The sequence below is a fragment of the Ruminococcus sp. Marseille-P6503 genome (assembly GCF_900604945.1).
Taxonomy (GTDB): Bacteria; Bacillota; Clostridia; order Oscillospirales; family Ruminococcaceae; genus FB2012.
The window spans coordinates 1,209,262-1,266,932 of the sequence record NZ_UWPB01000002.1 but is presented as its reverse complement, the minus strand read 5'-3'; the positions used below and the strand labels follow the sequence as shown (position 1 = coordinate 1,266,932).

General features: G+C 47.0%; 55 protein-coding genes, 1 tRNA gene, 1 pseudogene and 1 riboswitch (2 of these 58 only partly in view). Of the genes and pseudogenes, 18 read left to right on the top strand and 39 right to left on the bottom strand.

What is annotated here, in order from left to right:
* The 14 genes and pseudogenes from EIH25_RS11980 to EIH25_RS11915 all read right to left on the bottom strand — a co-directional run.
* Positions 1 to 295, bottom strand: the 5' portion of a protein-coding gene (locus EIH25_RS11980) for a DUF3849 domain-containing protein (RefSeq protein WP_124101262.1). The gene continues 1,088 nt to the left of window position 1, outside the view; the window shows 295 of its 1,383 coding nt (coding positions 1-295); its start codon is at positions 293 to 295; its stop codon lies off the left edge, out of view.
* An 18-nt stretch (positions 296 to 313) separates the two neighbouring features.
* Positions 314 to 565 carry a hypothetical protein gene (locus tag EIH25_RS11975; RefSeq protein WP_124101261.1) on the bottom strand — a complete coding sequence of 84 codons (252 nt, stop codon included), beginning with the start codon at positions 563 to 565 and terminating at the stop codon, positions 314 to 316.
* On the bottom strand, positions 562 to 1,383 hold the full coding sequence (locus EIH25_RS11970) for a DNA adenine methylase (protein WP_124101350.1): 822 nt from the start codon (positions 1,381 to 1,383) through the stop codon (positions 562 to 564). Before EIH25_RS11970 ends, EIH25_RS11975 begins: the two co-directional genes overlap by 4 nt.
* Positions 1,384 to 1,555: 172 nt before the next feature.
* The gene (locus tag EIH25_RS11965; protein WP_124100690.1) at positions 1,556 to 1,696 is read right to left on the bottom strand and encodes a DUF3789 domain-containing protein; all 141 of its coding nucleotides are present in this window, start codon (positions 1,694 to 1,696) and stop codon (positions 1,556 to 1,558) included.
* Complete coding sequence (locus EIH25_RS11960) at positions 1,696 to 2,571, bottom strand: LPD28 domain-containing protein (RefSeq protein ID WP_124101260.1); 876 nt, start codon at positions 2,569 to 2,571, stop codon at positions 1,696 to 1,698. The genes EIH25_RS11965 and EIH25_RS11960 overlap by 1 nt, the downstream gene beginning before the upstream one ends.
* Positions 2,572 to 2,704: 133 nt before the next feature.
* Positions 2,705 to 3,034: pseudogene (locus EIH25_RS11955) on the bottom strand (hypothetical protein); the annotation flags it as partial.
* The gene (locus EIH25_RS11950; protein WP_164489237.1) at positions 3,034 to 3,810 is read right to left on the bottom strand and encodes a phage antirepressor KilAC domain-containing protein; all 777 of its coding nucleotides are present in this window, start codon (positions 3,808 to 3,810) and stop codon (positions 3,034 to 3,036) included. The gene EIH25_RS11950 and the pseudogene EIH25_RS11955, both read right to left, overlap by 1 nt.
* Positions 3,785 to 5,029: a DNA (cytosine-5-)-methyltransferase gene (gene dcm, locus EIH25_RS11945; protein WP_124101257.1), complete on the bottom strand. Its 1,245-nt coding sequence runs from the start codon at positions 5,027 to 5,029 to the stop codon at positions 3,785 to 3,787. Before dcm ends, EIH25_RS11950 begins: the two co-directional genes overlap by 26 nt.
* 62 nt (positions 5,030 to 5,091) lie before the next feature.
* A complete protein-coding gene (locus tag EIH25_RS11940; protein WP_124101256.1) occupies positions 5,092 to 5,367 on the bottom strand; it encodes a DUF4314 domain-containing protein in 276 nt (91 codons plus the stop codon).
* A gap of 48 nt (positions 5,368 to 5,415) precedes the next feature.
* On the bottom strand, positions 5,416 to 5,676 hold the full coding sequence (locus tag EIH25_RS11935) for a hypothetical protein (protein WP_124101255.1): 261 nt from the start codon (positions 5,674 to 5,676) through the stop codon (positions 5,416 to 5,418).
* 2 nt (positions 5,677 to 5,678) lie between these two features.
* Positions 5,679 to 6,155 carry a gamma-glutamylcyclotransferase family protein gene (locus EIH25_RS11930; protein ID WP_124101254.1) on the bottom strand — a complete coding sequence of 159 codons (477 nt, stop codon included), beginning with the start codon at positions 6,153 to 6,155 and terminating at the stop codon, positions 5,679 to 5,681.
* A 12-nt stretch (positions 6,156 to 6,167) separates the two neighbouring features.
* On the bottom strand, positions 6,168 to 7,193 hold the full coding sequence (locus EIH25_RS11925) for an amidoligase family protein (protein ID WP_243113165.1): 1,026 nt from the start codon (positions 7,191 to 7,193) through the stop codon (positions 6,168 to 6,170).
* Between the two features lie 39 nt (positions 7,194 to 7,232).
* Positions 7,233 to 8,261, bottom strand: coding sequence for a DUF6329 domain-containing protein (locus EIH25_RS11920; protein WP_124101253.1), 1,029 nt, complete (start codon positions 8,259 to 8,261; stop codon positions 7,233 to 7,235).
* A gap of 356 nt (positions 8,262 to 8,617) precedes the next feature.
* Positions 8,618 to 8,702 (bottom strand) — tRNA-Leu (locus EIH25_RS11915).
* Between the two features lie 387 nt (positions 8,703 to 9,089).
* Here EIH25_RS11915 and EIH25_RS11910 point away from each other — a divergent pair.
* The gene (locus EIH25_RS11910) at positions 9,090 to 9,782 is read left to right on the top strand and encodes a hypothetical protein (RefSeq protein WP_124101252.1); all 693 of its coding nucleotides are present in this window, start codon (positions 9,090 to 9,092) and stop codon (positions 9,780 to 9,782) included.
* 14 nt (positions 9,783 to 9,796) lie between these two features.
* Positions 9,797 to 10,795: a GGGtGRT protein gene (locus tag EIH25_RS11905; RefSeq protein WP_124101251.1), complete on the top strand. Its 999-nt coding sequence runs from the start codon at positions 9,797 to 9,799 to the stop codon at positions 10,793 to 10,795.
* Between the two features lie 108 nt (positions 10,796 to 10,903).
* Here the strand turns inward: EIH25_RS11905 and EIH25_RS11900 are convergent, their stop codons facing one another.
* From EIH25_RS11900 to EIH25_RS11890, 3 genes are all read right to left on the bottom strand, one after another.
* Entirely contained in the window at positions 10,904 to 11,512 is a 609-nt protein-coding gene (locus tag EIH25_RS11900) for a cytidylate kinase-like family protein (protein WP_124101250.1), read from the bottom strand.
* A gap of 57 nt (positions 11,513 to 11,569) precedes the next feature.
* On the bottom strand, positions 11,570 to 13,345 hold the full coding sequence (locus EIH25_RS11895; protein ID WP_347561952.1) for an ABC transporter ATP-binding protein: 1,776 nt from the start codon (positions 13,343 to 13,345) through the stop codon (positions 11,570 to 11,572).
* Positions 13,346 to 13,416: 71 nt separating this feature from the next.
* On the bottom strand, positions 13,417 to 15,174 hold the full coding sequence (locus EIH25_RS11890) for an ABC transporter ATP-binding protein (RefSeq protein WP_124101248.1): 1,758 nt from the start codon (positions 15,172 to 15,174) through the stop codon (positions 13,417 to 13,419).
* Positions 15,175 to 15,375: 201 nt separating this feature from the next.
* On the opposite strand from EIH25_RS11890, the gene EIH25_RS11885 reads away from it, so the two are divergent.
* Positions 15,376 to 16,050, top strand: a complete 675-nt coding sequence (locus tag EIH25_RS11885) for a response regulator transcription factor (RefSeq protein ID WP_124101247.1) — start codon at positions 15,376 to 15,378, stop codon at positions 16,048 to 16,050.
* Positions 16,047 to 17,105: a HAMP domain-containing sensor histidine kinase gene (locus tag EIH25_RS11880; RefSeq protein ID WP_124101246.1), complete on the top strand. Its 1,059-nt coding sequence runs from the start codon at positions 16,047 to 16,049 to the stop codon at positions 17,103 to 17,105. The genes EIH25_RS11885 and EIH25_RS11880 overlap by 4 nt, the downstream gene beginning before the upstream one ends.
* Positions 17,106 to 17,280: 175 nt before the next feature.
* Here EIH25_RS11880 and EIH25_RS11875 read toward each other — a convergent pair whose 3' ends face one another.
* Entirely contained in the window at positions 17,281 to 18,699 is a 1,419-nt protein-coding gene (locus tag EIH25_RS11875) for an ABC transporter substrate-binding protein (protein WP_124101245.1), read from the bottom strand.
* A 239-nt stretch (positions 18,700 to 18,938) separates the two neighbouring features.
* Complete coding sequence (locus tag EIH25_RS11870; protein WP_124101244.1) at positions 18,939 to 20,339, bottom strand: extracellular solute-binding protein; 1,401 nt, start codon at positions 20,337 to 20,339, stop codon at positions 18,939 to 18,941.
* Between the two features lie 329 nt (positions 20,340 to 20,668).
* Here EIH25_RS11870 and EIH25_RS12545 point away from each other — a divergent pair, with 329 nt between their 5' ends.
* From EIH25_RS12545 to metK, 4 genes are all read left to right on the top strand, one after another.
* On the top strand, positions 20,669 to 20,911 hold the full coding sequence (locus tag EIH25_RS12545) for a FeoA family protein (protein ID WP_206425713.1): 243 nt from the start codon (positions 20,669 to 20,671) through the stop codon (positions 20,909 to 20,911).
* On the top strand, positions 20,908 to 22,914 hold the full coding sequence (gene feoB / locus EIH25_RS11865) for a ferrous iron transport protein B (RefSeq protein ID WP_206425712.1): 2,007 nt from the start codon (positions 20,908 to 20,910) through the stop codon (positions 22,912 to 22,914). The genes EIH25_RS12545 and feoB overlap by 4 nt, the downstream gene beginning before the upstream one ends.
* Before the next feature lie 6 nt (positions 22,915 to 22,920).
* Positions 22,921 to 23,103 (top strand): hypothetical protein, encoded by a 183-nt coding sequence (locus tag EIH25_RS11860; protein WP_124101243.1) that lies wholly within the window; start codon positions 22,921 to 22,923, stop codon positions 23,101 to 23,103.
* A gap of 100 nt (positions 23,104 to 23,203) precedes the next feature.
* Positions 23,204 to 23,302, top strand: a riboswitch (SAM riboswitch).
* Positions 23,303 to 23,409: 107 nt separating this feature from the next.
* Positions 23,410 to 24,582 carry a methionine adenosyltransferase gene (gene metK / locus EIH25_RS11855; protein WP_124101242.1) on the top strand — a complete coding sequence of 391 codons (1,173 nt, stop codon included), beginning with the start codon at positions 23,410 to 23,412 and terminating at the stop codon, positions 24,580 to 24,582.
* A 90-nt stretch (positions 24,583 to 24,672) separates the two neighbouring features.
* Here the strand turns inward: metK and EIH25_RS11850 are convergent, their stop codons facing one another.
* On the bottom strand, positions 24,673 to 25,437 hold the full coding sequence (locus EIH25_RS11850) for a type III pantothenate kinase (protein ID WP_124101241.1): 765 nt from the start codon (positions 25,435 to 25,437) through the stop codon (positions 24,673 to 24,675).
* Positions 25,438 to 25,467: 30 nt separating this feature from the next.
* Positions 25,468 to 26,094 carry an ECF transporter S component gene (locus EIH25_RS11845; RefSeq protein WP_124101240.1) on the bottom strand — a complete coding sequence of 209 codons (627 nt, stop codon included), beginning with the start codon at positions 26,092 to 26,094 and terminating at the stop codon, positions 25,468 to 25,470.
* Positions 26,095 to 26,351: 257 nt separating this feature from the next.
* Here EIH25_RS11845 and coaBC point away from each other — a divergent pair, with 257 nt between their 5' ends.
* The 3 genes from coaBC to EIH25_RS11830 all read left to right on the top strand — a co-directional run bounded on the left by coaBC (position 26,352) and on the right by EIH25_RS11830 (position 30,932).
* Entirely contained in the window at positions 26,352 to 27,548 is a 1,197-nt protein-coding gene (coaBC, locus tag EIH25_RS11840; protein ID WP_124101239.1) for a bifunctional phosphopantothenoylcysteine decarboxylase/phosphopantothenate--cysteine ligase CoaBC, read from the top strand.
* Between the two features lie 28 nt (positions 27,549 to 27,576).
* Positions 27,577 to 28,599 carry a hypothetical protein gene (locus tag EIH25_RS11835; RefSeq protein ID WP_124101238.1) on the top strand — a complete coding sequence of 341 codons (1,023 nt, stop codon included), beginning with the start codon at positions 27,577 to 27,579 and terminating at the stop codon, positions 28,597 to 28,599.
* Positions 28,600 to 28,799: 200 nt separating this feature from the next.
* Positions 28,800 to 30,932 (top strand): alpha-galactosidase, encoded by a 2,133-nt coding sequence (locus EIH25_RS11830; protein WP_124101237.1) that lies wholly within the window; start codon positions 28,800 to 28,802, stop codon positions 30,930 to 30,932.
* Here the strand turns inward: EIH25_RS11830 and lnt are convergent.
* The gene (lnt, locus tag EIH25_RS11825) at positions 30,921 to 32,432 is read right to left on the bottom strand and encodes an apolipoprotein N-acyltransferase (protein WP_124101236.1); all 1,512 of its coding nucleotides are present in this window, start codon (positions 32,430 to 32,432) and stop codon (positions 30,921 to 30,923) included. The genes EIH25_RS11830 and lnt overlap by 12 nt on opposite strands.
* A gap of 169 nt (positions 32,433 to 32,601) precedes the next feature.
* Between lnt and EIH25_RS11820 the strand changes: the two genes are divergently transcribed.
* Positions 32,602 to 33,933, top strand: coding sequence for an HD domain-containing protein (locus EIH25_RS11820; RefSeq protein ID WP_124101235.1), 1,332 nt, complete (start codon positions 32,602 to 32,604; stop codon positions 33,931 to 33,933).
* A complete protein-coding gene (locus EIH25_RS11815) occupies positions 33,930 to 34,424 on the top strand; it encodes a VanZ family protein (RefSeq protein WP_124101234.1) in 495 nt (164 codons plus the stop codon). Before EIH25_RS11820 ends, EIH25_RS11815 begins: the two co-directional genes overlap by 4 nt.
* A 51-nt stretch (positions 34,425 to 34,475) precedes the next feature.
* Here the strand turns inward: EIH25_RS11815 and EIH25_RS11810 are convergent, their stop codons facing one another.
* Complete coding sequence (locus EIH25_RS11810) at positions 34,476 to 35,042, bottom strand: phosphatase PAP2 family protein (protein ID WP_124101233.1); 567 nt, start codon at positions 35,040 to 35,042, stop codon at positions 34,476 to 34,478.
* A gap of 232 nt (positions 35,043 to 35,274) precedes the next feature.
* Between EIH25_RS11810 and EIH25_RS11805 the strand changes: the two genes are divergently transcribed.
* The 4 genes from EIH25_RS11805 (at position 35,275) to EIH25_RS11790 (ending at position 42,669) form a co-directional block, all read left to right on the top strand.
* Positions 35,275 to 37,017, top strand: a complete 1,743-nt coding sequence (locus EIH25_RS11805) for an ABC transporter ATP-binding protein (protein WP_124101232.1) — start codon at positions 35,275 to 35,277, stop codon at positions 37,015 to 37,017.
* Positions 37,007 to 38,761, top strand: coding sequence for an ABC transporter ATP-binding protein (locus EIH25_RS11800; protein WP_124101231.1), 1,755 nt, complete (start codon positions 37,007 to 37,009; stop codon positions 38,759 to 38,761). Before EIH25_RS11805 ends, EIH25_RS11800 begins: the two co-directional genes overlap by 11 nt.
* Positions 38,762 to 38,957: 196 nt before the next feature.
* The gene (gene ppk1 / locus EIH25_RS11795; RefSeq protein ID WP_124101230.1) at positions 38,958 to 41,084 is read left to right on the top strand and encodes a polyphosphate kinase 1; all 2,127 of its coding nucleotides are present in this window, start codon (positions 38,958 to 38,960) and stop codon (positions 41,082 to 41,084) included.
* Positions 41,085 to 41,601: 517 nt separating this feature from the next.
* Positions 41,602 to 42,669, top strand: coding sequence for a CAP domain-containing protein (locus tag EIH25_RS11790; RefSeq protein WP_124101229.1), 1,068 nt, complete (start codon positions 41,602 to 41,604; stop codon positions 42,667 to 42,669).
* A gap of 97 nt (positions 42,670 to 42,766) precedes the next feature.
* On the opposite strand, the gene EIH25_RS11785 is transcribed toward EIH25_RS11790, so the two are convergent.
* The 5 genes from EIH25_RS11785 to EIH25_RS11765 form a co-directional block, all read right to left on the bottom strand.
* On the bottom strand, positions 42,767 to 43,345 hold the full coding sequence (locus EIH25_RS11785; RefSeq protein WP_124101228.1) for a phosphate propanoyltransferase: 579 nt from the start codon (positions 43,343 to 43,345) through the stop codon (positions 42,767 to 42,769).
* A gap of 206 nt (positions 43,346 to 43,551) precedes the next feature.
* The gene (gene clpX, locus EIH25_RS11780) at positions 43,552 to 44,829 is read right to left on the bottom strand and encodes an ATP-dependent Clp protease ATP-binding subunit ClpX (protein ID WP_124101227.1); all 1,278 of its coding nucleotides are present in this window, start codon (positions 44,827 to 44,829) and stop codon (positions 43,552 to 43,554) included.
* A gap of 28 nt (positions 44,830 to 44,857) precedes the next feature.
* The gene (clpP, locus tag EIH25_RS11775; protein ID WP_124101226.1) at positions 44,858 to 45,445 is read right to left on the bottom strand and encodes an ATP-dependent Clp endopeptidase proteolytic subunit ClpP; all 588 of its coding nucleotides are present in this window, start codon (positions 45,443 to 45,445) and stop codon (positions 44,858 to 44,860) included.
* Between the two features lie 74 nt (positions 45,446 to 45,519).
* Positions 45,520 to 46,800 (bottom strand): trigger factor, encoded by a 1,281-nt coding sequence (gene tig / locus EIH25_RS11770; protein WP_124101225.1) that lies wholly within the window; start codon positions 46,798 to 46,800, stop codon positions 45,520 to 45,522.
* A gap of 73 nt (positions 46,801 to 46,873) precedes the next feature.
* Entirely contained in the window at positions 46,874 to 47,584 is a 711-nt protein-coding gene (locus EIH25_RS11765) for a metallophosphoesterase (protein WP_124101224.1), read from the bottom strand.
* 95 nt (positions 47,585 to 47,679) lie between these two features.
* Between EIH25_RS11765 and EIH25_RS11760 the strand changes: the two genes are divergently transcribed.
* Positions 47,680 to 47,847: a DUF1540 domain-containing protein gene (locus EIH25_RS11760; protein WP_124101223.1), complete on the top strand. Its 168-nt coding sequence runs from the start codon at positions 47,680 to 47,682 to the stop codon at positions 47,845 to 47,847.
* 95 nt (positions 47,848 to 47,942) lie between these two features.
* Here the strand turns inward: EIH25_RS11760 and thrC are convergent, their stop codons facing one another.
* The 11 genes from thrC to EIH25_RS11705 all read right to left on the bottom strand — a co-directional run.
* Complete coding sequence (thrC, locus tag EIH25_RS11755; protein WP_124101222.1) at positions 47,943 to 49,433, bottom strand: threonine synthase; 1,491 nt, start codon at positions 49,431 to 49,433, stop codon at positions 47,943 to 47,945.
* 35 nt (positions 49,434 to 49,468) lie between these two features.
* Positions 49,469 to 49,843, bottom strand: coding sequence for a YraN family protein (locus tag EIH25_RS11750; RefSeq protein ID WP_124101221.1), 375 nt, complete (start codon positions 49,841 to 49,843; stop codon positions 49,469 to 49,471).
* Positions 49,818 to 50,432, bottom strand: coding sequence for a ribonuclease HII (gene rnhB / locus EIH25_RS11745; RefSeq protein WP_124101220.1), 615 nt, complete (start codon positions 50,430 to 50,432; stop codon positions 49,818 to 49,820). The genes EIH25_RS11750 and rnhB overlap by 26 nt, the downstream gene beginning before the upstream one ends.
* The gene (gene ylqF, locus EIH25_RS11740; protein ID WP_124101219.1) at positions 50,429 to 51,343 is read right to left on the bottom strand and encodes a ribosome biogenesis GTPase YlqF; all 915 of its coding nucleotides are present in this window, start codon (positions 51,341 to 51,343) and stop codon (positions 50,429 to 50,431) included. Before ylqF ends, rnhB begins: the two co-directional genes overlap by 4 nt.
* Positions 51,344 to 51,365: 22 nt before the next feature.
* Positions 51,366 to 51,950 (bottom strand): signal peptidase I, encoded by a 585-nt coding sequence (gene lepB / locus EIH25_RS11735; protein ID WP_124101218.1) that lies wholly within the window; start codon positions 51,948 to 51,950, stop codon positions 51,366 to 51,368.
* Between the two features lie 6 nt (positions 51,951 to 51,956).
* Positions 51,957 to 52,553, bottom strand: coding sequence for a signal peptidase I (lepB, locus tag EIH25_RS11730; protein WP_124101217.1), 597 nt, complete (start codon positions 52,551 to 52,553; stop codon positions 51,957 to 51,959).
* Between the two features lie 282 nt (positions 52,554 to 52,835).
* Complete coding sequence (rplS, locus tag EIH25_RS11725) at positions 52,836 to 53,180, bottom strand: 50S ribosomal protein L19 (protein ID WP_124101216.1); 345 nt, start codon at positions 53,178 to 53,180, stop codon at positions 52,836 to 52,838.
* Between the two features lie 198 nt (positions 53,181 to 53,378).
* On the bottom strand, positions 53,379 to 54,083 hold the full coding sequence (locus EIH25_RS11720) for a TIGR03936 family radical SAM-associated protein (protein WP_164489236.1): 705 nt from the start codon (positions 54,081 to 54,083) through the stop codon (positions 53,379 to 53,381).
* Entirely contained in the window at positions 54,076 to 55,923 is a 1,848-nt protein-coding gene (locus EIH25_RS11715) for a TIGR03960 family B12-binding radical SAM protein (RefSeq protein WP_124101214.1), read from the bottom strand. Before EIH25_RS11715 ends, EIH25_RS11720 begins: the two co-directional genes overlap by 8 nt.
* A gap of 65 nt (positions 55,924 to 55,988) precedes the next feature.
* A complete protein-coding gene (locus EIH25_RS11710) occupies positions 55,989 to 56,564 on the bottom strand; it encodes a site-2 protease family protein (protein ID WP_164489234.1) in 576 nt (191 codons plus the stop codon).
* Positions 56,565 to 56,703: 139 nt separating this feature from the next.
* A protein-coding gene (locus EIH25_RS11705; RefSeq protein ID WP_124101348.1) for an adenosylhomocysteinase crosses the window boundary here: on the bottom strand, positions 56,704 to 57,671 show its 3' portion. 277 nt of this gene lie beyond the right edge of the window; only the last 968 of its 1,245 coding nucleotides appear in the window; its start codon lies beyond the right edge, outside the window — the gene reads right to left on this strand; it ends in the stop codon at positions 56,704 to 56,706.

Below are 57,671 nucleotides of genomic sequence, written 5' to 3'. Positions count from 1 at the left end.
ATATATGGCTTGGAATCACAGACTTCGCCCACGCCTTATTATCCTCCGAGAACCTGCCGTCGTTAGCGTTGTTTCTGATACTTGCCGCAAGGACCCACATGGCGCGGTCGTATCCGAATCTTGCAATTACGCTCTCCGCTCCCGAATCGCTTAAGCTGTATCCGTCGAAGCTTTCGGAAACCGCTTTGTCAATCTCCTTGCAGCAGCGTATATTTTCTATACGGCTTTCCCGCCATAGTTCGGTTTCCTCGCATATTTTTGCCTCTTCATAGGATTTTCTGTACAGAAATCTCATAATTTATCCGTCCTTTCTTTAAAACAAATTGTCCGAGCCTAGGTCCTTCGCGCATATACCGCGGATGGGACAGCCGGCGCAGTCATCGTATTCATCGCAGACCGCCTGCTTTTCCGCCTCCGTAAGCTCTTTGTGAAGCAGGGTGAAAACGACTCCGTCCTCGTTCTTTTCAAGCTCCGCCGTCACGGGAAACCCATTCTCATCATAGAGACCGTCAAATCTTGATATTCCGTTTTCAGTCATCGCCTGCGTCATTAATATTTTTCTCATTTAAAACCTCCCGTATTTTCGTCAAACATTGAAAGCTGAAGCGCGTTTCTTTCCGTTTGCCTATAGTTTGAGATAAACAGCTCGCTGTACATACAGCCGCCTTCGTACCTTTGAGCAAGATTGTTAAGCCTTGATATTTCCTCAATATATATGCCCGGTCCGTCCCACAGCTTCCTGATTTCAGGGCAGTCGTTATACGATACCAAAAACTTTCCCTTGATTTTCAGAAGCGTATCTCTGAGCCTGATATGATCCTCCTTTTTAAAGCCCACGTCCTTGTAGTAGTTCTCCGTGGAAAAGTACGGGGGATCGCAGTAAAAAAAGCTGATTTGGCGGTCGTAATGCCTTATCAGCCCTTCAAAATCCTTATTCTCGATCACAACCTTCTGCAATCTTCTCGCCGCCATATCTATCTGCGGAAAATCCGCCCACATGGAATGAGGCTGACTGCCGAAGCTGTCAAGACCGCTTGCATAGCTGTACCGTATCAGCTGATAGAACTTAGCCGCCCTGTCAGCGTCGCGGAATCTGCCGAACAGTCCTTTCTTATGAAGAGCCGCGATCCAATTAAAGTCCTCGCGGGAATTAAGGACGTACCTGAGCTTGTATTTGAGCTTATTCGGTTTATCCCTGACGCAGCGGTACAGATTTGCAAGGTTTGAGTTATAGTCGTTCCAGACCTCGAAATCCATGCCCGGCGGTTTATGAAACAGTACCCAGCCTGCCCCTCCGAAAACCTCGATATATTTCTCATAGTAAAGCGGAAACCTTGAGAGAATCTCGTCCCTCAGCGCTTTTTTGCCGCCTACCCACGACATGAAACTGTCCATTTTACTCCTATCCGCCGTTAACGCCAATGACAGAAGTTAAGCCGTTTTGCTAATTACAGAATCTTTTCTGTCATTGGCAAAACGACTTGTCCTCGCGCGGACGGCGCAATTTACGCTATCGCATACTTTTCAATCCGCGCCTTTTGTTTTGATTTAAAAATCATATGTCATTTTTAAGGTTATTTAATTCTTTGTTAAGTCTTTCGATTTCTCTGTCGGCGTTTTTTGCCGATACCAGAAGGCATCCGACAGTAAGCCCCGCTGTTCCTCCTATCGCCAGACCTATGAATAAATTCAGCATTATTTCATCTCCATTCCAAGCTCTTGAGTTTGTTCGATAAAATCGGCGAACGTAACGATTTCGCCCATAAAGTTCGGCTCCGTATCCTCGGTCAGAGGTATGAATCCCTTTTCTCCCAGATCAAGCGGCTCTTTGGTTACGACCGAACCGCCGCGATTTACCGCGACCCTTTTTTCAATGGAACAGAAACGCTCCCCACCGTCCGACTGCCTTAAATCGTAGCAATACGTTCCTTTGGGAATATCCGCGTCTGTTATTCTGTCGTTGGTAAACAGCGCAGTCTGTCCGAATAGTTCTATACGCTCATATTCGTCGGCGTTATCGATATTGACGTATCCTGTTTCAGAAGCGTTGAGATACAGACCGTAATTAATTTCAAGGTCAACGTCCATAACCCTTGCCGCGAATTCAAGCCGCTCCTTTTCGCTTTCGGGATAGTATTCTTCATAGCGTTCTCCGTCGTAATACGCGTATCTGCCGCAGTTCATGCCGATGTCCTCGTCAGCCCATTCATGAATAATTTCGATTTCGGGAAACATCTCCGATAGTCGCTGAATTACAGGATGGGGAGCTGCCCAGGCGGTCAGAAACCGCAGTTCTTCGTCATTTGAGTAATCACAGTCTTTCTCATAGCCATAGGCTGACCACTTCGTACCCCAGTTTGCTATACGCCAGTCGTACCAGTTGTTTTTGCCGTAGAGCTTCGTTTCCTCCCGACCGAGGTTGCCGCGGTAGATATTTTCAGGCATAGGAATTATCTTCTCAAAATCAATAGTTCCAAGCCCGAGCTCATCGCTTTGGATTTGCTCCAAAAGCTCACTAATCTGCTTTCTGTCTCCGTTTAATTTGATTACGTTCGTCACATGATTTGGCATTCGCTTTCTCCTTTACGCATATGTTTTTCACTTAGCGGCATGGCTGTTGTTCCTAAAACACCGCCTGTCAGCATTTCTGTAAATAAATACGCCATTACATCATCTCCATTTTGAAATCTTCGGTTTGTTCATTTTCTGAAACAAAGCCGCCAAGCCTGTTAGGAACATAATCGGAAAGCCATGTGCCGCCGAACTGCTCGTGAGTCTGCAATCTCCACATTGCAAGCCTGCCGACATTAAGCTGAACGTCGTCAAACGGAAACAGCAGACAGGTAAGATTTCCGTTATTAAAGCTATATACCTTTTCAAATCGACTTTCATTCTGCAATATTCCGCTTTCCGTTAACATATCGTTTATGCCGTCGACCCATTCTTTCAGGTCGCCGCCGCAGCCCTGCAGAACAAGCCCCTCGCTGTCGTTCATTTTTCTCAGATCGTGTAAAGATACGCTCTTGATTTCCATTAATGCAAAAACTCCTTCCCATAATATTTTTTCAGCAGACCTATGACAAACAACTGACCCTTGCCTGTGACGTAGGTCTGCCGATAGGTTTTTGTCATTGCGGAGGTTTTAAAAACCGACTCCTTCACTTTAAAATATCCTCTGTCTATATATTTCTGATAGGGGAGATTGTCGGTCATAAGGATGCCCATTCCTCTGAGAACGGCGTACAGCCTGTTTCTGCCAATAGAAATTCTTTCGGCTCTCGCAAGCTTTGCCATTTCGTTCATATCGATGAGATTATCGGTATTTGAAACCTGATTTGCAAACTCCACCAGCGGTTTGTCATGCCGGATATGCTTGTTGAGCTGATTTATCGCTATCATCTGTAAGCGGAAAAGATTCTGATATGGCTCATCGAGGAATGGGAGGTAGTTTTCGATGAACATATCCTCGTTGGAAACGTAGCCGCCTGTTCTCCTCAAAGTTGGTAAAATCGTGGCTGTGACCCAACGCTTAAACTCTTTTGCTCTCGGAAGCTTGCTTAAAAGTATCAGACTGTAAAGTCCGCTTTCGTTAATTATCAGCGTATTCTGAGTACCCGTAGAACACCCGCCCTGAATCGGGGCGAGTGCCTTATCTTCGTTGTCAACATGAGCGTTAATCGCATTTCTTGGCTTAGAATATCCAAGGCATTCCGCAACATCTTTCCCCACAAACCAAGGCTCGCCGTCTTTAATAACCGTTCTCACTTTGCCGAATTCTTCGTTTTCAAAAATCCTGATCATATTTTCCATTTGCGTTTTCCTCCTCGTCAAATTCCAGTAAATTTCTCGCGATAGCTTCAACCACATTTACCGTAATTGAATTTCCTGCCTGTTTGTAGAGCTGCGCGTCGGACATACCGACAGCCTCAACCTTGCGGAACTGCTCGGTTGTGAAGCCCTGCAATTTCCAGCACTCAACAGGCATAAGCCGGCGAATCCTGCCTTTGTGGATAATTCCGTGGCGGTCTGTCACGGTCAGCGTAAACATAGGTTCATTGGGATTTTTTATCCGTCTGCCGTTCTGACGTGTAGTTTCCTTGAATGGGTTCAGAATCGCTCTCGGAGCTTCTTCAAGCACTCCCGATCTTTCCCCCTTATGAGCTCCGTTTGTTACTCCCAAATCCATTCTTGTATGCAGACATCTTGCATTCTCTGTAATCTGAGGATTTTCGTTCAGATCGCAGAAAACAGCGGAATGCTCTCCTCTATGGTGAGATACTCCGCTGTTCTGACGTGCGGTTATACATCTCGCGGTATCTGTCATTTGAGGATCGGGATTCATGTCGATAAAATACAGCCCTGTCTTACCTCCAAGACCGCCCGAACCGCTGCACTGGGTCACTGCTGTGCCGTTTGTTAAATACACTCTTGATCCCTGACTGCCGCCTATCAGCTGTTCAGGTTTTCCTTTTTCGCAATTTTCCTCATCATTTCCTCCGAAAGCCAATACTTTGGCGGGACATCTGTTTCCAAGATATCCGACAAGGAACAGCCTTCTTCTTGACTGCGGTATCCCGAATCCGGCAGAGTTAAGCACTCGCCAGCACATACTATACCCCAGTTCAGAAATCTTTTCAAGGATGATTCTGAAACATTCCCCCTGCGATATACCAAGCAGATTGGGTACATTTTCAGCGATAAAGTAACGGGGGCGCTTGGCTTCAAGGATTTGAATATAGTTGAAAAAGAGGTTTCCCCGATCGTCCTCAAAAGCTTTTCTGCGCCCCGCGACGCTGAAGGACTGGCAGCACGGTCCGCCGACGAGCAGATCAAAATCCGGCATACCTCCGTAATCGATTTTTGTGATGTCCTCATAAAAAATTTCTTCCTTTGTGTCATACAGCGTTCTGTAGGCTTTCCGCGCAAACCGATCGATTTCGCACCATCCGACGCACTCAAACCCGCCTGTCTTTTCAAATGCCGAGCGGAAAGCTCCGATTCCCGCAAACGCTTCAAAATATTTTATCATTTATCACCAATCCCTTCTTTTTCGTAATAAAAAAACGGCTAAGTCTTTTTTAAACTTAACCGTTACATTGACATATCCATTTCGGCTTCCTCGGACAGACTCTCCGTTTCTTCCTGCTGAATTTTATGAAAACAGTCCTCGCCGGGTATCAGCGAAAGGGAACGTCCGTTATCCCATTTCATTAGAATATTACCCGCGTCATCCACTGCTTTTACCGTTCCCACAGCGCCTGACGGAATCGGGTGCGGATCGTTTTCCATGCTGTCAAGGCAGATCCTTGTGCCTTCAGGGTATCTCTGTCTGAGCATTTCAACCTTGTTCTGATCATATATCATCATATTTCCTCCGTATAGTTTCTTTTTTTATAGTACATTAGTCCATTGGTATCACGACCCTTCAATATTCCTGTAATATTCCTTCATATCGCATTCAATACAGTCCTTTGCAAACTGCTCCGCCTCCCGCATACTGTTTTCAAGCAGCTCATAATTCACAGCCGCAGAAAATTCGTCCAGCTTTTCTTTTTCCGATCCGTCTGTGAAAACCTCGATCCTGAACCCTTCGCACAGAATCTCCGTACCGCTTTCAGCTTCCCTTATCAGGCTTTGGTCGGGAGTTATTTTTACATAATAGCCCTTATACTGCATATTCAGCCGCCTCCTATAGTCATCTGAAAGTCATCGTTCAAATTCTCGTCAATTTCATGCTGAATCGAGTTTTCCAGAGCGGTCTGCAAACAGCTTTCGTCAAGATCGTTTTCTCTGTAGCCCTGCAGTATAATATCGTAATACTGCCGGGCAGGAGGAGATATCTCTCCGTTATTCATAAGATACGCCATGCCCTCGTATTTTTTGCCGCCAAGCTCAAACGTCATTTTTTCCTGTCTGTACTGCCGGGGATAGCCTTCGTATCGGTTCAGAGCGGTAATATCGCTTTCTTCAAGCTCCCAGATCACAACGGGAACGCTCGCGCCCTTTTTCGGCACGATAGTGGCGTAGCTTCTGAATTCCAATTCATGATCCTTGATCACTGACGTTCCTACGGCTTTGGAATGGGGACATCTATACGCCATCTGTTCAGGATTGATATTTGAGCCGTAGGCTATATACAATTGTTTTTGTTCCATAAGAGCTCCTTTCTACATTGCAATTTCAAATTCCTCGCCTTCGCTTTCCGACTGCTCCGGTTCTTCATCACAGCTCTGCTCATTTTCAGCGCTACGCTTCTGACGAAGCCTTTCCCTTGCGGCTATACCGTCCTCCGGATGCCTCCACGCTATATCTCCGGCAAGGCGCTTTAACAGGTGAGCGCGGCAGTTTTTGAATTCGTCCCCTATGAGTCCGAGATTCAGAAGCCACACCCGAAAGCTGTAACGCATATTGTCGCTGACGCTTACTTTAGGGGAGCAGAACTTTCTTGTAACCGCCGCGTTGCTTATTGCCAGAGCCAGGACTATCTGGCTTCTGATCTCTCCGGCATGAAGGCTTGCGTTGCAGCATCTGATCTCATAATGACCGTGCTGAAAGTAGCTATGAAGATTGAGCGCCCGATACCTTGTTTCTGAGTAATAGGTATGCTCCTCCGACATATTTCCGTTATACCACAGCATTTTTATTTCCTCGATCGTATCCGGCTTTCGTTTATTTAGTTTTTCCACAAAACTTCTGTCGATTTTCTTGCAGTACCACTCTCGGACTGACGAGACCTGCAATGCTTCCCACAGGTAATCCTCCTTGCTTGAGAAGATATTTACAAGATTTCTAAGCTGCCGGGGCGTGTAATCGTCCGCTGAGATATGGATATGCGTTCCGCATTTATATGCGGGTCCGGTAATTCCTCCGGCATGCCGCAGAGCCCTGATCACCTCCTGCAGCAGAGGTATATCATCATACTCCAGCACAGGAGAATTCAGCTCCACGCTGTAGGCTCTGGAAGCCGCCTCGCCGTTTCGGTTTTTGCAGATAATACTGCCGTCCGATACGAACGACCAGCTTCTGCCCTTGCTGTCGCTTACGGAATATTTATCGTAAAACCCTCCGTTATGGGATACCTGTCCGCCGAGCGTCTTTGCCGCCGCTTTTGCAGCCTGACATCTGGTCAGTCCCGTCATTTCTATTTCGATTCCGAAATTCCGTCTTTTGATACCGTTAAAATTTCCTGACAAATTTTCACCTCCCTTATCCGCAAAAAGACCGCTTTCCCTTTACATTTTAAGATTCATTTCTGGTTCTTCATTCCGGCTGATTTCCATTTCCTCCTCTGTCTGCAGCGACCAGCTTGCTCCGTTATTAAAGAAGCTGACGCAAATATTACCCAGTTTTCCGGTTTCAATCTCACGCTGCTCCAGACCTTCGCCCCAGCCGTCGCTTGCCTGACCTTTAAGATAACCTCGCAGCTCTTCAAGCTCGCTGTCCGTAAGCTCTCCGGAAATCTGACAATCAAAAATTCCCATAAGCTCTCCGTTTACCTCTCTGACGGACGGAAACGCTGAATAGACCTTTTCGCATACGGACGTTTCTTTGTCATAGTACGCCATAAGTCCGCGGCGTTCTTCCTCCGGTAATGAAAACTCCTGAATGAATTCATTGATCTCGTCCGCACAGCCGACGGCGAATTCACAGGAAATCTTGTCGCAATCCTCATTAATAACTACCAGCGGACAGTAAAGCTTCAGAGAATGCGTCGGCTTGGCTTCCGCCTTAACAGACTGTCCGATCATCTCCGCGGACAGAATATCGTCTCTTTCACGGAGCATTTCTATGACTGCCTGCATGATATTGCTTCTGAGATCGTCGGTTATTATTTCCGTCAGGACCTCTTCAGGCTCAAAACGGCTTTCTCCGCAGTGCGTCTTTTCGGCGATATCCGCTGCGATCTCCTTAAGCCTTTCGTGTATTCTCCTTTCAGCCTCGGTCAGCTCGTTGTTTTCGATCAATGCTCTTGCGTTGGGAATGAACTGCGACTTTCTGGCGTATTTTGCGCCCTCGGAATCGACAAGAATTCCGTCGCCGCTTTCGCTGTCAACAAAAAGAACGCAATGGGCAATGTCGTTTATGTCAATGCGCATCAGATTATGATACCTGGCGATCCAGTAATTATCGTCAAGGGTATCGTTTTTCAGCCTTAAAAATTCGTTGCCGTAAAGCGTAACGACCTTTTCCACGCTGACATAATAGGTATTGTAACCGTCCCTCTTGTGATTGAGCGTACTGTTAAAATGCAGTCTTTTCATTCTTATTCCTCCGTTATATTTATTTGCGGTTTCTATATGCCTTTTGCTGTCGCCTCCTTCAGGGCATAAAAAAAGACCGCTTTGTTTAACATCACTTTCGTGATATCAGACAAAACGGTCCTTGAAAATTTGTATACTATTTTTTATATTTACAAAGAGCATATCTGATATTATCTTTCTCAAATATGCCTCAATCTTCTGAAATATTTAAATGTCGTGAGTTCGAATCCTTTCAGACGGTGTTTTTCGGCTTTTTTCATCTATGGTTTTTAACTTCTTTTTTTCGACGTTTGGGTATCAAAAAAGCCCGTAACTACGGGCTTTTTGGCACTTTCATCTATTTTGTCAGTGCTATATGGTGCGGGTGACAGGACTTGAACCTGCACACCATAGGGCATTAGAACCTAAATCTAACGTGTCTGCCAATTTCACCACACCCGCACATTAATTTTTCTGTCAAAATTAAACTGTTGACAGTCGCAGTTTTTACAATTTATTTTTCCACTGTAGTAACGCAAACGAAATCTATCGCGGCTGCCAATTCCGCCACACCCGCGTAAATTTTATTCACGTCACAATAGCTATTATATCATACGCTCAGGTAAAAGTCAATATCAGAAGAACAATTTTGCTTTACCAAATAAACGATCCGCGCCGAACAGCGGAATGATCCCGATATGCGGCGGTTTTAGTCCTTTACGGGTCTTAAAGGTTCAAAAATGTAAAAAAAGAATATATTTTTGCGCAAACCGCTTGAAATAAACAGGGAAATGTTATATAATATATTCGTATGTAAAATACATCATATTATTGAGAGGAGTATTTTGAATGATCTATTCACATGAAGTTGAAACAATGTGCCCTATCGCTCAGGGCGTTGCTCACGGCGCTGCTCCCATTCCGGAGGAAGCAAAATGGGTGAAAGCTAAGGAAATCAAGGATATTTCAGGCTTTACACACGGCGTGGGCTGGTGCGCGCCTCAGCAGGGTACTTGCAAGCTTACTCTTAACGTTAAAGAAGGCGTGATTCAGGAATGTCTTGTTGAAACTATCGGCTGCTCCGGTATGACTCACTCCGCCGCTATGGCAAGCGAGATCCTTCCGGGAAGAACTATTCTTGAAGCTCTTAATACAGACCTTGTATGCGACGCTATCAACACCGCTATGAGAGAACTTTTCCTCCAGATCGTTTACGGACGTTCACAGAGCGCCTTTTCTGAGGACGGTCTTGTTGTCGGCGCAGGTCTTGAGGACCTCGGCAAGGGACTCCGCTCACAGGTTGGAACTATGTACGGTACTCTGGCTAAAGGACCCCGTTACCTTGAAATGACCGACGGTTATGTTACCGGTCTTGCTCTCAACGAGGACGACGAAATTATCGGCTATCAGTTTGTAAACTTCGGAAAGATGATGGATTTTATCAAGGCCGGCGACGATGCGAACACCGCGTTTGAGAAGGCTAAGGGTCAGTACGGCAGAGTGGCAGACGCCGTTAAGATCGTTGACCCGAGAAAAGAATAAGGAGGATAACAGCAATGGCTTTATTTGAATCATATGAAAGAAGAGAAAAGCAGATACTCGCTGTAATCAAGGAATACGGTATCAATTCTATCGAAGAATGCGCTGATATCTGCAAGGACAAGGGTCTTGACATTTACAAGCTTGTTGAAGGGATTCAGCCTATCTGCTTTGAAAACGCGAAGTGGGCTTACACCGTAGGCTGCGCTATCGCCATTAAGAAGGGCTGCAAGAGAGCTGCCGACGCCGCGGCGGCTATCGGAGAGGGACTTCAGGCTTTCTGTATCCCGGGCTCTGTAGCCGATCAGCGCAAGGTCGGTCTTGGTCACGGAAATCTTGGAAAAATGCTTCTCGAAGAGGATACGGAGTGCTTTGCATTCCTCGCCGGTCACGAGTCGTTCGCTGCCGCCGAGGGAGCTATCGGTATTGCCGAGAAGGCTAACAAGGTTCGTAAGAATCCGCTCAGAGTTATTCTTAACGGTCTTGGAAAAGACGCCGCGCAGATCATTGCAAGAATCAACGGCTTTACATATGTTGAAACCGAGATGGATTATCACACAGGCACAGTTAAGGAAGTATTCCGCAAGGCTTATTCAGACGGACTTCGTTCCAAGGTAAACTGCTACGGCGCCAACGACGTAACCGAAGGCGTTGCGATCATGTGGAAGGAAAATGTTGACGTATCAATTACCGGTAACTCAACTAACCCCACAAGATTCCAGCATCCTGTTGCCGGCACATACAAGAAAGAGCGTCTTGAGGCAGGCAAGAAATACTTTTCTGTTGCTTCGGGCGGCGGTACCGGACGTACGCTTCATCCTGACAATATGGCTGCCGGCCCTGCTTCCTACGGCATGACCGACACAATGGGAAGAATGCACAGCGACGCTCAGTTCGCAGGTTCTTCCTCCGTTCCCGCTCACGTTGAAATGATGGGACTTATCGGAATGGGCAACAACCCGATGGTCGGCGCTACCGTTGCCTGCGCCGTTGCGGTGGAAGAGGCAATGAAATAAGACGTAAAACCGCATAAAACAAGGATTTAAAAAACAGGACGTTTGAATGTAACGAACATCAAACGCCCTGTTTTTTATCGTTTATTGCGTCGCCTACGGCTCCCCGACTCATTCACTGTGCTTTACCAATCCTTTTATCGCCGTCACACAGCCGTCTATCCCAAGGTCAGAAGAATTCAGCACCATATCGTAACCTCTGAAATCCTCCCATCGTCTTGCAGTATTGGCAAAATAGTAATTTGCCCGTTTTTTATCAAACTGCCTTCGCACATGATCCGCTCTGGAGCTTTCGATCCGATAATCCTGAATGATACGCTGCTTTTTTTCTTCGTCGCCGGCACAGATAAATACCTTTAACACGCCTTTTCGGTTTTTAAGCGCTTCGCAGGCGCAGTGCCCCAGAAAAACAGCGGGACCGTTATCCGCCAGACGGCGTATTTCAGCCTGTTCTTCCATGAAAACCCTCGCCTCCGGAGAAATGAAAGCCTCTCCGCCGGAGCTGACCCGCCCTATCACGGATATGGTATATAGCAGGCTGGAGGACGCGCTTTCCTCATATCGGTCAATGCTTTCCGACGAAGTGGAAAATTTCTCCGCTACCGCCTCCAGAATCTCATGCCCATAACAGGGTATACCGCAGGTTTCCGCCAGCTGACGGGCTATTTTTGTTCCCGCGCTTCCGTACTCCCTTTCTATAGTAACAAAACTGTACTTCATTGTAAAGAACCACCTCTCTGTTTTCTTTCCCCGCCTTCCTCCGCGGACATTTCTGCATCAGGCCGACTGCTCAAACTGACTGTTGTAAAGATCGGCATAGAAGCCGCCCTTTTGCAGCAGCTCCTCATGCGTGCCCTTTTCAATTATGTCGCCGTTCTTCAGCACAAGGATCAAATCCGCATTCTTAATGGTGGAAAGCCGGTGGGCGATAACAAAGGAGGTACGCCCTTTCATCAGCTGATCCATTGCGTTCTGAATCTGAAGCTCCGTACGGGTATCCACCGAGCTGGTGGCTTCGTCCAGAATCAGCATAGGCTTATCGGCAATCATCGCCCTCGCGATAGTAAGCTGCTGTTTCTGACCCTGAGAAAGATTGACCTGATCGTTCAGCACCGTATCGTACCCCTTAGGCAGCGTGCGGATAAAGTGATCCAGACCTACCGCCCTGCAAGCCTCTTTCATTTGCTCATCAGTGACGTTTTTGTTGTTGTATATCAGATTTTCCCTTACAGTACCCTCAAACATCCAGGTGTCCTGAAGCACCATACAGAATTGCTCGTGGACGTTCTCTCTGGTTATTTCCTTTGTGGAAATACCGTCAATGCGTATCTCACCGTCCTGCAATTCATGAAAACGCATAAGCAGGTTGACCATAGTAGTCTTTCCCGCGCCGGTAGGACCGACAATGGCGATCTTCTGCCCCGGCTTTGCCTCGGCGGAAAAATCGTGGATGATCACACGGTCTGAATCCTCGTAGCCGAACCGAACATGGCTGAAATCCACTGCGCCGCGGACCTTTTCAAGTTTTTTGGTTTTGGCGCTTTCATCCTCCATCTCTTCGGCTTCCAAAAATTCAAAGACGCGCTCTCCCGCAGCCGCGCCCGACTGGAGGGTCTGAACCGCTTGCGCCATCTGGCTTAGGGGCTGAGTGAAATAACGGACGTACATCATAAACGCTACAATAACCTCAAAGCCGATAACTCCGTTCATGGTGAGCAGAGCGCCTGCCACGCATACCGCCACATAGCCCAGATTTCCGATGAAGCCCATTAAAGGCTGCATCATACCTGCCATACATTGAGCTTTAAACGCGCTGTCACGCAGAGAGCCGTTGTGACCGTCAAAAACCTTTTTAGAAGCTTCCTCGCCGTTGTACGCCTTTACCACCGTATGTCCGGCAAAAGCCTCTTCAATATGTCCGTCCAGCAGACCCAGATCCCTCTGTTGGCGGACAAAGTATTTCTGAGAATGCTTCGTAATGAGCAGCATCAGAGAAAATCCGATCAGCGTTGCAATTACCGCAGTCAGCGTCATCGCAACGTTGGTGATCAGCATCATCACCAGAGAGCCGAGGAAAAGCGTTACGGCAGAAATCAGGTTGCCTATGCTTTGGTTCATAGACTGGGAGATGGTGTCCACGTCGTTGGTTACCCGGGAAAGAACGTCACCGGTACTGGTGCGGTTATAGAACCACATTGGCAGCCGATGTATCTTGCGGGAAATATCGCCGCGCATACGCTGGGATACCCTCTGCGTAACCGTCGCCATAATAAAATGCTGAAGCATTGAAAGCACAGCGCCTGCGGCGTAAAACGCTACCAGCGTCAAGCCGATTCGGTTTACCGCCTTTAAATCAATACCGGAGAGCAAGCCGTCAGTAATCACCTTGGTCAGATCAGAAAGCTTATCCGGCCCGAGCAGAGTAAAGACCGTGCCGACGACGGCGCATATCACCGCTGTCAGAATGGCAGGAAAATATTTTTTGCAGTAAAGCAGCAGCTTTTTCCATGTGCCGGTAAAATCTTTCGCTTTTTCTCCGGCGCCGCGCCCCATTCTTCCTCCCATAGGTCCGCGGGACATGGGTCCACGCTTTGGAGCATTGCCGGTATATTCTCTATTTTCCATTACGCCAATTCCTCCTTCGAAAGCTGCGACAGGGCGATTTCCTGATAGACGCCGCAATTTTTCATCAATTCCTCATGAGTGCCAATACCTGCTACTTTTCCCTCGTCCAGCACAATGATTTTATCCGCGTTCCTGATCGTACCGATACGCTGCGCTACTATCAGGCGGGTCGCGTCCCCGCATTCCTTATCCAGCGCCTGCCGCAGAGCGCGGTCAGTCTTGTAATCCAAAGCCGAAAAGGAGTCGTCAAAGATAAAGATTTCAGGCCGTCGGCAGACTGCGCGGGCGATGGAAAGCCGCTGCTTCTGCCCTCCGGAAAGGTTAGAACCGCTCTGAGCGATATACCCGTCGTAGCTTTCCGGCATTTTCTCTACAAAGTCGTTGGCCTGCGCGGTATAAACGGAATCCACAATATCCGAATCAAGAAAACCGTTTTTTCCGTTATCGCCGTAAGCCACGTTGCTCCGCACCGTACCTGCAAACAAAATGGCCTTCTGGGAAACATAGCCGATCTTATTGCGCAGAGCCGTCTGCGTATATTCCCGCACGTCAACGCCGTCCACCAGAACCCTGCCTTCCGTAGCGTCATAAAATCTGGGGACCAGATTGATAAGCGTGCTTTTTCCGCTGCCTGTAGAGCCGATAAAGGCTACGGTTTCTCCCTGATGAGCAGTAAAGGAAATATCTGTAAGCACGTTTTCCTCCGCGTCCGGGTATCTGAAGCTGACGTTCTGGAACAGTATCTCTCCCTTTTTCTCTGTTTCCACTTCGGTAAGACGTCCGTCCTCAATAGAAAGCTCTGTATCCAGCACCTCGTTGATACGCTTGGCGGAAACAGAGGCTCTGGGCAGCAGGACAAAAATCATAACCAGCATCATAAAGGACATGACCACCTGGATCGCATATTGGGAAAATACCACCATTTCAGAAAACAAAGGCAGCTTATCGACAAGCCCCGCGTTTTCGATCAGATAAGCTCCGATCCAGTAAATCGCCAGGCTTAAACCGCTCATTACCAGATTGACGCTGGGGAAAAGCACGGACATAGTACGGTTGGCAAAAAGCTGCGTTCCCGTAAGCTCATCGTTTGCAGCGTCAAATTTCTTTTCCTGATAGCCTTCCGCGTTATACGCCCGCACAACCTGCTGTCCCGTTAAATCCTCCCGGGTAACGCGGTTGATATTATCCGTCAGGGTCTGAAGCTTTTTGAACTTCGGCATAGCCAGCATTATGCAGCCGCCTACTACAGAAAGCAGAACCGCCACTGCCACTCCTGTGGCGGCGGTCCACTGCCAGTTGCGGTTCGCTATCTTGCAGATTGCCCATATAGCGGTGATCGGCGCTTTCAGCAGAACCTCCAGACCCATTACGATCAGCATCTGCACCTGCGTGACGTCGTTGGTGCAGCGGGTAATCAGACTGGCTGTGGAAAACCTTCCGATCTCCGCCATAGAGAAGGACTGCACCTTGTCAAAGATCCGTCCCCTCAGGCTGGCGGAAAAGTTTGAGGCGATCCGCGCCGCGCAGACAGTAGTCAGCACAGCGGATACGAGGCTTCCGAGCGCGCAGAGCAGCATTTTGCCGCCGGCGGACAATATGGCGCTCATTTCGCTTCCTTCCGTTTGCACCAGAGTGGTGATTTCCGACATATAATCCGGCATTGTCAGGTTCAGCCACACCTGCACAAAGATAAGCGCGAAGGCTGCGGCAGCTAATATCCACTCTGTTTTTGTAAATCGTTTGAGCAGTTTCAGCATTGCATATACTCCTTTTCTTTATATATTTTTTGTATCTGACGTCAGTATAACTGAGAAATCTAAACTGAAACGAAACTGACGGATATTTTTCGTAAAATAAACCGCCGCTCAAGACCTTGATTTCCGATCGGCTGTATCTCCGGCTTTTCTTGACTTTTATCAGCAAATATGCTAGAGTATACTTGCAGGCAGGTGATAGTAATGATACATATTTTAGTGGCAGACGACGATAAAAATACCCGGCGCTTCCTGCGGGCGGTGCTTGAAGCGGAAGCGTATCAGGTTTCCGAGGCGGAAAACGGAGAGCAGGCGCTGGAAATACTTGACCGGGAGCATATAGATCTGGCGGTGCTGGATATTATGATGCCTAAAATGGACGGCTATGAATTCACCAAAATTCTCCGGAACGGACGGAACGATCTGCCGATTCTGATGGTTTCCGCCAAGCAGCTGGCAGCCGACCGAAAAAAGGGATTTCTTGTCGGAATTGACGACTATATGACAAAGCCCGTGGACGAGGAGGAAATGCTTCTGCGTATCAAGGCGCTGCTTCGCCGCGCTCAGATCGTCAGCGAAAACAGAATAGTCATCGGCGATATAGCGCTTGATTATCCCTCCCTTTCCGTCACCGGCCACGGGCAGACCCAAACGCTGCCGCAGAAGGAATTTCAGCTGTTGTATAAGCTGCTTTCCTACCCCGGTCAGATCTTCACCCGTATACAGCTGATGGACGAAATCTGGGGAATGGAAAGCGATACGGGCTGGGAAACGGTGACCGTACATATAGGTCGGCTGCGCAAACGGTTTGCGGACTGGCCGGAATTTGAGATCGTTTCTGTGAGAGGGATAGGCTACAAGGCGGTGAAAAAGGTATGAGATTTAAAAAAAGACCTTTTAAATGGCAGATCCGGCTTTTATTTACCCTGATGATATTCTTCATTCTGGTCGTGACCATGATTATCGTCGGTATAAGCGCATATATACTGTATCAGGCGGGAGTGATACCGCCTCTGATGAGGGAGAGAGGTTTTTTCCCCCTTACTCTTTTGGTTTTCATACTGGCGAGTATTGCAGTCAGCACTATAATTTCTTTGTTTTTCAGCCGGCTGCCGCTGCGCCCGGTTCATACGCTGGTAGAGGGTATGTCACAGCTTGCGCAGGGAAATTACAAGGAACGTATTGATCTGGGTGACACCCGTCTTGGTCAAAACTTATCGGAAAGCTTTAATCTTCTGGCCGAGGAGCTGGAAAACACCGAAATGCTCCGTTCGGATTTTGTCAACGGATTTTCCCATGAGTTTAAAACGCCTATTGTATCCATTCTGGGCTTCGCCAAGCTGCTGAGCCGCGGCAATGTGCCTGCCCAGCAGCAGAAGGAATATTTAAAGATCATTGAAGAAGAGTCTTCCCGTCTGGCGGCAATGGCCACCAACGTGCTGAATATGACAAAGATCGAAAATCAGAATATCCTGACAGATGTGGAACGGTACAATCTTTCCGAACAGCTTCGCACCTGCGTTCTTCTTCTGGAGAAAAAGTGGAGCCGAAAAAACCTTCAGATCACGGCGGATTTTGAGGAATATGAGATTTCCGGCAACGAGGAGCTGTTAAAGCAGATTTGGATAAACCTGCTGGACAATGCAGTTAAATTTACGCCGGAACAAGGCGAGATATCTATTGGTATACAAAAACATCAGGATTGTCTGACGGTTGAGATAAGCAATACCGGCTCGGAAATCAGTCCTGAAGATCAGGCGCGTATTTTTCAGAAGTTCTATCAGGGCGACGGCTCCCGCGCAACGGAGGGCAACGGTCTTGGACTTTCCATCGCGCTGAAAATCGCCGAGCTGCACAACGGCAGTATCGGCGTGTCCAGCCGGCCGGGAAAAACCGTTTTTACTGTGAAATTGCCGGTTAATATGCCCCGTTGAGCATACAGCTCCTATTTACAGGGATCTCCTGTAGGAGCCGTGTAAAACGCCTGTTTATACAAAAAAGTCTTTTCTGTCTCTTTACGGAAAGCAGGCGGAAAATATACTTCCGTATGAAAAAATCCGTCCGAGTTCAATACTCAGACGGATTTTATTATCATATGTACCTATATCCTTATTCGGCGCTGAACGCTTCAAGCCTGGAGTTAAGATCCTTAAGCTCAGAATCAACGGTTGCCGAATACTCCTCGCGAATAGAAGCCCATGTAGGCTGATTGCCCTCTTCGTCCTGTGTAGAAGCCGCGGCATACAGATAGTCTACAAGACACTGGTTGCCGTCAAACTGCTTTCTGTCGCCGAGTGTTGAGGAAACGCCGAACGCATAATCAAAAATCATCATATAATCGTCCGAAACGACGTCCATCTTAACGTCATACATTTCATCAGTCCAGTACGGATTGTTTTCCATAAACTTGGCTTTAGCTGTTTCTTCATACTGAGGATCGGTATTTGCAACGCGGCAGCACTCAAACCAGGTCTTTACAGCGTCGTTTTTGGTAGAGCCCTTTACCCACATATATGCCGTCATATCGGAAGTCGTTATTTTCTGAGGATTGGAATCGTACGCGGGAATAGGAACGATCTCCCAGTTCTCTCCCTCCTTAGGACCGGAAGTTCCGGAATAAGCCCAGTCGCCCATTGCATAGAACAGGCAGTTCTGATTGAAGCAGTCGCGCGCGGAGCCGATCCATCCGTTAAGCACAAGTCCTTCTTTCATCATGTCATACAGGAAATCCTGACCCTTTTCAATGTCCGCGTCCTTGAGGTTGCTTTCAAACTGCTCCGTTTCCGCATTGTAATTTACAAGATTCTTACCGGTCTGCTGAACAAGATGAGTTCTGAAAAAGCCGTTTACGCCGTAACGCTCAGTGTCGGCGGGAGCATTGCCTACATACTCCGACATGATATCCTTCCATGCGGACCACGTCCACTCTCCGTTTACATACAGATCATAAGGAACTTCAAGTCCCTCTGAATCAATAATGTCGCGGTCGTAGCAGAGCATTGAAGAAGCCTGATATCCGAGAGGAGCAACATAATGCTTTCCGCCCAGCATAAACTGATCGGCGGTTTCCTTTGCGGGGCTCCACAGATCGGAACTGAAATCAACGATATCGTCGATAGGCTGATACATTTCACGAACCACCTGAGACGGGAAAGCCAGCCACTCATACTTGAATATATCAGGAACGTCCTTATTCGCGGTGATCGCCGCTGCAAGATTGTCAAACCTGTCCTCATTGCTCGTCTGATGGAAGGTTATCGAACCGCCCTTCTGCTCAAACAGGTTAAGCTCGGTGCTCTTTTCGGGATTTTTCTTTGTAGGATTAAGATCTCCCTCACCGAGATAAATTATCGTTCCGTCGCTGCCTTCTGGAATATCGCTGACCTTATCGCTTGCCTCAACTTCTACGTTATTGGTAGCCTCAAAGCTGTCGTCGCTGACAGAGGAATCGTCCTTGCCGCAGGCTGTCATGCCGAATACCATTCCAAGCGCAAGAACGCCAGCCAGCATTCTTTTATAGTTTTTCATAATGAAAAGCCTCCTTAATTTTCTGTGATATTTTCGTTAAAACCATAAAATCTCTTTACATAATTATATTATACAAACATCTGTAAACGATGTCAATTAACGATTATAAACAATATTTAATTAAAAAAATTGTACAATACTCACAAAAAAACTCCGAAACCGTATCTAAAATCCGTTTCGGAGCCGCTTTAAATTTCAGAAATCAGCAATACATTATTTAATCATTTATAAGCCTGTCATTAACCCTTGTAATCCTTTACCGCCTGATTTATTTTATCAAGCTCGGTATTTACCGTAGCCGAATAAGCTTCTCTCAGCTCAGACCATGTATACTGATGACCGTTTTCATCCTGCTTGTTTGTAAATTCATACAGCTTTCTGGTTATGCAGTTGCCGTCCTCGCTGGCGTTATCCTGAGACATTACCGGCGAAATACCGTAGCCGTAATCGAACACCTGCTTGTATTCGCTTGACGAAGCCTCCTGAAGCACGTTATACATTTCCTCTGTCCAGTTGGGATTTGCATTGAGGAATTTTTCCTTTCCGTTTGCCTGATATTCGTCGCTGGTCTGCGCGATACGGCAGCATTCGTACCAGGTCTTTACAGCCTCGTCGGCAGTTGAGCCCTTGACCCACATATACGCAAGCATATCGGAAGTCATATATTTTTCGTCGGTATTAGGATCGCTGGGAACGGGAACTACTCTCCAGTCGTCGCCGTCCTGAGGACCGTTTCTGCCCGTCATAGCCCACGGACCCATGCAGTAGAACAGAATATCGCCGTCCTTGAGGACCTGCTTTGCCGTTCCGCCCCATTCCGTATATACAAGATTATTTTTTCCCAGATCGTAAAGCAGATTTTCAGCGCGCTCAATATCGGGATCGTTAAGATTGCTCTCAAAGGTTTCTCCGTCATAGGTAACCATTGTTTTTCCGGTTTGCTGTATAACCTGAGTCTGGAACCAGCCGTTTATTCCGTAACGCTGAACTCCCGCCGGAGCGTTCTCGACGAACGTCGTCATAAGATCGTACCAGGAATCCCAGTTCCACTCTCCGTTTACATAAAGCTCGTAAGGATCGTCAAGCGCCTCGCTTTCAATGAGAGCGTGGTCGTACATAAACAAGGTTCCGACCGAGAAGCTTATCGGAGCGACATAATGCTTGCCGTTAAGCACAAACTGATCTGCCGTTTCGGCAACGTCAGCCCAGAGCGGATCGCTGAAATCAACAATGGAATCCACAGGCTGATACATATCTTTAAGAACCTGCGAAGGAAACGCCAGCCATTCATATTTGAAAATATCCGGCACGTCCTTCTGGGACATGATCGCGCTTGCCAGCTTATCAAATTTTTCACCGTCGCTTACCTGTGAAAATTTGACCGTTCCGCCCTTATTGTTAAATAAAGTCATTTCTACGCTCTTATCAGCTCCCTCGGCAGGATTAAGATCGTATGTACCCATCCACAGGATCTCCTTCTGCGCGTCGTCGGGAATAGCTTCAATAAGATCAGTATCGTTTACCTCAACCTTGGGCACCGTCGTAACAGCCGAGCTTGAATCGCCTGATCCGCATCCGGCGGCAGCCGCGGCAGACATAAGGGCGGCAATAACCGCCAGCGTTCTTTTTATACCTGTCAAAAAAAATCACTTTCCTCTCTTCAGTCAATAGCTAACCACAATTAATATACAAATAATTATATTCATTTTTGTAAACGTTGTCAATGCACATTTTATACAGAAGCTTTTATTGAAATTTGTATATTATACTGGTTAAACGTTTAAGCGTTCAGAAGTTTTTGAATTTATAGGTTCAACGCTGAATATATTTAATCAGCTAATTATTCCGCGCGCAAAAAAATTATGCGGATTTTATTGATTTTCCGCATAGACTGTGCTATAATTAAAGTTAGCAAAGGTTAACTTCTGATTTTTTCAGAAAAGCTTGCCATCTGAAAGGAAATGTTTTAATGAAGGAATATACACTCAACGATCTTTCTGTCGGCGGACAGGCGGTCGTGACGAATATAAAGTGTCAGGGAGCTATGAAGCGCAGGCTGATAGATATGGGAATAACACCCGGCGTAAAAGTCAGGCTTCATAAAATCGCTCCCCTCGGAGATCCTCTGGAAATAAAGCTCAGAGGCTATATGCTTTCCATAAGACGTTCAGAAGCCAAGAATATAACAGTAAGTAAGGAGCCTGAAGCATGATATCTGTAGCTCTGGCAGGAAATCCGAACTGCGGAAAAACAACGCTGTTCAACGCTCTCACCGGTTCAAACCAATACGTCGGGAACTGGGCGGGGGTAACCGTTGAAAAAAAGACGGGACAGACCAAGGACGGAAGATTTGAGATCGTCGATCTTCCCGGGATCTACTCTCTTTCTCCCTATTCAATGGAGGAGATAGTAAGCCGCGACTTTATTATAAAAGAAAAGCCGCAGGCTATAATCAACATAATCGACGGCACGAATATCGAAAGAAACCTTTACCTTACCGTTCAGCTGGTAGAGCTCGGAATACCGATGGTTCTTGTCATCAACATGATGGACGACGTAGCGGCGCAGGGCGGTTCTATAGATACCTGCTACCTGTCAAAGCTTATGGGAATGCCTATCGTTCCCGTATCCGCCAGAAGAGGCGAAAACATTGACGAGGTAACGCGGCAGATATCCTACGTTATAGACAACGGCATTATTCCTCCGGAAATAAACTTTGACAACAAAACCCAGAACGCGCTCAACGCTGTTTTTGCCGAGATATACGACGAGTCAAAAGCGCTTCCCTATTCCTTTTACGCCTCAAAGGTACTGGAGGGGGACGAACGGGCTGTAAAGGAGCTTGAGCTGAGCGAACAAAAGGCGGCGAAGCTTGAAAAAATCGCCGAAAGCTATGAAAGCTCAGGGAAATACGGGGATCGTGAAACAATGCTCGCCGACGCCCGCTACCGCTTCATTGAGGACGTTACACGCAAATGCGTGGTCAAGGGGAAAAGCGACGACAAGCTTACCGTGTCGGACAAGATAGATCTTATAGTTACAAACCGTTTTCTGGCTCTGCCTATATTCATTCTGATAATGGGCTGCATTTTTGCTCTTACGTTCGGATCGATAGGCACATTTTTATCGGATATGATAGAAAAGCTGTTCAGCGAGGTCCTGTCCCCCGCCGTACTGAATTTCATGGAGAACGCTCAGGCTCCCCAATGGACGGTATCGCTGATTACCGACGGCATTATAGGAGGAGTCGGAGGAATACTTACCTTTCTGCCTCAGATATGTATACTTTTCCTGTGTCTGTCGGCGCTTGAGGACAGCGGATATATGGCAAGAGCCGCGTTTATAACCGACAGATTTCTGCGGAAGCTGGGGCTTTCGGGCAAAAGCTTCATACCAATGCTTATGGGCTTCGGCTGCACGACCCCCGCGGTCATGGCTACCAGAACCCAGGAAAACGTCAATGAAAGACGCGCGACGATACTGCTTATTCCGTTTATGTCCTGCGGCGCGAAGCTTCCTGTTTACGCGCTGTTTGCCGGAGTTTTTTTCTCCGCTCATCAGGGGCTTGTCGTTTTTTCAATGTACATAATAGGCTTTGCTCTTGCGATAATCACAGGTCTTATCCTGAAAAAGACGGTTTTCAAATCGAACAAGGCGCCTTTTATTATGGAGCTTCCGACGTACCGACTTCCTATGCTGTCCTCTGTGCTTAAGAACACATGGGACAAGTGCAAAGGCTTTCTTATAAAAGCAGGTACCATTATATTCGCGATGTCGGTGGTTATCTGGCTGTTACAGTCGTTTACACCGTCGTTTGAGTATACTCAGGACAGCTCAGCAAGCATTTTCGGCAGGATAGGCTCCTTCATCGCTCCGGTATTTGCTCCGCTGGGCTTCGGGAACTGGCAGTCGGGAGTGTCGCTGCTTTCCGGCCTGGTCGCCAAGGAGGCGGTGGTAAGCACCATGCTGGTGCTTTACTCCGCGCCGAACGAGGCGGCGTTATCAGGGGCGATATCCTCGGTATTCACTCCCCTTTCGGCTTTCAGCTTTATGGTATTCTGCCTTCTCTATATGCCCTGTATTTCCGCTTTCGTTACGATAAAAAAAGAAACCGGAAGCTTAAAGTGGGCGCTGGCGAGCGCGGTTCTTCAATGCGCAGTCGCTTATATCGCGGCGCTGGCGGTCTACCAGATAGGTTCTGTCTTTATAGGATGAGGTCAAATGAAATATATTATCATAGCTTTCTGCATTTTTCTCATAGCGCTGGCTGCTGTCATACTTATACAATTTATTTTCAGCAGTCTGAAGGGCAAATGCTGCGGCGACTGCTGCCGGTGCTCCTGCCGCCGGTGCGGACAGGATAAAAGCGAAACAAAGCGGGAAAACGCAAAACAGCATACGTAGCATATTCCGGGTTTCCATTCACAATAAATTTACAAATGCCGCGATATACATATTGACATAACGGGTCGATTGATGTATAATAATACTGTTATAATTTGATACCTTATCAAGAGTGGCGGAGGAACAGGTCCTGTGAAGCCCGGCAACCTAGTATAAAGCTAAGGTGCTAATTCCTGCGGTGTATTCCGAGAGATGAGGAATTTTGAAGAAAATTCAGGCGCTTCGGAATGAAGCGTCTTTTTTATGCACTCATTTACTTGAAAGGTTTCTTTTGAATATCAGTATGAAATGAAAGAGGTAATGAAAATGTCAAGACGTTTATTCACATCAGAGTCGGTTACTGAAGGACATCCGGATAAAATATGCGATCAGATCTCAGACGCGGTTCTGGACGCAATGCTCGCTCAGGACCCCATGTCGAGGGTCGCCTGCGAAACGGTTACTACCACAGGCTTCGTTATGTGCATGGGAGAGATCACCACTAAGGCGGCTGTAGACATTCCTCAGATAGTAAGGGACACTATCGTGGAGATAGGCTACGACCGGGCAAAATACGGTTTCGACGGCTACACCTGCTCTGTGCTCACTTCTATAGACAAGCAGTCGCCCGACATCGCTATGGGAGTTGACAACGCTCTTGAGGGACGGGAGGAAAACGCTTTCGACATCGGCGCGGGAGATCAGGGAATCATGTTCGGTTATGCCTGCGACGAAACTCCCGAGCTTATGCCTATGCCTATCTCTCTTGCGCATAAGCTGGCGCTCAAGCTTACGGAGGTAAGAAAAAACGGAACGCTCAGCTATCTCAGACCCGACGGAAAAACTCAGGTAACCGTTGAATACGACGGCTCAAAGCCCGTAAGAGTAGACGCCGTTGTCGTATCCTCACAGCACGACGAAGCCGTATCTCTGGAGCAGATAAGAAAGGACATTATCGAATATGTAATCAAGGCGGTTATACCTTCCGAGCTTCTCGATGAAAATACTACTTACTATGTAAATCCGACGGGACGCTTTGTTGTCGGCGGACCTCAGGGCGACAGCGGACTTACGGGAAGAAAAATTATAGTGGACACCTACGGAGGATACGCGCGTCACGGCGGCGGGGCGTTCTCCGGCAAGGATCCGACAAAGGTCGACCGTTCGGCGACCTACGCCGCGAGATACGCCGCAAAGAATATAGTCGCGGCAGGTCTTGCCAGTAAGTGCGAAGTAGAGCTTGCCTATGCCATTGGAGTTGCCCGTCCCGTATCAGTTATGGTTGACACCTACGGAACAGGAAAATACTCCGACGAACAGCTTGCCGAGGCTGTAACAAAGGTATTCGATCTCCGTCCGTCGGCAATAATCAGAGATCTTGAGCTGAGAAAGCCGCAGTACAAAAAGCTCGCCGCATACGGTCATATCGGACGCGAGGATCTCGGCGCCGCATGGGAAAGAACGGACAGAGTTCAGGCCCTGCTTGACGCGTTGAAGTAAACGGACGGAATTTTTTCACGAAAAAAATAACGGGCGAACGCCGCTGTTTTTCCATAGACAGCGAGTTCGCCCGATTTTATTTTTCCGTATTTATTTGTTCTTGTTATATATAATGCAAAGACCTTTAAGCAGCAGCTCGTCGTCGATTATGATTTTCCGCTTGCAGAACGGAATAATCGTTTTCGCGATCCCTCCGGTGGAAATAACCGTGCAGGTTTCGCCTAGCTCTTCCTCTATGCGCTCAATAACTCCGTCTATGCTTGAAGCGGTGCTGTTGATTATACCGCTTCTCATACAGTCTACAGTATTTGTTCCTATCACCTTATTAGGCGGAACAAGACTGATATTGGGAAGCTGCGAGGTTCTAACCGTCAGAGAATCGAGAGAAGTCATAAGACCCGGGATTATAAGCCCCCCCAGAAAATTCTTTTGGCTGTCGATAACGGAAATCGTGGTCGCGGTCCCCATATCTATCATAATGCACGGGACCGGATACAGATTTATCGCCGCAACAGCGTCGGCTACCCTGTCGCTGCCGAGCTGAGCGGGATTATCCAGCATTATTTTAAGCCCTGTCTTGATCCCCGGACCTACGATCATCACCTTTTTACAGGTAAGACGCTCCATCGCGGCTCTGACCGTAAGCGTTACCGACGGAACAACGGAGGATATTATCCCTCCCTGAAAATCCATATGGCTTATTCCGTTGAGCTCCAGAATATTTTTGAGCATTATGGTATATTCAAGAGCCGTTGCCCCTCGGTTTGTAGACAGGCGTTCAATGAAAAGTATCTTATCGTTTTCAAAGCAGCCCATTACTATGTTGGAATTTCCTATATCAACTGCAAGAACCATCTCAACGTCCTCCGGAAAACATTTTTCGTCTTATGAATCGCTGGACCTGACGCCCGACGGGATCAGCCGCGCCTTATACAGCGCCGTTCCTACCGCGCCGGTAATCAGCGTCGAGGAAGCTATTTCACACACAGCGTTGATCCCGACAAAAGTGCAGATAAACACTATTATATTTTGTCCTCCCACAAGCTCACGAACATATTCAGTATTTCCGTAAAGCAGCACCAGAGCGGTCATAAAAAACGCCGTATTCAGAAACGCAGAGCAAAAGCCGGTAACGGCGCAGGAAACGTAAGTATTTGTAGCCTTCCGCACGCCTTTGAAAATGAAGCCCAGCAGAAAACCGTCCAGAACTCTCGGAACAAATCTCTGTATAAACGCAAAGACGGGATTTATATCGAAGAGAATAGCTCCCATCGCGCTGGTTCCGCCGATTCCGATGCATTGAAGAAAGCTGGTAAGACCGAACACAGCTCCCGCAACCGCGCCTCCTACAGGTCCCAGCACGATCGCCGCCAGCGCAACCGGAATAACGTTAAAGGTTATAGCAAGGGGCCCGATATTAAGATAGCCCAGCGGCGTATAAGCCATAAGCAATAAAACCGCGGAAAGCAGACCCAGCATAACCAGCTGTTTTGTTTTAAATGTTGTTTTCATAGTAACGAATACCTCCAAGTTATTATTCCCCGTAAAGAGGATACAATACACGGCAGACAAAAAAGACCTATTTAATAAGCGCGTCAGATTTCCTATGAAAGGAATATCTGCGGACAGGGCAAGCTGAAGCCGCTTATTCTTAAGCCTTAGACCGCCGCTTACATTATAGCATACTTTTTTCAGAAAATCTATATCTTTTTTCGTTTTTTTGTGATATAATATTAAAAATACTTTATCAACAAACTGGAGATGAGCATATGCTTAAAGGAAAAACCGTTGTTTTGGGCGTGACAGGCAGCATTGCCGCATATAAAACCGCCAATCTCGCAAGAATGCTTACAAAGCTTCACTGCGACGTTCAGGTGCTTATGACCCGAAACGCGGAGCAGTTTATCAATCCCGTAACCTTTGAAACCATAACCCAGAACAAGTGCCTTATAGATACCTTTGACCGTAATTTTCAGTACAGCGTGGAGCACGTCGCTCTCGCCAAAAAGGCGGACGTCGTTATGATAGCGCCCGCTTCCGCAAACGTAATCGGGAAGATCGCAGGCGGTATCGCCGACGATATGCTGACCACCACCGTTATGGCGTGTCCCTGCAAAAAAATAATCGCTCCGGCTATGAATCACAATATGCTTCATAACCCTATCGTGCAGCACAATATTGACAAGCTTAAAAGCTTCGGCTATGAAATAATCGAGCCTGTAAAGGGAATGCTCGCCAACCGAGATATAGGCGACGGAAAGCTGCCGGACGAGCAGACTCTTCTTGAATACGTCCTAAAAGAAATCGCCTGTGAAAAAGACCTTGCCGGCAAAAAAATTCTTGTAACCGCCGGAGCTACCAGAGAAAAGCTCGACCCGGTCAGGTTCATCACGAATCATTCCAGCGGAAAAATGGGCTGCGCTTTGGCAAAGGCAGCCATGCTCCGAGGAGCCGAGGTAACGCTGGTTTGCGCCCATATGGAAATCGAGCCGCCTATGTTTGTCAGAACCGTACGGACGGAGTCCGCCGAGGATATGTTCAACGCGGTAAGCTCTCTGGCTGACGGGCAGGATATTATAATAAAAGCTGCCGCGGTATCCGACTACACGCCTGCGGCTGCGGCTGACAGCAAGATAAAGAAATCCGGCAGCGGCATGACGCTTGAGCTTAAACGAACAAAAGATATTCTTAAATATTTGGGAGAGCATAAACGCCCCGGTCAGATTCTGTGCGGATTTTCCATGGAAACGGAAAACGTTATTGAAAATTCCGTCGGAAAGCTTGAAGCCAAACGCTGCGATATGATCTGCGCAAATTCTCTGAGAAAAGAGGGCGCGGGCTTCGGAACGGATACGAATATTATAACCGTAATAACAAAAGACGGTCGCGAGGAGCTTGACATTATGTCAAAGGAAAATGCGGCGCATATTATTCTTGACAGGCTGAAAGCCATCTTGGACAAATAATATTTTAAAGAAAACGGAGGACTATATTATGGAAATCAAGGACGTTTGGTATTTTAACTGCAAACAAAGCAAAGACGAATTTTTACAGCCGGATTTTTTCAGCACAGGCTCGCATATAGGAATATACTGTGAATTTACAGAGCTGACCTTCCCGCTGAACGTTTGCGTCTGCGCCTACTGCGGAACAAGTCTGGTATTTGAGAAAAACGCTGAAATAACCAACGACGGCTTCTCTGACGGGATCTATGTAAAGGCCGTGGAAAAAAATGCCCTGATCAAAATATATGAAAACAAGGACTGTTATCCTGACTTTATTCACGTTTCCTGTACAAGCGGCTCTCAGCGCTGCGAGCTTGACAAAAAATGCGGTTACTCCGTAATATCGGGAAATGTATCGGATTTCGACGGAAGCCCTTTTCCGGCGGCGGTAATGCTGTACCGTTACGGCTTTGAGGACGGTCCGTATATTATAGGAGCATGGACCGATAAATGCGGAAGCTATTCGCTCAAGATACCCAACGGACTTTACAACGCTGTTTACTCCGACGACAACAGCTACGGCAGCGGCTCTCTAGAATGCTGGGGCTGGCATTTTATCGCCGACCGCGACGAAACCGTCGATCTAAAAATAGGCAGCGGTGAAGTTTATTCTCTTAACCTGTTTACAGACAACGGCGGAATAAACAATTTATTTCTTTCCTTCCGTCCCATGCTTTATTACAAAAAAGACGAGTATAACATAATTCTCGGAAAAAACACATTCAATGTAACCGATATAGCGCCCGAGCTTGAAACGGACGATATTTCGGTAACTGTAAACGGTAAAGGCAGCAAAGTCATATCGTTGCAGAAAATATATGAAACGGCGGACGACGGCTTCTCAATGCCTATGTATATAGTTCAGGTTCAGAAGCCTGCCGACTGCGACCTTACGGACAAGCAAACCGTAATTCTTGAATACGACACGAAGGACAGACTGGAAAAACGTGCCGCAAGCCGCGGATTTCTGCAATTTTACTATAAAGACGGCTTTGCTGCCGCAGTAAGATAGGTTGTAAAAAATATTACGAACGAGCATAAAATTAAAACTAAAATTGCCGACATTTTCCGCCTGATATTTACATAACGCTCCTAGCGCAGAGAGGGCTTGGCTATAATAAAGAAAGGATTTTATCTTTCCTGAGCTGTGCGTTTAAGGAATACAAAATGATCGGCTCCAAAATTCAAAGCGTATGAAAGGATTAAAAGGCTATGAAAAGAATCGAGCTATGCGAAAACGGAATACATTTCGCGCTTGAAATAAACGACGAAAACGAAGCCAAGCTGCTGCATTTCTCCGCCCTGCCCTTTGACGAAAGAAACATTACCTCCCGCACCGGAACGCTCGGCTTCCGTCTGGTGGAGATAAACGTTTCCGGGCTTGACAGGCCGTATGAGCGTCACGGCAACAAGTATATCGTGACCGCGCCGGGATACCGTATGAATTTCAGGGATTTTAAGGATACTGCAAACCAACTGGGCAGAAAGCTTGAAATCACCACATACGATGAAGAAACGGGACTTGAGGCGGTTTCTCATTTTCAGTTTTACAACGGCGTATCCGTTGCAAGGTCGTGGACGACCGTAGCTAATAACGGAACTGAGGAGCTTACGCTTGAATATGTATCCTCCTTCAATATCAACGGAATTGAAAAGGAAGGCCTGCTTATGCAGGATAAGAAAATGGAACTTTCCGTATGCCACAACTCATGGCAGAGAGAGCTGCAATGGACGAAATATACTCTTCCTCAGCTAGGCGTGGAGCAGTGCCAGCCCAAGGAATATCAGCATTCCTCGAAGGTTATCGGCTTTACCAACGTCGGCAACTGGTCGGCTAAGGAATACATACCTATGGGCTTTCTTGAAAATACCGAAACAGGCTCGGCGATCTTCTGGCAGATCGAGCACAACGGCTCATGGCACTGGGAAATTTCCGATCAAGAGGGGCATTTGTATCTTCAGCTTTCAGGACCCTCGGAAATCGAATCCCACTGGTGCAGAGTCCTAAAGCCGGGGGACAGCTTTGAATCCGTACCGTGCGCCGTGGGCGTTTGCAGGAGCGGCGCCGAGAACGGCGGCTGCTGCTTTGACGCGGCAATGGGAGAGCTTACGAAATACCGCCGTAAAATACGCCGCCGCAATGCCGACAACGAAAGACTTGCGGTTATTTTCAACGACTATATGAACTGTCTGTGGGGCGACCCGACTGCCGAAAAGGAGCTGCCGCTTATAGACGCCGCCGCCGAGGCAGGCTGCGAATACTTCTGCATTGACGCGGGCTGGTATGCCGACGGCTTCTGGTGGGACTGGGTAGGCGAATGGCAGGAAAGCCGCCGCCGTTTCCCCAACGGTCTGAAGGAAGTGACCGATTATATACGTTCCAAGGGAATGATCCCCGGAGTATGGCTGGAGCTTGAGGTTATGGGAATAAAATGTCCTATGGCTGAAACGGTATGCGACGATTCCTGGTTCTTTACACGCCACGGTAAGAGAGTTTTCGACCGTTCTCGATACCAGCTTGATTTCAGAAATCCTAAGGTAATCGCTCATGCGAACGAAGTTATCGGCAGACTTGTTTCGGAATACGGCGTTGGATATATAAAAATGGATTACAATATCGAGCCGGGTATCGGAACGGAGCAGAACTGCGACAGCGTAGGCGACGGGCTTTTGCAGCACGAGCGGGCATATCTGTCCTGGCTTGACGGTATTTTCAAAAAATATCCGAAGCTTATAATCGAAAACTGCTCCTCCGGCGGACTGAGAATGGATTACGCTATGCTGTCGCGTTACTCCATACAGTCTACCTCAGACCAGGACGACTACAGAAAATACTGCACCATAGCGGCAAATTCGCCTTCCGCCCTCTGTCCCGAGCAATCGGCGATCTGGAGCTATCCTATGACCTCCGGCGATAAGGAGGAGGTAGTATTCAATATGGTGAACGCCATGTTGCTTCGCATTCATCAGAGCGGTCATCTCGGTCAGATAGAAGCGGAAAGAAAGGCTCTGGTCAAAGAAGCGCTTTCTGTTTACAGAAAGATAAGAGCCGATATCAAAAAAGCCGTTCCTTTCTGGAGCCTTGGGCCCTCCGGCTTTTCCGACGAATGGGTATCGCTGGGGCTGCGCACCGAAAGCTCCGCGTATCTTGCCGTTTGGAGAAGAGAAAGCAAGGACGATACCTGTGTGCTTCCCGTCAGATTCCTGAACGGCAGGGACGCTGAAATAAGCTGTATCTATCCGTCCTTCAACGAGGAAAAATTCGCTTACAGCAAAGAAACGTCAGCCGTTTCCGTCCAGCTGAGAAAGCCTTATACCGCGCGCCTTTTCAGATTAGACTTTTAAGCTTGTCGCGCAAATAAAAAAACGAACGGTCAGATAAAGTATGCAAAGAGAGATATATAACCCGTCGCCGGTTTGGGTATAAACGCTTTCCGTACTGAGCAATTTGATGCTGTCGGCAATCACAGCGCGCTCCGAGCTTTTTAGAGCCGACGATTCGTCTCCCCAGGGAGTAATTACCGCGGATATACCACAGTTTCCGGAGCGCAACGTGTAGCGCTGATTTTCAACCGATCTCAGGATACTGTGGCGGTAATGCGCATATCTGGCAAAGCTTTTGCCGAACCATGAATCGTTTGTGGGGATAACAAAAAATTCCCCTCCCTGCTCCGCCTGCTCTCTGAAAACAGACGGATAAATGCTCTCTATGCAGATACCGCAGCCTATCTCGTAATCTTCGGTTTCTATGGGCTGAGTGTATTCATCGTCGTCGCAGCAGGAAACGGTAGACAGCCCCAGTATTCCGGCAAAGGGTATGCTCTCCCCGAAGGGAACAAGTATCTGCTTATAATAGGGTCTTTCCCCCGCGCCGTCCGGAGTTATGACATAAAGCGCGTTATAGGTCTTGCCGGAATCTTCACAGAACGCGCCGGAGCATATTATAACGTCCTTTTCCTCGGCAAGCTTCATAATGCCTGAAAACTCCTCCGCCTGCTCGTCGAAATTCGACGGGACCGCCGTTTCGGGAAGCAGTATGAAATCTGTGTTTTCGCTCCAGTTTTCAGAAATTACGGATAAATAGTGCTCTGCGGCCTCCGAGCCCTTCAGCTTGGATTTTTCCTTGCCCTCCACATTGTCCTGCGCTATCATTACATTCAGATTTTCTCCGCTTTCAGCCGTCAGATTTTTAAGGAAAAGTATGTGGTTTGCTCCGTAAAACACCGTTGCCGAAACTATTGACACCGCGCAGATTATATATGAAAGCCTTGCTCTTATGTTCTTCCGGCTTAAGGCATAAGCGATAAGTCCGTTTACGGTAAGAATAATAAGCGAAGTAAGCTTTCCGCCCATAAGGCTTGACGACTGTATCATTTCCCGCCACGAAACCGCGGAAAGTGAAACGGTGGACCAGGGAAAGGACAGTATAAAAACATTTTCGCAGAGCCATTCGCCGACCGTATATAATATGCAGAAGCTGTAAACGTCCCATATTCTGCCGCATCTTATCTTTTCAAGAAAGCTTACAGGAAGCGAGGTCAGCAGCGTAAGCCAGAGCGAAAGCGCCAGCAGCGCCAAGGCCGAAAGAACAATCGCGACAGCCGCCGGCAAAGGCATGAGCTTATAGATCGTGACAAGAAAAGAGCATGAGGTAAGCTGCATGAAAAAAATATATATGTGCCAGCTTTTAAGCCATGAGAATTTTCCGTTTATTATTTTTTTATCGTAAATTACGCTGTAAAACATAGGTATATAAGCTATCAGCGCCAGCTGGGGAATATTCGCGCAGGTCTGAATAATTCCGGCGGCTGTTCCGCAGATTATTAAAATAAGCTTCAACGCCAAAATTTTCACCTGCCTTAAATATTACGGTACAAATATGCTAATCGTGACAGAATTTATCTTTCCCAAAAAGCTTTTATTTATTAACGCGGCAATTATTCACTATGCCTTTATAAGCACAGCCTGCCTGCGGTCACCGCGGTTACATATCCAAGGAAAGGAGCCGATTTCAATGGAAATAAATGTGCCTGATTACGTTCTTGCCGCAATCGGGCTGCTGGAAGCCAACGGCTATGAGGCATACTGCGTCGGCGGCTGTGTGCGGGACAGCCTAATCGGCAGAAAGCCCTCCGACTGGGATATATGCACCGACGCGCTGCCGTTTCAGCTGCAGCAGGTGTTCAGCGGCTGCAAAACCGTAGATACGGGGCTCAAGCACGGAACGCTTACGGTTATCATAGACGGAAACGCCGTTGAGATCACTACCTACCGCAGCGACGGCAGCTATGCAGATCACCGCCGCCCGGACCGCGTAGAATTTATCAGAGAGCTCAAACGGGATCTTGAGCGCAGGGACTTTACCATAAACGCTATGTGCTACAATCCCAAAAGCGGTCTGACCGATATATTCGGCGGAGCAGACGATTTAAAAAGCAAGATCATCAGGTGCGTCGGCGACCCTGTCAGAAGGTTCAGCGAGGACTCCCTGAGGATACTGAGAGCGGTACGTTTTTCGTCCGTTCTGGGCTTCAGTATCGAAAACGACACAAAGCGCGCCGTTTTTTCAGAAAAGGAGCTTTTACGCTATATTTCGCCGGAACGGATATTTTCCGAGCTGAAAAAGCTTGTCTGCGGCAAAAACGCTTCGGAAGCGCTTTCGGAATACGGAGAGATCATCGCGGTCTTTATCCCGGAAATAATCCCCTGCTTCGGATTTCCTCAGAACAATCCTCATCACTGCTTTGACGTCTGGGAGCATATCTGCCGCAGCGTAGGCTTCTGCCGTCCCCAGACCGAGCTGAGGCTGACAATGCTGCTTCACGACGTAGCCAAGCCGAAAACAGCGACTACCGACGCGAACGGGATAAATCATTTTAAAACGCATCAGTTCGCGGGAGCAGAAATTTCCTCGGAAATACTGCGCCGCCTGCGCTGCGGCAACGCGGCTGTCAAGCACATTCACGACCTTATCTATGAGCACGACAACCGTATTCCCGCCGAGAGAAAGGCTGTTAGGCGTTTTATATCCAAATACGGCTTTGATTTCTTTATGGATTATCTTGAGGTTCGGCGTGCGGACACCTATGCCCAGTCGGACTATAAAAGAAAAGAAAAGCTGAAAAACCTCGACCTGCTTGCAGTTATCGCTCTTGAGCTTGAAGAGGAAAACGCCTGCATGAAAATTTCCGATCTGAACGTAAACGGAAACGATCTGATCGCGCTTGGACTCAGAGGACAACAGATAGGCGCCGCCCTCAGGCAGATTCTTGAGGCGGTTATTTCCGAGGAAATATCTAACGACAAAAACCAGATAGCTGAATATGTAAGGAAAGTAATCTTATGATCGGGAGAAAACAGATACTCTTTATAATTTTCACATTGATATGGTGCGCTGTAATTTTTATGTTTTCATCACAGAATTCCGGCGCGTCAAGCGAAACCAGCGGCTCTCTCATAGAAGGCGTATACGGCTTTATAGTACCTGAATTTGACGGCTTTTCGGGCAGTCAGCGGGAAGCTGTCGTAGAGGGGCTGCAATTTGCGGTGCGTAAATCCGCTCACTTTACCGCGTATTTTATTCTGGGAATACTGGCATATAACTCGGTAAAGCCCAGGCGAAGGCTGGTAAGGTTTATTATTCCCACAGCTTTTGCGTTTATATACGCCTGCTCGGACGAGCTTCACCAGTATTTTGTTCCGGGAAGAAGCTGCGAACTGCGGGATATACTTATTGACACCCTAGGAGCGGCGGCAGGAACGGCGTCGGCGCTTGCCGTTTCGGCGGTTATCGCTAAAAAGCGCGTAAAATCAGAAAAAGACCTCAATTCCGAATAAGGTTCCGAATCGAGGTCTTTTTTTATTCTTCACTATATGAATCTGATTTTCCTATTCCGGACTTTTATCACTGTCCTTCCTGTTTTTGATTTTCTCCAGAATAAGCTTCAGCAGCTTATTTACGCAAAAGCCGATCAGCATTCCGAATAAGCTTCCGATTATAACGTCCGACGGAAAATGAACATAAAAATACAGTCTTGAAAAAGCTATAAGAGCCGCCAGAACATATGCGGGTATTCCCAGCCTTTTATTGTGCATAAATATAGCCGTGGCGGCGGCAAACGACGAAGCCGAATGTCCCGACGGGAACGAATAGCCGCTAGGCTGACGTATTATCGTATCTATCGCGCTGTTCTGGATAAAGGGTCTTTCCCTTGCTATTATCCCCTTTACTATCCCGTCGTTAAGTATGACCTCGACGATAAGCGTAACTGCTGTGAAAATTCCGATTTTACGGGTTTTCGGAATACATATCAGCACTATGCACACCGCGATCCATATATAACCGTTATCTCCGGAAACCGTGATCGCCTGCATAATGAAGTCAAGCGCCTTGCTATGCAGCTTCTGAATAAGGTCAAGCACTGCAAAATCCGCATTTGTTACAGCCTCCAGCATAATTCATCCCTCCGTTTATATCAAGGCTTACAAATCCTGTATCATCTGAAATCCGGCGCAGTATTACGGCCGGCTGATATAGTATACCACAAAATTAACAAATTTGCAACATAGATATTGCCACCAGCTATATTTTTATGGTATACTAATTCTATGTCCGCAAATTATAATTATTGCTTCCGTCCGGCAGAAGTCCTATCCGGCGCAAGCAAATTCAAAAAGGAGAATCATCTTGTTAAAGCTTTTCAAATATCTAAGAAACTATAAGCTTCAAAGTATAGTCGGTCCTTTGTTCAAGCTTATAGAAGCCTGCTTCGAGCTGGCGGTTCCTCTGGTTATGGCAAAAATAATCGACGTCGGCATAGCCGGCTCCGACAAGCGTTATATAATCACTATGGGAGGCGTGCTGGTGCTGTTGGGCGTGCTCGGTCTGGTCTGCTCCCTTACAGCTCAATATTTCGCCGCCAAGGCAGCTCTCGGCTTCGGCACCGAGCTAAGACGCGACCTTTACCGGCATATCAACACCCTGTCCCACTCGGAGATAGATAAAATCGGAAGCTCTACTCTGGTTACCAGAATGACCGTCGACATCAACCAGGCGCAAACCGGAGTTAATATGCTCCTTAGACTTTTTCTGCGCTCGCCGTTTATAGTTATCGGCTCAATTATAATGGCATTTACGATTTCCGTAAAGCTGACCCTTATTTTTCTGATAGCCGCGCCTGTGCTGGGGCTTGTAATATATCTTGTAATGACAAAGACCGTTCCTATGTTTAAAACCATTCAGAGAAAGCTGGACAGAACCACTCTGACGGTCAATGAAAATCTTGCGGGAGTCAGGGTCATCAGAGCGTTTTCACGTCAGAAAAACGAGGAAAAAGAATTTCACGACAATGCGGACGAGCTGTTCAAGCTCCAGATCAGAGCCGGAAAAATATCCGCTCTTATGAATCCCTGTACTTATGTCATAGTATACGCCGCTATAATCGCGATCATCTGGTTCGGCGGAATCGACGTAAATATCGGCGGGATAACTCAGGGGGAGCTTATCGCTCTTACCAGCTATATGAATCAGATCCTTCTCGCCCTGCTTGCGGTAGCGGTTCTGGTCACCTCTATAACCAAGGCTCAGGCTTCGTCGATCAGAATAAACGAGGTATTCGGATACGATCCCACTGTTACTGACGAAAATACCCAAACTCTGCCGCCGAAAGAAAACTCTCCGGCGGTTGAATTCAAGAACGTTACCTTTTCCTACAGCGATTCAGAAGAGCCGGCTCTGAGCAATATAACCTTTACCGCCGAAAAGGGTGAAACTATCGGAATAATAGGCGGAACCGGCGCGGGAAAATCAACGCTTGTAAACCTTATCCCCAGATTTTATCAGTATCAGAGCGGAATGATAGCGGTTGACGGACACGAGGTAAGCGAATATCCGTTTGAACAGCTTCGTCACAAGGTGGGAATGGTTCCGCAAAAAGCAGCGCTTTTCAAAGGCACGGTGCGGGAGAATATGCAGTGGCGGGATAAAAACGCCTCCGACGAGGATATATGCCGGGCGCTTGAAATCGCACAGGCTCTGGATTTTGTAAACGGCAAGCCGGAAAAGCTGGATCACATGATACTTCAGGGCGGAAAAAACCTTTCGGGAGGTCAGCGTCAGCGTCTTACCATCGCAAGAGCTCTTGTCGGAGAGCCTGAGATCCTGGTGCTTGACGACTCAGCCTCCGCGCTGGACCTTGCAACGGACGCCAGACTGAGAAAAGCGATCTCTGAAAAAACTAAGGATATGACAGTTTTTATTGTTTCCCAAAGAATATCTTCAATACGAAACGCCGATAAAATAATCGTGCTCGACGACGGCGCAATAGCCGGAATCGGCACACATAAGCAGTTGTTTAAAGACTGTAATGTATACAGGGAAATCTGCCTTTCGCAGCTTTCCGCAGAGGAGGTGGCTGAAAATGAGCAATAAAAAAGCTTCCGGCAAGGGCTCCGTTTTCAAGCCGCTGATGAGATACGCCGGACCTCACATCTGGCTGCTGGTTGTCGCGCTTATACTTACTGTGCTTTCGGTTGCCGCAACCCTTTATGCTCCTATTCTTATGGGACAGGGAATAGACCTGATAATAGATAAAGGCAACGTTGATTTCGACGGGCTTGTGCCTATTCTGGTCAAGCTTGCCGCAGTAGTCGCCGTAACGGGAATTTCGCAGTGGCTAATGTCGCTTTGCACCAACAAGGTAACCTACAATACCGTCAGAGATATACGCAACGACGCCTTCAGAAACCTGCAGAAGCTTCCGCTGAAATATATAGACAGCCATCCGCACGGAGATATCATGAGCAGACTTATCACCGACGTGGAGCAGATATCGGACGGATTGCTGATGGGCTTCGCCCAGTTTTTCACCGGAATAGTAACTATATTCGGAACTCTTTTCTTTATGCTTTCGATCAGCGTGAAAATCGCCCTTATCGTTGTCGTTATAACGCCTCTTTCGCTTTTTGTCGCCAGATTTATAGCTAAGAACACCTTCAAGCTTTTTCAGAAGCAATCCGAAGCAAGAGGAGAAATGACCTCCCTTGTAGAGGAAATGATAGGGAACCAGAAGGTAGTAAAAGCGTTTGCATATGAAAATGAGTCGGAGGAAAAATTTGACGTTCTCAACAAAAATCTTCAGCAGGTCGGAGTTAAAGCAACCTTTTTCTCATCGCTTACCAATCCCTCTACGCGCTTTATAAACGGTCTGGTGTATACGAGCGTGGGCATTATCGGAGCGTTCGCGGCAATAGGCGGAGGCTTTTCGGTAGGTCAGCTTTCCTGCTTTCTGACGTATGCGAACCAGTATACTAAGCCTTTCAATGAAATTTCCGGAGTTATAACCGAGCTTCAGAGCGCTTTCGCCTCTGCAAAAAGAGTTTTTGAGATCATAGACGAGCCGGCGGAAATTCCCGACAGTCCCGACGCTGTAAGGCTTGAAAGCGTAGACGGAACCCTTGAGGCTGAAAACGTAAGCTTTTCATACAATCCCGAGATTCCTCTTATAGAGAACTTTAATTTATCGGTAAAATCGGGACAGAGGATCGCGATAGTCGGACCGACCGGCTGCGGAAAAACCACCGTCATAAATCTGCTGATGAGGTTTTACGACGTAACCGGAGGAGAGATTATTCTCAGCTCCGTTCCTATAAAACAGTGTACAAGGGATTCAATGCGGTCGATGTACGGTATGGTTTTGCAGGAAACCTGGCTTAAAACCGGTACGATACGGGATAATATCGCTTACGGAAAGCCCGGCGCTTCCATAGAAGAAATTACTGCCGCCGCCAAGGCCGCACACTGCCACGGCTTTATAAAAAGACTGCCCAACGGCTATGATACCGTTATATCGGAGGACGGCGGCACGCTTTCGCAGGGTCAGAAGCAGCTTTTATGCATTGCCAGAGTTATGCTGGCTTTGCCGCCCATGCTTATTCTTGATGAAGCGACCTCGTCTATAGACACCAGAACAGAGATCCTTATACAGCAGACGTTCAATGAGATGATGAAAGGCAGAACCAGCTTTATCATCGCTCACCGTCTTTCAACAATAAAGGAAGCGGACTGTATTCTTGTTATGAATTCAGGACATATCATAGAACAGGGCACTCATGAAGAGCTTATGGATAAAAACGGATTTTACGCCGAGCTTTATAATTCCCAGTTCAGCGTCTGATAAAAACGCGTCTGTGCAGCGGGCACGGGCGCGTTTTTTCGCGGTTATACTTATATTTTACATTACGCTTATTGACTTTGAGCCTGCAATATAATATAATTAAATATATATTAATAATTGAATTGCAGACACAGAAAAATATTGTGCTGTATGAAATATAAAAAAGGAGGTGTGCTCCGTTTCGGGAGCCTAATTTATGTCCAAAAAGGTTTATGATAACAGGGAGTTAAGCTGGCTTAAATTCAATAACAGGGTCCTTGAGGAAGCGCAGGACAGCTCAGTCCCGCTTATGGAGCGTCTGCTTTTCACGTCCATTTACGGAAGCAATCTTGATGAATTTTTTATGGTAAGAGTAGGCTCGCTTATCGACCAGAAGCTTATAAACGACAATGACAAGGACGGCAAAACCAAAATGCGTCCCTCTGAGCAGCTGTCGGCAATATATTCCAAGGTAGGAGAGCTTAACGAAATAAAGGATAAGACGCTTTCCGCCGTAAACAAGGAGCTTGAGCTGCGCGGGATCTATCACAGGACTATGAAAAGCCTGTCAAAGGCCGAGCAGGAATTTGTAGACTCATATTACGCATATGAGATCAAGCCTTTTCTTAACGCTCTGATAATAGACAAGCGTCATCCCTTTCCTTTCCTGAACAATCAGGACATATACGTCATAGCGAAAATTTCCTCAAAATCCGGCATAAAGCTGGGCATTATAGGCTGCGGCGGAAAGTACGAGAGAACGGTTTTCCTTCCGTCGGACGACAGCGGCAGGATCAGCTTTCTGCTGGTTGAGGATATCATTCTTCATTATGCGGACAAAGCTTTTGAAAGCTACAAAATCGAAGAAAAAGCGCTGATGAGAATTACAAGAAACGCCGATATCGACGTTGACGAAGGCTTCGACAGCGAGCTTGATTTCCGGCAGAATATGTCAGTGCTTATAAACAAGAGAAAAAGGCTGTGCCCCATCAGGCTTCAGCTTTCAAAAACGATTTCCGAGCCGACGCTTGACGAGCTGCTTTTAAGGCTTGAGCTTTCCAAGAAGCAGACCTTTATTGAAAAATCTCCTCTTGACTTTAAATACGTTTTCTCCGTATTCGGCAAGGCGGCAAACCGCAAGGAGCTGTTTTTCCCAAAAGCGGAGCCTCAGCAGTCACGAATGGTCCAGAACGGCGTTCCTATGATGCAGCAGATAGACAAGGGAGATATATTCCTTTCATATCCTTATGAATCAATAAAACCGTTTATAAGCCTGCTTGAAGAGGCGGCGAACGATCCTCAGGTGATTTCCGTAAAAATGACTCTTTACAGAGTCGCTAATAACTCCAAGGTCATTAAGGCTCTGTGCGCCGCCGCGGAAAACGGCAAGGAAGTCGTTGTGCTGGTAGAGCTGCGCGCAAGATTTGACGAAGAAAACAACATCGGCTGGTCAAAGCTGCTGGAGGAATCTGGCTGTCACATTATGTACGGACCGCAAAAGCTCAAGGTTCATTCAAAGCTTTGCCTTATAACAAAAAAATCCGGCAAAGCAGTCAGGTATTACACCCAGATAGGCACCGGAAACTACAATGAAAAAACCGCTGAGCTTTATACCGATTTCAGTCTTATGACTGCAAACAGGGATATTGCCGAGGACGCCCAGAACGTTTTCAAGGCTCTGTCTGTAGGAAAGCTGGTGGAAAGCTCCAAGCTGCTGCTTGTCGCTCCGCTTTGTCTGCAGAACAAGGTTCTTGAAATGATGGACGACGAAATCAATATAGCCCGTGCGGGCGGAAAGGGCTATGTGGGAGCAAAGCTTAATTCTCTTACCGATAAGGTTCTTATAGATAAGCTGATAGAGTGCTCTCAGGCGGGAGTAAAGGTCGAGCTTGTTATCAGAGGCATTTCATGTCTGGTGGCGGGTATAGAGGGTGTAACCGACAACATCAGAATAATTTCCATAGTAGGCAGATATCTGGAACATTCGCGTATCTACCTGTTCGGAACCGGAGTAAGAAAAAAGGTATACATATCGTCCGCCGATTATATGACCAGAAATACTACCAGAAGAATAGAGGTTGCCGCTCCCCTGCTGGACGAAAGCATAAAGGAACGGGTAATCGACTATTTCAATACCCAGCTTGCTGATAACGTAAAAGCAAGAGAACAGCACTCAGACGGAAAATATGCTCATGTAAGAACAGGCGATTTTCCGCTGGATTCGCAGAAGCATTTTTCTGCTGAGGCTTATGCAAACGCTCCGAAAGCTGACGAATCAGCTGAAGCAGTAAAAAAGAAAAGCATTTTTTCTGTGATAATCGGTCTGTTCAGAAGAAAAAAATAAGCTTTTGTCTGATAATTAATGAACGGCTTTTACAGGCAAAAATAAGCGGCTGCGGAATTTTTCTAATCCGCAGCCGCTTATTGCGTACGACAATACCCCTATAGTATTCAGCCAGCCTTGCTTCCTTTATCCTTCCGCCTAAAGCCGCCGAACCCATATTCTTTAACTCTTTACCCTGACGCTGTCTAACGCCGGTTTTTATTACATATTTTATCTGTTTTTTTGACATTTGGATTAACGATTATTTATTGGGATGGATTGACATTGACTTTAGGCGTAAGGCATGATAGAATTAAATTATAACCTAGCGCCGATGTCCCCCGCCTTCTTTAGAAAGCAGTTCGCCTCTCTTAGACGGCGGGTTCCATTCAGGATTTTAGTAGAGGAATTAATCCCCTACTAAAATCCTGAGGAGCTAAAGCTCCTGCGGCGCAGTTGCTTCGTCGCAGCCGATGAAAAGCCAAGCTTACATCGGGCTTTGCTCCGAATTAAAAATTACTTACAGGAGGATTTTATAATGAAAAGCTTTAAAATAATATTATCGTTTATTTCCGCAGGAATCATTGCCGCCTCTTCATCTGCCGCGGCTTTTGCAGAAAGCGGCTTCAATATTGCGACTCCAGCCGAGCAGGCGCTTTCCGCCTCAGCATATACTCCGGCGACGGTTACCTTAAAATCAAGCTATTCCTGCACTACCGACGCCATACGAATCAACTGGAATAAGGTCAGCGGAGCTTCCGGCTACAGGATTTACCGTTACAACGGCAAAAACTGGGTTAAAATCGCTACCATAAAAAACGGCGGCGCTACCACATACCGCGACGGCGGACTATCGTCAGGAACGCTTTACAGATACAAGGTCAAGGCTTACAAAAAGGTAAACGGCGCTAATTATTGGGGAAGCGCCAGCAAGGAGTTTCTTGCTTCCACTAAAGCAAAAGCCGTAAAAATAACATCAACAAGCAAAACCGCCGACGCGGTTCGGCTAAACTGGACAAAGCAGACCGGAAACGGTTATCAGGTATATCAGCTTAAAGGCGGCGCATGGACAAAAATAGCCACCGTCCGCAGTATGAATACAACTACATACCGTATCGGCGGTCTGAATCCCTCAACGAAATATCAGTTCAAGGTCAGAGCCTACAGAACCGATACTAAAGGAAAAGTCAATGCAGGCTCATTCGGAAGCGTTTCTGTCACAACCAAATCAAACGGCTTCTCCGCGGAGGTCAACGAAGTTCTTAAGCTTGTAAACGTTGAAAGAAACAAGGCGGGACTTAAAAGCCTGACTCTTGACGCTGAGCTGTGCAGAGCGGCACAGGTGCGCGCAAAGGAAATCAACACCCATTTCAGCCACACCAGACCTGACGGAACCAGCTGCTTCACCGTACTTGACGAATTTAACATCAGCTGGAGCGCAGTGGGTGAAAATATTGCAAAGGGCCATATGTCTCCCAGCGAGGTCGTCAACGCCTGGATGAATTCAGAGGGTCACAGAAAAAATATTCTAAGCTCCGGCTTCGGCAAGCTTGGAGTAGGATACGATTCCTCAACCAAGGCATGGGTCCAGCTTTTCACTGACTGACAGTCATTAATTTAATAATAGCTTAACAGCAAAAACGGACGGTCAACAGCCGTCCGTTTTTCGTGCCGTTATTTACACAACGCCGTATATCCTGAGATTAAATATCGACTATCTCGCCAGTCTGATCCCTGGAAGCTCCTACCGCGTTGGATTCGTCTGTATCAATGTGCATTGCCAGCGCATATTTTTCGCTTACTCTTACCACCGTATCGCAGAGAACGGCAGTTCTTTCAGCAGACTCGATCTTAACCGACACAATCTGCTTATCCTTAACGCCGAAATCCTCAGCGTCGGCAGGAGTCATATGAATATGTCTTTTTGCAATTATCACGCCCTGCGAAATCTCAACCTCGCCGCAGGGTCCTACTATTTTGCAGGCGCCGGAGCCGTCAAGCTCCCCCGACTCTCTTACAGGAGCCGCAATTCCAATGGAACGCGCGTCGGTAGCCGAAAGCTCCACCTGCGTTGCCGGACGCACCGGTCCGAGTATAGAAACGTTTGCAAGCTCTTTTTTAGGACCTACAACTGTTACTCTTTCCTCGCAGGCAAACTGACCCGGCTGAGAAAGATCCTTTTTATGAGTAAGCTTTGCGCCCTTTCCGAACAGAGTTTCAAGATCCTCCTGAGTTACATGGACGTGACGAGCCGACGTTTCAACAATAAACTTCTTTGACATAAAGAACAAATCCTTTCAGCTTAGATTATGCGATTACCGCACTGCCATATATATTTTACTACTTTTTTTTCATAAGGTCAAGTGCGCAAGCTGAATTTTCCAAAGCTTCTGAATAATCGGAAACAAATAAAATCCGCCTTATCAAAATGCCTAACCGCTGAAAAAGCCCAGCTTTCGCTGAGCTTTCATAAAATTCTGCCGTTGTGTTAAGCTCCCTTTCTGGGAGAATCCACCGCTTTTTCCTTTGTTATCACAGGTCCGGAATCGCCCTTCACACAGTCGGAGGTGATGGTTATTCCTGTAATTTCACTGTCAGAAGGAGCGTCGAACATAAGCCTGGTAAGGATTTTTTCAACAATGGCACGCAGTCCTCTTGCTCCGGTTTTCTGAGCGATAGTCAATCTTGCAATTTCCCTCTTGGCGTCGTCGGTAACTTCAAAATCTATTCCGTCAAGCTTAAACAGCTTTGTATACTGCTTTATTAAAGAATTTTTAGGTTCCGTCAGAATCCTGCAAAGGGTATCCTCGTCCAGTTCGTCAAGCACGGTTATTACCGGAAGCCGTCCTACCAGCTCCGGCACAATGCCGAACTTTACAAGATCGTGAGGCAGCACCTTTTTCATCACATTGATTTCAGAATTTTTATTTTTTATATTTCCGCCGAAGCCCATGGAGGAGGAATCCGTCCTTTTCTTTATGACCGAATCAAGCCCCTCGAACGCGCCTCCGCAGATAAAAAGAATATTTCTGGTGTCGATCTGAATGAACTCCTGATGGGGATGCTTTCTTCCGCCCTGAGGAGGAACGTTTGAAACGGTTCCCTCGACGATCTTGAGCAGCGCCTGCTGAACACCCTCTCCGCTGACATCTCGGGTAATAGATGTATTCTCTGATTTTCTGGCTATCTTATCAATTTCGTCTATATAGATTATACCCTTCTGAGCCGCTTCAACATCATAATCCGCGGCCTGAATAAGCCTTGTAAGCACATTTTCAACATCGTCGCCCACGTATCCCGCCTCGGTAAGAGTTGTCGCGTCGGCAATCGCAAAAGGCACATTAAGCAGTCTTGCAAGCGTCTGCGCAAGCATTGTTTTGCCGGTTCCCGTAGGACCGAGAAGCAGGACGTTGCTCTTCTGAATCTCAACGTCGTCGCTGTCGTCGTCAAGCGCCATGATACGCTTGTAATGGTTGTAAACGGCTACGGAAAGAGAAATCTTGGCTTCCTCCTGTCCGATAACGTATTCGTCCAGAAAAGCTTTTATCTCCGCCGGCTTTTTCAGCGTTATCCCGTTGTTCGTTTCTTTTTTATCCTTTATTTTGACCTGCTTAGATGCCGCGGCAATACCCTGCTCCGCAAGAATATCATAGCAGAACAGAACACATTCGTCGCAGATATGATTATCGCCTGAGGAAAACATATTCTTTACCTTTGTTTCAGGCTTTCCGCAGAAATCGCACCGCTTGATTACATCGTTAGCCATTTGTTACACCAATCCTATCTGTTTGAAACTATCTGTTGGTTATTACTTTATCAATAAGACCGTATTCCATTGCCTGCTGAGCCGTCATATAGTTGTCGCGCTCGGTATCTATATTGATCTGTTCGATAGGTTTTCCGGTATTCTCCGAAAGGATACGGTTCATTTTTTCTCTGGTTCTCACCAGATGATCCGAGTGGATCTTTATATCTGTACACTGACCGGAAAGACCGCCTGAAATTAGCGGCTGATGAATAAGAATCTCGCTGTTGGGAAGAGAAAGCCTTTTTCCCTTGGCTCCGCTTGAAAGGAGAAAAGCTCCCATTGAAGCCGCCATACCGATACAGATAGTTGAAACCTCGCACTTTATATACTGCATTGTATCATAGATAGCCATTCCCGCTGTGATCGAACCGCCGGGACTGTTGATATAAAGATCAATATGCTTTTCCGGATCCTGACCCTCCAGATAAAGCAGCTGAGCTACGACAACGCTTGCAACGGCGTCGTCGATCTGATCGCAGAGCATAATTATTCTGTCGTTGAGCAGTCTTGAATAAATATCATAGCTGCGCTCGCCTCTGCTGGTCTGTTCTACTACATAAGGTATCAATGCCATTTTCATTACCTCCCAGTTATATGCTTTTCGCCCGCTGAAAAACGGCGAGCGAAAGCGACAAAATATTACAGTGATTACTTTATAACGGCAGCTTCCTTAATCATGTCTACCGCCTTGCCTACGGCAATATCCTTTGCAAGATCCTCTCCGCGGATGTAAGTCTTTATCTGATCCACGTCCATCTTATAAGTATCGGAAAGCTTTGCAAACTCCTCGTTTACCTCCTCCTCGGAAGCCTCGATTCCCTCAGCCTTTACGATTTGCTCAAGTGCAAGTCTGAGCTTTACCTGCTTTTCAGCCTGCTCCATATAAGCCTTTTTAAGAGTATCCATGGTCTGACCGGTGTACTGAAGGTAAAGATCGAGGGTAATTCCCTGCGGCTGAAGCCTCTGAGCAAGCTCATTTATCATTTCGTTTACTCTGTTGTCAAACATAACCTGAGGAATTTCAGCGGTCATGTTTTCGATAACCGTATCAAACAGCTTTTCCTCAACCTGAGCGTCGGCAGCCTTTCCAGCAGCCTCCTCAAGCTTCTTCTTAACGTCCGCCTTATACTCGTCAACCGTATCGAACTCGGTAGAATCCTTGATCATATCGTCGTCAAGCTCCGGAAGCTCCTTCTTAGAGATGGATTTAAGGTTAATTTTGAATACTGCCGGCGCGCCTGCAAGCTCCTTAACCTGATACTCCTCAGGGAAAGTAACGTTGATATCAAACTTCTCACCGGCGTTATGTCCGGCGATAGCCTCCTCAAAGCCGGGAATAAACTGGCCGCTTCCCAGCGAAAGCGTAAAGTCCTCAGCCTTTCCGCCGTCGAAGGCAACGTCATCCTTGAAGCCCTCAAAATCAATAACAACGTCGTCGCCCATTTCAGCCGCTCTGTCGTCAACTGTAATGATACGAACATTCTTCTCTCTGAGCTTATCACATTCCCTGTCAATATCTTCGTCAGTTACAGCATTGACAGTTTTCTCAACTTCTATACCCTTATAATCCTTGATCTCAACTTCAGGCTTTGTAATGCATACGACCTTGAGCGCAACGCCTGTGTTCTTATCAATAGAGGTAACCTCTACCTCGGGTCTTGCTACGAGCTCAACGCCGGATTCGGCAATTGCCCCGTCAACCTCGGGACCGTAAAGCAGATTAACAGCGTCCTCATAGAACACGCCCTCGCCGTACTGCTTTTCAATAAGCTTACGGGGAGCCTTTCCCTTGCGGAAGCCCTGAATCGTAATATTCTTTTTCGCTTTCTGATAAGCCTTTTCGATCGCCTCTTCAAAAGCTTCGGCAGAAATCTCTATCTCCAGTTCCATCTTATTGGTTTCAACCTTATTTGCAGACTTTAAACTCATTTTTTAATTCCTCCATTAAATAAATGTATCTAAATAATTATAGCACATACATTTGATTTTTTCCAGTGTTTTTTTATAAATTGTCACATTGCACAATTTTCGTTATGTTCATTGGGTCAAATTGCAAGAAATCGCTTGAAATAAGCCGGTAATTCACTCCGTCCCGCTCACCGTTCACAGCAAATTCATGGCCGCTGCCGTGAATATGACCGTAAAAACACCATTTAATTTTATGCCTGTGCAGAACGTTCAGTATATCGTAATTGCAGCTAGTTCCGAATACAGGCGGATAATGCAGAAATACCACCGGATTCAAACCGACGCTTTCAGCGGAGCTTATTGAAGCTTCCAGCCTGCCAGCCTCACGCAGAATGACCTTTTTATCCTCCTCGGCGCCGCCGTCGTTTATCCAGCCGCGGGTTCCGCATATTCCAACGCTTCCGTACGCATAATGATTGTTGTGAAGAATATTAAGCGTATCAAAACCGTTTTTTCTGAAAAAATTATCCATTTTATTTTTCGTGTTCCACCAGTAATCGTGATTGCCCTTTGAAATAATTTTTTTGCCGTTGAGCTTATTCAGAAATTCCATATCCTTATAGGATTTTTCAAGTCCCATCGCCCACGATATATCTCCGGGAATAACTACCGTATCGTCAGGACTGATTTTTTTCTGCCAGTTTTCCTCAATTCTCCGCATATAATCCTGCCATCCGCCGAAAATATCCATCGGCTTGTTTACAGACAGCGACAAGTGCAGATCCGCCATAACAAACAGGCTCAATCGGTTACCTCCTTACGGTCAAAATTTCCATAATAAATACATACGTTATGAGCATAATAATGTTGCAACAACTGTTGCGGAAGGAGTGATTACTGATGGAAAAGGAAAGAATTTACGGCATTAACTGCGACGTTAAGAACTGTGTTTACAACAAAGACGGCTGCGAGTGTACTGCCGGTAAAATCGACGTATGCTGTACTTGCTCAAATCCTAACTGCTGTGATGAAACAGAGTGCAAGACCTTTAAAGCAAGAGGCTGCTAATTACTGCCTTTAACAGGTTATTCTGCCGCTGAACGACGGAATAACCGACAGTCTGACCTGTTTAGAGCAAGTCAGACTGTACATAGTAATATCGTTTAAATTCCCAGAGCTCTGAAAACGTAATCCTTCATTTCGTATCTGTCAACGGTTTCGGTGAATCTGACCTCCTTATCCTTCAGCGCCGCAAGCGAAGCCGGTACAGGAATCTTTGAAGCCTCATAAAGCTTCTCCACCAAGGCAAATTCGTCGGCGTCCGTATCGGCGCCTATAGCCTCCAGCACTGAGCCGGAGAATTTATACGGACTTGCCGTTGAAGCGATAACCGTTTTTGTGTTATCTCCAGTCGCAGCCTTATAATCCTCATAAACCTTGACCGCGACTGCCGTGTGCGTATCGCAGGTATATGAATATTTACCGTATATTTCCCTGATACATTCCTTGGTCTGAACATCGTCGCAGCAGCCGGCGTAAAATTCGTCCTTCAGAACCGCCTTCACCTCGTCTGTTACTTCATATCTGCCGCTTTGCGCCAGAGCGCCGAACCACTCTCTTATCTGAGCGTCGTTTTCACCGCACAGATGATAAAGCAGTCTTTCCAGGTTAGAGGAAATAAGTATATCCATCGAAGGTGAAATCGTAGTATGGAACGGACGGTTTCTGTCGTAAACTCCAGTTCTTATAAAATCTGTAAGCACATTGTTGGCGTTTGAAGCGCATATAAGCTTATTTACCGGAATTCCCATTTTCTTAGCATAGTATCCGGCAAGAATATTGCCGAAATTTCCCGTGGGAACTACGATATTGATTTTATCCCCGGGATTTATTTCTCCGTCCTTCACAAGCTGAGCATAGGTCGAAACATAATAGATGATCTGAGGAGCAAGACGTCCCCAGTTGATGGAATTTGCAGACGAGAACATCATGCCGGCGGCGGAAAGCTCCGAAGCTATCTTCTCATCGGTGAAAATAGCCTTAACGCCGTTCTGAGCGTCGTCAAAATTGCCTTTGATAGCGCAAACGCCGACGTTTTCACCCTCCTGCGTCGTCATCTGCTTCTTCTGCATGGCGGAAACGCCGTCCTCAGGATAGAACACAAGGATCTCGGTATCGGGGACGTCTCTGAAGCCCTCCAGCGCCGCCTTGCCTGTATCGCCCGAGGTAGCTACAAGAATAACTATCTTCCTGTTTAGCTCAAGCTTTTTGGCGGACGTCGTAAGCAGATAAGGCAGTATCTGCAGCGCCATATCCTTAAACGCGCAGGTAGGACCGTGCCACAGTTCAAGCATATAGGTCCCGTCAAACAGATGAGCAAGCTCGGCTATATTGGCGGTATCGAAATTTTTATCGTTATACGCGCTGTCAACGCAGTATCTGATTTCCGCTTCGGTAAAATCCGTCAGATACTTTGAGAACACAAACAATGCCCTCTGGGCGTAGGTCATTTCTCCCAGCGCCTTGATATCGTCCATAGAAACGGCAGGGATCTCCGAAGGCACAAACAAGCCTCCGTCCTTTGAAATCCCCTGTGCGATAGCCTGAGCAGACGTTACGTTTACTCCGCTGTTTCTGGTACTCTTGTAATACATAAAATTTCACCCTTCTTTATAAATTGGCAAAGCCATTACTTACTAGCGTCAAACGCCGCAACGTAATATTTAAGCTTAACGGCTCTGTTTTTGTCAAGCTCAACCGCGGCAACGTCAAATCTGCACGGAAAAGGCTTCTCAAGCCCGCACAGATACCGCTCCGCCGCCTTTATTATATGCTTTCGCTTTAAAGCGTCAACAGCCTCCTCGCCGGAGGTCAGGGAGTTTCTTTTTCTCGTTTTGACTTCAACAAAAACAACAACTCCGTTTTTTCTTGCAACAATATCTATTTCTCCGCCTCGGATCGTAAAATTTCTGTCCAGAATTTCGTACTGATTCTTTTGAAGAAACCTACAGACGGCGTCCTCTCCTATATCTCCAAGCTTACGGGAGCTGATTTTTTCTTTCATAATACTTTTTAAGAAAGCTTAGCCTGTGTATCTCGCAGGGACCGAATTTATCAAGCATTTCATAATGAAGCCTGGTTCCGTAGCCCTTGTGTTTTTCAAACTGATACTGAGGATATTTTTCAGCCATTTCCTCCATATATTTATCCCTTGCAACCTTTGCAAGAATCGAAGCGGCGGCAATGCTCTGGGATTTTCCGTCGCCCTTGACGATCGGTTCTGTCCTATAGGCAAACTCAGGTACTTTATTCCCGTCTATCAGCACGATATCCGAAGCGCAGTCTATATCCTCAACGGCTCTTTTCATTGCAAGCATAGCGCTCTGCAGAATGTTTATTTTTTCGATTTCCTCAACCTCTGCGCGCTGAATCGAAAAATACTCCGCCTTTTCCGTTATCTCCTCAAAAAGCTTCTCTCGCTTTTTAGCGGTCAGCTTTTTGCTGTCGTTTATACCCTCTATCACAGTATCCGGCGCAAAGATCACCGCGGCCGCAAAAACAGCCCCGGCAAGAGGTCCTCTCCCCGCTTCGTCCGCACCGCAGACGATCGGATACTTTTTTCTGTATTCATCGTCAAATTCCGCAAGGGTCATCTTAAGTCACCGCTCTTTATTTCATTTGGTTTTTCCAAAGACAATCTGCCGATCTTACCGCTTCTGAATTCGTCGATCACCGTAATGGCCGCCCTTTCGGTATTGATCTCCCCTCCGGAAAGCAGAAAGCCTCTTTTCCTTCCTATCCGTTCAAGTATCTCAAAGCCCTGAACGCACCCCGGCGTATCGGGATCGTTCTCCGGAATATCATCGACGGCAACGCCGTATCTCTGAGTTATAAGACCCGGATAATTCCCGTTCAGAAACTCCAGAAACCTACAGGCAAGATATTCCATATCCATTATATCATCCTTCACAGCGCCGGTAAAAGCAAGCCGCTCGCCTACGTTCTTATCCTCGAACTTGGGCCACAATACCCCCGGCATATCAAGCAGCTCGATATTTCCGTCAAGACTGACCCACTGCTTCCCTCGGGTAACTCCGGGTCTGTCCTCAACCTTAGCTCTCCTCGCACCAGCAAGACGGTTTATAAAAGACGATTTGCCAACGTTCGGGATACCCACGATCATAATTCTTATAGGTCTTCCCTTCATTCCGTGAGTTTCCCACTGAGCAAGCTTATCGGACATAAGCTCGTTCAAAACGGCGTAAAACTTGCTGACGTTCTTGCCGCTCCGGCAATCCGTTGCGATTACCGCAACGCCTCTTCTTTTATAATGATCGATCCACATCGAAGTAACAGTTTCATCGGCAGAATCAGCCTTGTTCAGCAGCAGCAGTCTGGGCTTTGAACCCACAAGACGATCCATTTCAGGATTTCTGCTGGAGTAAGGTATTCTTGCGTCTGTAATTTCCACAACAACGTCAACCAGCTTAAGATTAGACTGCATTATACGTCTGGTCTTAGCCATATGTCCCGGAAACCACTGTATATTGGAAACCTCGCTCATAAATTTCTCCTTTCAGCCAGACTCAGGCTACTTTTCCGCTCTCAGCCTTATCGGAATAAAACCGATATACGACTCTGCCAAGTATCTCATCTTCAGAAACAAGACCAATCTCACGGCTGTCCGTAGAATGATTCCGGTTGTCGCCCATCACGAACACATAGCCGAACGGAACCGTATATTCATAGCAGTCGTTCTCAGCATCATAAAAGACCTCGCTGAAGCTTCCGGTATTCACCATCCGCTCCTTTATGTACGGCTCGTCAAGAACCCTTCCGCCGATCTCCACCTCGCATTTGTTATAATCTATCCTTACGGTTTCGCCGGCAGTCGCTATAACCCTTTTGACAATTACCTCGTTCATAACGCCGGAATTTATAACTACGATATCACCTCTTGAGGGATCGTAGCAGAGATTGGAAATTATCAGACGGTCGTCCTGAAAAAGCGTATTTTCCATCGAACTTCCAACAACGACAACTATTTTAAACACAAAGGTAAACATCAGTATGACAACGAAAACCGCCATAACCAAGGTTTCCGCCCAGCCTAAAACTCCGCTGGCAAACGAATCAGGATCGTATTTTTCCGCGCGCTTATTGAGATTCATCCGTCGTCACCTTATTCTTCCGAATCCGCTGAACGGAAGGATCCGGAATATAGCCTTGCCCAGAACATCGTCCTCGTCAATAAAACCGACTAAATACGATCTGCTGTCCGTAGAATGATTCCTGTTGTCGCCCATAACAAAAAGCTTACCCTCCGGAACCTGATACTCAAAAACATTATCGTCATTGTCATCTAAATACTGAGTATCAAAGCCTGGCAGCACTGTCATTTCCTCATTGATATAATCTTCCTCAAGCTTTTCTCCGTTTACTGTCACCGAATTGTCGGAATAGTCTATGCGAACCGTATCTCCGCCGATTCCTATGCAGCGCTTTATTATAGTTTTACCCAGTCCCACGCTGTTGAGCACTATAATATCTCCCCGCTGAGGCTTATAGTTAAAATGATAAATAATAAGCCTGTCGCCGTCGCTCAGCGTAGAATTCATAGAGGGGCCCTCTACCACAACGTTGCGAAAAACAAACATAAAAATAAGAATAACTACAAAAACGGCGAAAATAAAAGATTCCACCCATTCCAATACCTCATTCAGTACCTTTGACGGCAGTCTGTTATTATCGCCGCCGCTTTTATCTTTTTGCATAGCAATGCCTCTATTTCCCTGCCCTTTCAAGGCAGATTTATATTAAAATAATCATATAAAATTATTATATCAAAATATGCTGCGGATTTCAAGGGCTTTATCAAAAAAAGCGGCATATTAACGACAATTTTACAACTCGGCAGCCTCGCCGACAGCACAGCGGTTCCCCGGCAGAACGCATTTGCCTTGATATGCAGTCCCGCGCTTTGCGCGCCGCAGCAAGCCGGCGCAGTTTCCTGCAAAAAACAAGAGCCGGACAGAACCGGCTCTTTAAACTTAAAATTATCTGATTGCTTCCTTGACCTTGGCTGCCTTTCCGACTCTGCTGCGGAGATAGTACAGCTTGGCTCTGCGGACACGTCCGCTTCTTACAACCTCTACCTTCTCTACAACGGGGGAATGTACAGGGAATACTCTCTCGATTCCGCAGCCGTGAGCTACGCGGCGAACGGTAAACGTTTCATTGATACCGCCGTGCTTCTTGGAAATAACCGTTCCTTCAAATACCTGAATCCTCGACTTGTCGCCTTCCTTGATCCTAACGTGAACCTTTACGGTGTCTCCCACGTTAATAACGGGAACCTCTGATTTTAAGCTTGAATTTGAAATAAGTTTTAAAGCGTCCACTTTAAATACCTCCTGTTTATTTTCAGACATTCATTCGCTTTATGGCGGAAACAGCTTATTCCGCAAAGCCAGAGGACTGTCCGCTTTAATGTCTTTCCGCATAACGGAAAACGGCACTAACTCTCGTCGTACAAAGTCCGACGGTAATTCAAATGCTTTAATATTATATCACAAAACGCGCTTCATTTCAATTGTCTGTTATATAAAAAGTTCGCCCGATTCAGTCATGATTTTTGTGCGTTCTGTATATATACTGTTTATTTCAACGGATTTGCTGCGGCAGAATGCGTCGATTACCGCCGCGGTATTGAGATTAAAGCTGTTTCCCGCCGGAAGTATCAGGTCTATAAGCGTTTCTCCGTTTTCAGCAGCGGCGCTTACAAGCCGTATGTGCGGTTTGATGTCCACCAGATTTATTCCTTTTTTCTTTGAACGCTTCTCTATTTCTATCCTGTCCTGACCGAGGAAATCATAAAACAGCTCCTTAGCCCTGTCAGCGCCGTAATTACAGGTAAAACGTATAACATATTCCGCAGACGCGATTTCCGTATGCTTCATTATCGGCTCCGCGACGCTGCGTACTTTCAGACCCTCCGGCATAGCCGCGTTAAGCCTGTCCTTTATCTCGCCGTACTCCAGCTTTTCAACAAGCGCAACGTCCAGTATCTCCGTACAGCTGTCCGTTCCCAGCGGAAGCGCCAGAGGAAACATAAGATACGCGTGGGGATTGAAGCCCTGAGTGTACCAAAGCGGAATACCCGCTCTTTTAAAAACCCTCTGCATTGTACGCATAAGATCAAGGTGAGAGATATACCTGGCTCTTCCCGTTTTGCAGTATATGATCCTGTATTCAAAGCGTTCTATAATCAGATTCTGATTTTTCGGTATCAGCTGCTTAGCCACAGTAAACACCTCCGCAGTTCCTTCCTACTCCGCAGCCGGAGCAGCCCTCCTTGCAGTTTCGGGTAGTCTGAGCGTTATGCGCCTTCTTGTTTTCCCTTATCAGAAATTCCTTGGAAATAAGATAATCAAGGTGAGACCAGGGCATTACTTCGTCATAGGAACGGCGGCGGTTAGCGTAAAAGCCGATGTCAACTCCGCACTCGCTGAACGCTTCGAGCCACAGGTCGAATCTGAAGTGCTCGTCCCAGCTGTCAAGAGTACAGCCCTTTTTCCACGCCGTATACACCGCCCTGCAAAGCCGTCTGTCGCCTCTTGCCAGAACCGCTTCAAGTATTGATACGTTCTGCTGGTGATAGCTGCATTTGATCTTCTTTGAATTTATGCAGTCCAGCAGATACTTCTGCTTTTTCGCTATCTCCTCGGGAGCTGCCTGCGGTTCAAATTCAAAGGGAGTAAAGGGCTTAGGCACAAAGGTCGCGGCGGAAACTGAAACCTGAATACTTTTTCCGCGCTTTTCCTTGGGAGTTTCATAGTAGAGATCAACAATATCCTGCGCCAGCTTGGCTATGCCCTCTACGTCCTCCATAGTTTCCTCAGGAAGCCCCAGCATAAAATACAGCTTTACCGTCTGATAGCCCTCGTCAAAGGCAAGGCGGCAGGTCCGCATTATTTCATCCTCAGTAATATTCTTGTTTATAACATCTCTCAGACGCTGAGTTCCCGCCTCCGGAGCAAAGGTCAGACCGCTTTTTCTTACGGCGGCTATCCTGTCTATAAGCTCCTTGCTGAAATTATCTATCCTCAGCGACGGAAGCGAAAGATTGATTTTTTCCTCGTCGGTATAATCAGACAGCCTTTCAAGCAGCTCGTTTATCTTGGTATAATCGCTGGTTGAAAGAGAGGACAGCGAAACCTCCTCGTAGCCCGTCTGCTCGCACAGACATCTGGTTTCTTCCGTGATCGTGTCTATATTCTTTTCTCTGAACGGACGGTAGATAAAGCCCGCCTGACAGAAGCGGCAGCCTCTGATACAGCCTCTGAGCACCTCTATGACCGCTCTGTCGTGAACGATGCCGGTAAATGGCACTACAAAGCTGTCGGGATAATAAACACTGTCAAAATCCTTGACGATCCTTTTCCTGACCTTTGCAGGCGCCTGCGCCGTATTCGGCAGCACCGACCTGACAGTTCCGTCGCCGTTGTATTCAACGTCGTAAAACGACGGGACATATATTCCCTCGATTTTCGCCGCCTCTCTGAGAAACTCCTCCTTGGACGGAGCAAGCGGCTTCATTTTTTCATACAACCTGAGCAGCTCAAGATTGACCTCCTCGCCTTCTCCGATAATGAAAAGATCAAAAAAATCGGCCATAGGCTCGGGGTTGCATACGCACGGACCTCCGCCGACGATTATGGGCGTCAGCGATTTTCTGTCCTTGGCATAAACCGGAAGCCCCGCGAGCTCAAGCATAGCAAGTACATTTGTATAGGAAAGCTCGTACTGAAGAGTAAAGCCGATAAAATCAAACTCCGTCAGCGGATCAAGGCTTTCAAGAGCGTACAGGGGAATTGAATTTTCACGCATATGCGCCTCAAAGTCCTTATCCGGCATAAAAACTCTTTCGCACCACCAGTTGGGCACGGAATTTTTCAGACCGTAAAGTATCTTCATTCCTAAATGCGACATACCGACATCGTAAATATCAGGAAAACAGAAAGCAAACCTTACGTCTACCTTGGATTTATCCTTTACGACGCTGCCATGCTCTCCGCCTATGTATCTCGCGGGCTTCTGGGTTTTAAGCAGAAGCTGTTCTATTTTGCATTTTATTTCTTCCAAAGGAAAACCTCCGATTTCTACTTGCATCAGGCTCAGTACCTGAATCCGCTTCTGTTCCGCATTTGTTACTTACCGCCGAAAAACTCCGCAAACGCCATATATCCGAACGTAACCAGCAGCGATATGCTTACATTGCCGGACAAAAGCATTTTTATCATTACCGACATGAAAAAAAGCAGAAAAAAGCCCCTGATAAAATCACATATCCGGCTTTCGTTCAAAGCAAGCGAAAGAATACGCCCTCCGTCAAAATATTTTACAGGCATAAGATTGAATATACCCAGAAACAAATTGGCGCAGGCAAAGTAATTAAGCCCGCCGGAAAATATCCGCCACAGCAGCGCTATAAAAAGATTGACAGAACACCCGGCAAGGAGAATTATCATATCCTGTTTTTTTGAAACCAGTCTGCCTTTCCGGGGTGATAATTTTATCCCGCCGGCGTAAAAAAGCACCCGCTCGGGAGGAATCCCGAACATACACATTGCCGAAATATGCCCCAGCTCATGAAGGATACAGCAGATAAGCGCCGTTATTATCTTAAAACCCCATGAGCCGTTCCACAGCGTAACCGCCGCCACGACCGCAAAAAAAGTAAATGAAAGTAAAACCTTTATCCTGCCGATCGATAATTCAAGCATAACCATAACCGCTCAGCGCGGCAGCTCCTCCGTTTCCGGAACATTATTCTTTAAACTCCGTTCCGGAATAATATATATGCGGACCTGCCCCGCTAAAGAAGCGATTTTCTGGATAATGCCTGTTTGTGCCGTTATTTCTTTAAACCTGCCAGCTGTTCAGGTATTTTTCCTGCTCCTCGCTCAGCCTGTCTATCTCAAGATTCCAGAACTTAAGCTTGCGGTTCGCGACCTCTCTGTCTATCTCCTCGGGAACTGAATTTACCATGCTCTCAAGCTTTTCCCTGTTTTTGACAAGATAAGCCGCCGAAAGAGCCTGAATAGCAAAGGACATATCCATTATTTCAGCCGGGTGACCGTCGCCCGCCGCCAGATTCACCAGTCTGCCTTCGCCGATGACATAGAGCCAGTTTCCGTTTTTAAGCCTATAACCGTCAATATTGTTTCTTGCAAGCCTTGTTTCAACTGCAAGCTTTTTAAGACCAGCCACGTCAACCTCGCAGTCGAAGTGTCCGGCGTTGCACAGGATCGCGCCGTCCTTCATGTTCACAAACGACTTTTCGGTTATAACGTCCCTGCAGCCTGTTACCGTAATAAAGAAATCGCCTATTTTAGCCGCTTCCTCCATTTTCATCACCTTAAAGCCGTCCATAACGGCTTCCATTGCCTTTATCGGGTCTATCTCGGTGATTATCACAGAAGCGCCGAGCCCCTTCGCTCTCATCGCGACGCCCTTGCCGCACCAGCCGTAGCCCGCGACAACAACGTTTTTGCCTGCCACTATCAGGTTAGTTGTACGGTTTATTCCGTCCCACACCGACTGTCCGGTTCCGTAGCGGTTGTCAAACAGGTATTTGCACTTCGCGTTATTGACCAGCATCATAGGGAATTTCAGCTTACCCGCCCTGTTCATCGCGATAAGACGTATAATGCCGGTGGTAGTTTCCTCACAGCCTCCGATAACGTTTGAGATAAGCTCAGGATACTCGTTATGAATAAGATTTACAAGATCTCCGCCGTCGTCGATAATTATATTAGGCCCGGCTTTCACCGTCTGAGTGATATGCCTATGATATTCTTCATCGGTAGCTCCGTGCCATGCGAAAACGT

Bases quoted from the DNA above. Each gene is read 5' to 3' on its own strand.
- EIH25_RS11975 (WP_124101261.1), bottom strand. From the start codon at position 565: ATGAGAAAAATATTAATGACGCAGGCGATGACTGAAAACGGAATATCA.
- EIH25_RS11970 (WP_124101350.1), bottom strand. From the start codon at position 1,383: ATGTCGTGGGTAGGCGGCAAAAAAGCGCTGAGGGACGAGATTCTCTCA.
- EIH25_RS11965 (WP_124100690.1), bottom strand. From the start codon at position 1,696: ATGCTGAATTTATTCATAGGTCTGGCGATAGGAGGAACAGCGGGGCTT.
- EIH25_RS11960 (WP_124101260.1), bottom strand. From the start codon at position 2,571: ATGCCAAATCATGTGACGAACGTAATCAAATTAAACGGAGACAGAAAG.
- EIH25_RS11950 (WP_164489237.1), bottom strand. From the start codon at position 3,810: ATGGAAAATATGATCAGGATTTTTGAAAACGAAGAATTCGGCAAAGTG.
- dcm (WP_124101257.1), bottom strand. From the start codon at position 5,029: ATGATAAAATATTTTGAAGCGTTTGCGGGAATCGGAGCTTTCCGCTCG.
- EIH25_RS11940 (WP_124101256.1), bottom strand. From the start codon at position 5,367: ATGATGATATATGATCAGAACAAGGTTGAAATGCTCAGACAGAGATAC.
- EIH25_RS11935 (WP_124101255.1), bottom strand. From the start codon at position 5,676: ATGCAGTATAAGGGCTATTATGTAAAAATAACTCCCGACCAAAGCCTG.
- EIH25_RS11930 (WP_124101254.1), bottom strand. From the start codon at position 6,155: ATGGAACAAAAACAATTGTATATAGCCTACGGCTCAAATATCAATCCT.
- EIH25_RS11920 (WP_124101253.1), bottom strand. From the start codon at position 8,261: ATGAAAAGACTGCATTTTAACAGTACGCTCAATCACAAGAGGGACGGT.
- EIH25_RS11910 (WP_124101252.1), top strand. From the start codon at position 9,090: ATGATCTATTCACATGAAGTTGAAACAATGTGCCCTATCGCTCAGGGC.
- EIH25_RS11905 (WP_124101251.1), top strand. From the start codon at position 9,797: ATGGCTTTATTTGAATCATATGAAAGAAGAGAAAAGCAGATACTCGCT.
- EIH25_RS11900 (WP_124101250.1), bottom strand. From the start codon at position 11,512: ATGAAGTACAGTTTTGTTACTATAGAAAGGGAGTACGGAAGCGCGGGA.
- EIH25_RS11895 (WP_347561952.1), bottom strand. From the start codon at position 13,345: ATGGGGCGCGGCGCCGGAGAAAAAGCGAAAGATTTTACCGGCACATGG.
- EIH25_RS11890 (WP_124101248.1), bottom strand. From the start codon at position 15,174: ATGCTGAAACTGCTCAAACGATTTACAAAAACAGAGTGGATATTAGCT.
- EIH25_RS11885 (WP_124101247.1), top strand. From the start codon at position 15,376: ATGATACATATTTTAGTGGCAGACGACGATAAAAATACCCGGCGCTTC.
- EIH25_RS11880 (WP_124101246.1), top strand. From the start codon at position 16,047: ATGAGATTTAAAAAAAGACCTTTTAAATGGCAGATCCGGCTTTTATTT.
- EIH25_RS11875 (WP_124101245.1), bottom strand. From the start codon at position 18,699: ATGAAAAACTATAAAAGAATGCTGGCTGGCGTTCTTGCGCTTGGAATG.
- EIH25_RS12545 (WP_206425713.1), top strand. From the start codon at position 20,669: ATGAAGGAATATACACTCAACGATCTTTCTGTCGGCGGACAGGCGGTC.
- feoB (WP_206425712.1), top strand. From the start codon at position 20,908: ATGATATCTGTAGCTCTGGCAGGAAATCCGAACTGCGGAAAAACAACG.
- EIH25_RS11860 (WP_124101243.1), top strand. From the start codon at position 22,921: ATGAAATATATTATCATAGCTTTCTGCATTTTTCTCATAGCGCTGGCT.
- metK (WP_124101242.1), top strand. From the start codon at position 23,410: ATGTCAAGACGTTTATTCACATCAGAGTCGGTTACTGAAGGACATCCG.
- EIH25_RS11850 (WP_124101241.1), bottom strand. From the start codon at position 25,437: ATGGTTCTTGCAGTTGATATAGGAAATTCCAACATAGTAATGGGCTGC.
- EIH25_RS11845 (WP_124101240.1), bottom strand. From the start codon at position 26,094: ATGAAAACAACATTTAAAACAAAACAGCTGGTTATGCTGGGTCTGCTT.
- coaBC (WP_124101239.1), top strand. From the start codon at position 26,352: ATGCTTAAAGGAAAAACCGTTGTTTTGGGCGTGACAGGCAGCATTGCC.
- EIH25_RS11835 (WP_124101238.1), top strand. From the start codon at position 27,577: ATGGAAATCAAGGACGTTTGGTATTTTAACTGCAAACAAAGCAAAGAC.
- EIH25_RS11830 (WP_124101237.1), top strand. From the start codon at position 28,800: ATGAAAAGAATCGAGCTATGCGAAAACGGAATACATTTCGCGCTTGAA.
- EIH25_RS11820 (WP_124101235.1), top strand. From the start codon at position 32,602: ATGGAAATAAATGTGCCTGATTACGTTCTTGCCGCAATCGGGCTGCTG.
- EIH25_RS11815 (WP_124101234.1), top strand. From the start codon at position 33,930: ATGATCGGGAGAAAACAGATACTCTTTATAATTTTCACATTGATATGG.
- EIH25_RS11810 (WP_124101233.1), bottom strand. From the start codon at position 35,042: ATGCTGGAGGCTGTAACAAATGCGGATTTTGCAGTGCTTGACCTTATT.
- EIH25_RS11800 (WP_124101231.1), top strand. From the start codon at position 37,007: ATGAGCAATAAAAAAGCTTCCGGCAAGGGCTCCGTTTTCAAGCCGCTG.
- ppk1 (WP_124101230.1), top strand. From the start codon at position 38,958: ATGTCCAAAAAGGTTTATGATAACAGGGAGTTAAGCTGGCTTAAATTC.
- EIH25_RS11790 (WP_124101229.1), top strand. From the start codon at position 41,602: ATGAAAAGCTTTAAAATAATATTATCGTTTATTTCCGCAGGAATCATT.
- EIH25_RS11785 (WP_124101228.1), bottom strand. From the start codon at position 43,345: ATGTCAAAGAAGTTTATTGTTGAAACGTCGGCTCGTCACGTCCATGTA.
- clpX (WP_124101227.1), bottom strand. From the start codon at position 44,829: ATGGCTAACGATGTAATCAAGCGGTGCGATTTCTGCGGAAAGCCTGAA.
- clpP (WP_124101226.1), bottom strand. From the start codon at position 45,445: ATGGCATTGATACCTTATGTAGTAGAACAGACCAGCAGAGGCGAGCGC.
- tig (WP_124101225.1), bottom strand. From the start codon at position 46,800: ATGAGTTTAAAGTCTGCAAATAAGGTTGAAACCAATAAGATGGAACTG.
- EIH25_RS11760 (WP_124101223.1), top strand. From the start codon at position 47,680: ATGGAAAAGGAAAGAATTTACGGCATTAACTGCGACGTTAAGAACTGT.
- thrC (WP_124101222.1), bottom strand. From the start codon at position 49,433: ATGTATTACAAGAGTACCAGAAACAGCGGAGTAAACGTAACGTCTGCT.
- EIH25_RS11750 (WP_124101221.1), bottom strand. From the start codon at position 49,843: ATGAAAGAAAAAATCAGCTCCCGTAAGCTTGGAGATATAGGAGAGGAC.
- rnhB (WP_124101220.1), bottom strand. From the start codon at position 50,432: ATGACCCTTGCGGAATTTGACGATGAATACAGAAAAAAGTATCCGATC.
- ylqF (WP_124101219.1), bottom strand. From the start codon at position 51,343: ATGAGCGAGGTTTCCAATATACAGTGGTTTCCGGGACATATGGCTAAG.
- lepB (WP_124101218.1), bottom strand. From the start codon at position 51,950: ATGAATCTCAATAAGCGCGCGGAAAAATACGATCCTGATTCGTTTGCC.
- lepB (WP_124101217.1), bottom strand. From the start codon at position 52,553: ATGCAAAAAGATAAAAGCGGCGGCGATAATAACAGACTGCCGTCAAAG.
- EIH25_RS11710 (WP_164489234.1), bottom strand. From the start codon at position 56,564: ATGCTTGAATTATCGATCGGCAGGATAAAGGTTTTACTTTCATTTACT.